Raw genomic sequence first — 57671 nt, 5'->3', positions numbered from 1 at the left:
TTATTATTTCAAATAAACTGGTTGCTCGTTTTTCCATGCTTTTATCTCTGAGTTTATTATCCAGAGTAAAAGCGTTTACGCCTGAGTGGAATATCAATATGAAAAGTAAACTAACTACTGCTCTCATCCTTGGTTAATTGGGTTATTTTACCAAGTTGGTTCATAAAATCAGTAGTGGATAACTTTCCAATAAAGCTTGACCCTACATCATCATCGTACTTTATTGAAAATTGAATGCCATCATCAGTTGTTTTTTCTGATAAGGAAGACATTAATTTTTCAAACACATCTGAAGTTTTTGAGTCACCAATCATAAACGAGATTAATTCTTTATAATTTGATATGGCCACGTTGATTTTGTCTTTAAATGAAGACGTAACCAAATTATAATTTTGCACTCCACCATCTGCAGCAAGAGAAAAATTATTACTTTGAATTAAAAGTTTCTCTATGTTGAAATTAATTCTGGAAGCTGAGATGTGGTTTACAAATTCGTAATCAAATTTAGTGTCGATACTAAGGTAACTTTCAGGACTTGCAGTATTTTTATACCGATAAGTATAAAAATCAAATCCTAGTTTAGTATTTCCACTTGGTTCTTTATCGAGGTGAAATTGAATGTAATTACTTTTATCATTCACTTCAGTTATAACACTTTGCTGATTTTCTGAAACATCACATTTTAATCCATAATCTTCGTAACGAAGTGTATCTATATAGTCTATCACGCTGTTGAATCGCAATGAAGATGGTAAATCGTTTAGTCTAACAACAAAGTGGCTGCTATCGTTTGTGTGGCATTTTATATTCTTTTTCTCATCACCATGAACAGTAATATCAACTTCATTACTTGGTGTATAAATATATACTGATTTATCAAATAATCTGTTTTTCACCAGTAGAGCTTTAGATGAAATAGTCAATTGCTCATTGGAAAATTTTGGGTTTGTCACGTGGAAGATTAGATTAAAAGGAAATCCGCTAAAATCATATGAGATGTCAAATTTTTCGTCATTGATGTAGGATATTGTTTCAGCTAAAAGATTTTTTGTCTTCCATGCAGAAAGATACCAGAAACCGCTATATGCTGTTGGAACAAACAAGCATAAAGAGACGATAATATAGATAAAAACCTTACGCATAGCTAATCACTCCCTTGTTTATCCAGCGATATATTTCTTGTACCTCTTGGTATATTAACACACAAACCATCAATATCTTTTGTTATTTTAATTTGGCACCCTAGTCTTGATGTCTCTGTTAAGCCAAAAGCCAGATCTAACATATCGTTTTCCTCATCAGATATGGGATTATGCGTTTCTACAGCATCATAAAATTCTGGATCAACAATCACGTGGCATGTAGAGCAAGCAAGAGAACCTTCACATGCACCTTCAAGCAGATCTGGATCACTTCTGTGGGCTAAATTGAGCAGAGTTTCTCCCTCTGCAGCTTCATAGCTTTTCTTACTCCCATCAGGTAAAATAAAAGTAACAGATGGCATATTATTCCTATTAAAATCCTTACTAATTTCTCTATATCCTACAGGTAATAACTAATATTTGCAAACTCTTTGCAATTCCAGTACCTATATTTCTTGTTATCCAAGTATCTCCTTTAGCATAGATCCCGCTAACAAGCAGCGGGATGACGATTGTCAGGGTGTCATCCCAGCGCCCCTATGATGTCATTCAAGTAGCTGACACTGGTTCCTTTATGATGATGTCATCCCAGTGCTTGACACTGGGATCCAGAAGACTTAATTTCAACCAAGTGGCTGCATAATAAAGGCTGGATTCCAGTGTCAAGCACTGGCATGACAGCAGTCCTACGTCATACCGCCGCGGTATCTCTTAGCCGCTAACACGTAGCGGGATACTTAACCATCATCTACACCGTCATACCGCGATTCATTCGCGGTATCTCAAAGCATAGATCCCGCTAACACGTAGCGGGATGACGATTGTCAGGGTGTCATCCCAGTGCTCCGACACTGATTTCCATCCAAGACGGTGTCATCCCAGTGCCCAGACACTGGGATCCAGCCTTTCTGCAATCTCATCGAAAACGTTGTAACCACTTTCTATGCTAGTTTGCTTGCTCACAAGCAAACTTTCCTGGATCCCAGTGTCTGGGCACTGGGATGACAAAAAAAGGAGCACTGGGATGACATCATTTGTTGTGTTTAACAAAGTTTGCACTTAGCTTCATGTTAGCTATAAATATTAAGAAATTTACCAAACGAAAAAAAGGCAAAAGAAGCCCTGGGGTTATTATCCGCTTTAAAATATTGGCGTTTTTTATGTTTTAAACGCTTGACAAGCGAGATTCAGCTGCTTTTAATTGCAACTAACCTACGCTGCAAATGTTTAAGAAATTTACTAAGCAGAAAAAAAGACAAAGAATCCCCGAGTTAGCTAGTCTTTTACTATCTCTGTCGAGTATTGGCATTTTTTGATGTCTTGTAACGCTTTATAAGCGCATTCAGCTTATTTAGATAAAAATCTAGATGTAGATGAAGTTTTGTAAAGACATACAGTATCTATATACTGCAAAAAATTGAACATAAGACGCCGATACATTAAGTAATCCTTACCTTTTAATCTGCAGATTGGCGAAAGCAAATACAATAGCTTCAGTTTCATGATAAGGGGGCTGGCGGAGTTTGTCAAGGAAGTTTTGTTTCTATTGAATGACAGTTGTGACCTATGCAAGAAGTCTGTTGTAGTTTGTACGATATCTTTATAAAATAGTTCGCATAAGGTATCTAGCAGTGCAACTAAACAAATACAAAAATCAAAATGTTGCAGTTTTTGGTCTTGGTAAAACTGGGTTATCCGCCATTAACGCTTTAATAAAGAGTGGTGCAAGAATATATGCATGGGATGATCATGAAGAGCAAATAGCAAATGCAAAAATGATGTATAAAAAATGTAATTTTATTCATCCCAAAGAATATAATTGGCAGGAGATCAGTGCATTGGTTTTAAGCCCTGGAGTGCCAATAGAGCCACATTGGATAGTAAAACTTGCAAGAAGTTTTGATTGCAAAATAAAATCAGACATTGAGCTATTTCTTGAAGCTAAAACTACAAACCAGAAGGTAATAGGTGTCACAGGAACAAATGGTAAATCAACCACTACATCACTAATAGGGCACATATTAAAATCTGCAGGGAAAAAAGTAGCTATTGGTGGAAATTTAGGCGTTCCTGTTTTGGATCTAGAAAGAGATGCAGAAATTTATGTAATTGAATTTTCCTCTTTTCAATTGGAGTTGATGAATGAAATTAACGTGGACATTTCAGTACTGCTTAATATTACACCAGACCACATAGATAGGCATGGAAGTATGGAGAATTACATAGCAGCTAAATTAAAACTGATAAACGGTAGTGAGATTGCTGTGATAGGATGTGACAATGAGATTACCGCTGATATATTCAACAAATTCACTGGAAACAAAATTCCAATCTCAGTAACATATTCCCCGGTGTCATTCCAGCCACCCTCTTTATCATCCCAGTGCTTGACTACTCGGATCCAGAAGATCTCGTTAAAACTAGAGAGTCATAGCTTATCAGTAAGCGACGTGAAAATAAACCTAATCTCCAACGCAGAAAACATAGCAGCCGCATATGCCGTATGTAAGCTACTTGGAGTAGATAGCAACACTATTATCAATGGAATCAAGTCCTTTTCAGGACTGAGGCATAGGAATGAACTGCTTGGCAAAATAAGAAATGTGTTTTTCGTGAACGATAGCAAAGCAACTAATGCAAAGTCGAGCGAAAAGGCGATCTTATCTTATGAAAACATAAATTGGATCGTTGGTGGAAGAAGCAAAAAAGGTGGAATAGAATCATTAAGCAAGCATTTCACAAGGATTGGAAAAGCTTTTCTTATTGGGGAATCAACCGAAGCCTTTGCAAACACTATGGAGAATAAAGTAGATTTCGTGAAATGTTGCAATTTGAAAAACGCACTTAAACTAGCTTTTGAAGAGGCCTTAAATAGTGCAGAAGAAGTAACAATATTACTTTCTCCCGCGTGTGCTTCTTTTGATCAATGGAAAGATTTCGAGGAACGCGGCGAAGCATTTTGTAGAATGTTTGAAAATCTCAGGTACAATCACACATGATGTTTAGTATAATGCTACTGTGGAACAAAAGTTAATAATAGATAAGCTAATTAGGGTTATTCCATTTGAAGGGATAAGCGATGAAACCCTATTAAAGGTGTGCACTGACCTTAATCTAGCTAATAGCTTTTGCAAATTTCAGAATGGAATATATAGCGCTTTGGAGCGCATAGCAGAGGACTTAAATAGCTCAATGGAAGCTGAACTAAGAAATTCTAATTTAGAAGATATGAAAGTGCGAGAGCGAGTAAAGTTAGCTATTCAAATACGCCTTTCAAACTACGCTAAGCTACCGAATTATAGAGAACTTTTAAAAAATGTTTTATCATTCTCCGTATCACCAAAAAATACATATTTTTCTAGTAAACTTTTATACAGAACTATTAGCGCGATTTGGTATGGCATTCATGACCAATCAACAGATTTTAACTACTATACAAAAAGAGCAATATTAGCTGGAGTGTACTTAAGTACGATACTTTTTTTTATCAATGATTATTCAGAAGATTTTGCGGATACTTTATCGTTTCTTGATAAACGTATCAACAATGTCATGACATTTCAAAAATTCAAAACTCGCTTAAAAGGAATCATAGGAAATTTCTTATAAGCTTTTCATCATACTGGTTATTCATATTTATATTCTCTTGTTTTTTTTGATCTTTATGTTAAAATAGCTTAATATTTATTAACGATAAAATGAAAGTTATTTATCATACCAATGGTAATATCAAGCCAGAAGAAAATACAAAACACGTGATAAACTTTTTTGGAGTACTTGGATGTATTAAGGTTAATGCTCGTAGTAAAAATCCACCTAAGGAGCAAGAAAGTAAGTTAGTTAAGCATTATTTTGACTATCCTTATTTTTCTAGAATTGTTAATCCAGAATTCTTTAAAAAAGAATTGAATGATGAAGAAAGAAAATTCAATAGGAGAATAGTATCACTATGGTTATGTTCTGCTATATTTTCTACTGCTTCTATTGTATCGTTATACTTGGCATACCAGAATCAAAAATCAAAAAAGGTACTTACAGGGTTAGCTTTTGCATCAGTAGTGCTATCAATTTTGGCTACCATATGTTTTATCGTATTTTGCCTATGGATGCTTTTTGACTTTGTTAAGAAAAGGTTCGTTGTACATAGAATCAAAAGCTTTTTGGAAAATGAAGTTAGCCCTGAGTGGATAAAGCGTTACAAAAAAGAACTTGTAGGTGACGATAAGGAAGTGGATGCAGAAGCTCACGATCAAGAGTTAGGAGAAAATAAAGATATAGAAGATATCGTGGAGTTTCTCTTGGAAAGAAAGAAAATTGTAGCGCTATATGAATTTCTAACAAACGGTGAAAAGTTAGTTCAAGCTGGAATGGCAATGGTAAACATGTTGCTTGTAAAAGGTGTGCATCCGAACGATATAATTTTGGATACTAACTCTCTTGGAGGAGGAATTGCAGCAGAAGTTTTAAAAAGGTTTGAAAAGCAAGGGATTTATTTAACGCTAATTCATAGTAATTCTTATAGCTCACTTAAGGATGCAACTAATAACTTTCCTCATGGGATAGGGAATTTTTTCATGAGACGGCTTCCTGCAAAATTCTTGAATTTTTGGTTTAATCGTTGCGGATTGGAATTTAATTCACGAGAGATTATAGAGAATACAAAATGCCCTGTATTAATTGCTGGCAGGAAAGGCGATACTGTAATTCCACAGGAAGCACAACTCGTTGGTAAACTTCCAGATTCATCCACATCTGACACATCTGAATGGTTTAGATGGAATATAGTACTTGAACACGATCCTCAAAACACGGAGTGTAAGAGCAAAAATATTCATGCTGATCATAAAGAACATTTAGTTTATCGTGAGGATAATGATGATATAACAAAATACACCAGTTACGAAGAAAAAGAAAATAAATTTATTGAAAAAGCACATAAATATTTGTTGAAAGGTGAATTTAATAGAAATTTTAAGCTAAAAGACTACTGTAAAAGTAGTATCTTTGGAAGCTTGACGAAAATAGAACTGAAACCCATCAATGAAAAGCATATACAAGTTTAAGTTGATAGAGAAAGAAAAATTATTCTTGCTATACCGTAGGTACGTTCCAAGATTATACTAAAGTTTTTATTGCACTCAAAACCTTCGTTTTTCCTAATCTCTAGAATTATCAATGCATCATCACTTAACCAGCCTGAGTGAGCTAGTCCATTCAACGTTGATTCAACTAGATTGCTATTGTAAGGTGGGTCTATAAAAACTACATCGCACTTTGAAATAGGTTGTGGCAATTTGTTAGCACTGCAACAAATTAGCGTGACATTGTCCGTAATTCCAAAATCTTCTGCTGTTTTTTTAGGCAATTGCAAATTGTAATAATCTGAATCTACCATAAATGCATGCTTAGCGCCGCGAGAAAGTGCTTCAAATGAAAAAGAACCACTACCACAGAATAAATCAAGTACATTCAAGTTATAAATAGGTTTTCTTGAGGAAAGTATACTAAATATTGCTTCTCGGACAACACTCATAGTTGGTCGTGCAGCTAAATGCTTGCCTGTAGTTATTTTCCTTCCGCGATATTTGCCTGCAATGATGCGTAGCATATTAAATAAGCTCCAAAATAATTAATTATTTATACTATATGATTAATGTCAATATGGCTTTAGCAGTTTAATAGAGAGAAGCTATCGAGCCGCTTGTAAGAAAAACACAAACACAAGACTCATCCGTTATCTTTTTCTGATTTGTCTGCTGCATTAATTGCTTGACCAATCTCATCTTGTAAATCACCATAACTATTTCCTTCATCGTGATTGATCCCTTCAATTCTGCTTTCTAATTCTAACTTAATTATGGTGTTGATTTTATCTATATCATCTAGGAAGCCTTGACATTCTTCATTACTATATTCCTCACCAGATGCCTTTTTTTCGATAAATAGACTTTTAAACTCTGCTAGATCAGAATTCTGATCGGTATTTAGTACAACATTTCTCTCTATGAAGCTAAGATCCGACAGCAGTAAGCTAACCTCCAACAGATCTTCACTTTTCACGCTTTTAAGGTCTTCAAGGCTTTCTAAAATACTAAACACCTTAAGCCTTTCTTGTGCAATCTCTTTGTCTTCCTTATCAAATTCAGACAATAAACTATGATTATCTACAAATTTCTCACTCAAAGCTTTATTTAACCTAGTGAGGTCGATATTGTTGTCCGGTGTGTTATCTAATAGTAGATCTACTCTCGCCCTACGCGCATTTAAAATGTCGTCGTAGTCATTTAACTTTATGTTGCCATCATCGTCTTGCTGCAATTTGTAATAATCAAGGCCTTTGAAATTTTTATTAGTCTTCATCTTCAATCCTCTTCTCCTTTTGCATCTGGTTTCCTCATTGGTTCCGGTAATTTCCTTTTGACCGGTTGATCAAGCTTGTCTTTTTCTGGTTCTCTCTTGCGTCCTATGGTGTAATCATGAAGCTTATTCAAGAAATCTTGCCTATGCGATTTTGCTCTACAGAGCAGATTACCTTGGTAACCATCTTTTTCTCCTGTACGGTGGCTAACTCCTATAGAATCAAGGCCATGCTCCCAAGTAAATTTCATAGCATCTTCTATTGTATAGCCCAAATGTGATCCTACATACCCTTTGTAATATTCTAAATATCTATCAATTCTTCTATGCGCAATATCTTCTTTATCAACTCCAAATGCCCTGTAGATCTTTTCCTCAAGCTTATCGACGTCATTTTTAGGTGATGTTGCAAACTTTGTTGCTTCAATAGTAGCACCTACAAATTTACGTGGCACATCAATAACGTGTTTCAGCACACCTCCGACTCTTGGTATCCTGCCTAGTAGATTAGCTGTACCTCCAGCTAGTTGATTAGGGAGCCCAGTAGCAAATTTACCTAGAGACTCAAGTCCTCCACCAATAGCACCTTGCAACATATGCTTAGGTAGAGAAATTAACCCCATTAAATTAGTTACTCCAGCCTTTTCAAAAAATTTAGGTAACGGTATCTGAGATAATATACCACCTCCCTGATACATACTAGATATATTGTAAACGCTGAATCCACCACCAGCTATACTTGAGCCCATTTGTTGTACGAACTCGCGTAAAGAGAACATTAAAAATGAAAGCAGGAATAATACAAAGATTTCCCCTGCATTGATTAAATAACCTCTCTGTATGTCTTGCACCCTTTGGTAATCGCTATTTTCTTGATAATTTTTGCAATCCTCACAATCTTTACATTTCTGACAGTATTCACTGTTGGGATCCTTATATAACTTATGAAGTTTCAGTATTCTACAACCTTGTTGTTCTACTACTCTCTGCACCAAAGACTTTATCTCTCTTTTTAGATCTGGTCTTATGGTACCTTTTCTGTAGTCATCCACTATTTCCCTATAATTTTTACATTTTTCTTCATCTTGCTGAGATTGACAGTAAAGCTCTGTTATTTTACTATTCATACCACCTATCTTTTTGTCTATATTATTGATCAGTAATATAATGTCAGCCCTCTCTGATGCATGAGATAAACTATTTGTTAAGCGCACTAGATCTTTTTCACTACAGCCATTACTAACTACCATATCACTTTCTGCAATATAGTGGTCTGCTGGATTACTTTGAGTGCCAGGAATTGGATTAAAGAAAGGATAATCTATATAACGAAACCCTTTTATATATTCACCATTTTTATCTTTAGGGTAATCAGGTGGAAGAGGTATATACCCAGCGCCGCCAGTAAATTTTATTGTACCACCTTCTCTGCTTATCTTTTCTATACCTTCTATGTTCTTATCTACGTTCAGCGGAGAAGCTTCTCCAAGAGTGTAAGGTACGAAAATTTGCCCTGGGGTCCAACCAAAGTACTGCTTATCAACGATACAAAAACCACCAAACACCCATTTTGGAGCACATAACCTTACCTCAAACCATTTATTGTAGCATACAGTAAAACCTAACTGCCTATAAAAGGTATTCATTATAATGGAAGCCAGTAATGACAAGAGAGTAAATATCATAATCGACTTTAAACAAAAACTGATGCAGAATTTTATCCAACCTTCAAATAGACTTTTCAACGGTGAAAATAAAATAGAAATTAGAAACAGTGGCATGATGGCTATAAGAAAAGCTATACCCATAAAACCAGAGAGGAATATTATGTAAGCATATAAGCACAGCAAGAAATATAAAACTATCCCTATGAAAATTGCCGGTATCATAAGAAGGCTTGCCCACATTTGGTAATGTAAAAACGCTGCAAACTTTTTCCAAACAGAGTAAGCAAAAAACTTGTTGAACATGTTCTCCATAAAACCAAACAACTTATCAGTATTTGAATTAGGAGCAAAGTTAGTAATTATACTTATCAATTGTTCAAGACCTTTGATGAATAAAACGAGAAAATGATCATAGAAAAATCTAAAACTTCCAGGAGATATAAGCACTATTACTAGAGTGATTTTCATCATTCTGATGAGCATATCATGCTTAGTTTCTCGTATCATGCCAAAAAGATAAAGAAGCGATGAAATCATTACAAATAGAACAAGCAAGGAAAGAACAAAATTGTGAAAGCTCGTACTTTTTTCAGCTATATTTTCGAACATAGCTTGTGCAACTGCAGGATCATTGCTATTAAAATGTTCTTTGCAATTTTCGTTAATCAATAATACACATTTTAGATAGTTATAAATGTAATCAAAAAACCCAAAACTACTTGGCTGCTGCACTCCACTTAAGAACTCAAAAGAGTAGCCACCTACATTATCTAAGTAATATCTATCTAATATTTTTACATATATTTTCCATCCCTTTTCTAACTTCATCGTATTACAATTCCTATCCTTTAATTTAGTGCTATCTCTGTCTAAAGTAAAAAGTCCATTGTCGCCCTCAGCTGTGGAATTATAACCTAGATGTACAGTAGGATATTGAGGATCGCGCATTAATTTTAGATTTTCGTTAGGATCATCTTTCCCCGTTTGAAACAAAAGATAAGCACCATGACCGTTGGTAAACCAACATGGAGCACCACGTGATACTGTATTTGCGCTATCATCTTCATTAATGCACTTGCAATTTACAGTGCAACTTGCCTTAGGATTACTTGAAAATTTTTCTATGCTAGGTTTATAATCATTACAAACTAAGTGAAAGTCAGGTAGACTATTATCACCTGACTTTCCTTCAAATTTAGTTGCATATTTTAACTGCTCCAAGCTCTGTAAGTTATAACTGCCTTTAGATTCCTTCTTGTTATTATTACTCCAAGATGTCCATGCACCATTAACTCGCACTTTTAAACTATCTCCATTGGTTTCGAGTCCGGTATCCTCCCACTTCACCACTTGGTTATGGTGAAAACCATAATTAATTTCGCCAGTTTCAGGATCAACAACTTCTCCATCTCCTGGAATAAACGCATCTTGGTCGCTTGAAAAATGAGCGCTTACTGCAATAGGTTTAGGACCAAAATAGTCAGCAGATATGCACCTTGGAAAAGGCATATCATTCTTACTACAACCTGTGATCAGCATATAAGCTGCAAGAAGTAATACCCTAAACCAACATTTGCCTAAGCGTGATTGCATATCTAAACTTTTTCCAAATACAGAAATAAATTTCTAAAACTTTACTTAAAATATCTTTTTAATTAGTTACTCCATAACATCATTCATATCTTACTCCTCTCCATTCTTGTTTTTAGCTTCATGATCACTAGAATTACTTCTTATTATTTCATCAGGAATTTCTTGCTTGCCTGATTGTTTTTTAGGTCTATCAGAATCATCACCCGTTGTTTTATCAGAACTTCCTTTAGAATCTTCTTTTTTGTTTGATTGATTTGGTGTATCAGGCAATCTAGCCTCAATTTTTCCCCGATCTTTACTCATTTTCTGCTTGATACTCTGTATCATACTTTGGGTCTTATCATCAAGGCCAACGGTTGACAGTATAGCTTGTGATGCGCTACCGGCAACTTTGCTAACACTTTGAGCAACCCCAAAACCAGAGCCGAATAGTGCTTGTGCCATAGTTTCTGATATAGAAACAAAAGCTTCCATTGCATTAGCAATAATTAAGTACATAAATGCTTGGATCAGATCTATGGGCAACGCTGCAAAGTGCCCACCAGCCCTTTCTCCGGTACTTAATGCAACATCAACATTAGTGCCAGGACTGTATCCAAGAGGCAGTATTGATTTCATCAAGCACAGATCATACGATAAGAAATTTACGCTAATTAAACATTGATAGCATGCAGAAAAATTTGTGAGATTGTATAGAACTGAATACATCAACTGATTTAAAAGAGATAAAGATGAAAATAAAATAACTGGTTGTACTGCAACGTGAGCCAGCGTTTTTATCCAGTTATCAAACAAGGGTTTAGTCTGTTGAAATAAAATAAACACGATAAACAAAGGTGTTAATGACAGTAAAAACGCTACTAGAACAGTAGATATTACATATTTAAACGTAGCGCTAATAATGCATTTTAAAAACGCAAAAGTAGCGTAGAGTATTGCCAAAAATGCAATAAAGCCAAAAGGACCAGAGAGCATCAACGATAAAAACTTTAACCAAGTTTCTGCTGTGAATAATACTCCTGCTGTCAAGTCTAAGAATGCAAATTTTCTCCCCCCTTCCCCTATATAGCCAGAAAAGCTATCAACTAAATAAGTGCTACCATCTATAAAAAGTCTGGATAAAGTTGTACCAAAAAGTTCCCAGCTTCTATCGCTAAAGGCAAAAGCTATAAATGCTATCTTGAACATTCTTACAATGAAATCAAATTTACTTAGCTGTATTGTTCCAAGCATATAGCCAACGACAGTAAATATAACGTATAGAGTAAGCAAAGCTCTCACTCCTTGTAGAAGACCTCTTGCATATCCTTTGTATGAATCTTTAACGCTGTCACCAATTACTTCTTTTTTCATAAAATCAAATATCTCGTTTATATTCGATGAAATAAAATCGTTAATTTTCTTTTTAACAAACAAGTTTACACTATACTTATTGTTTTCGTAATATTTGCCCTTCTTGTCTGTAATGTCATCTTTCTCCACGTTGCTTACATCAATACCAAAATATATCTTCTTAGACTCTTTGTCCCCCAAATGACTTCCATCTATTATGTAATATTGTATATTATCCTCTGTTATTTCACCCAACTTCTTTACTTCTTTGAAATCATTAGTCTTCGTAGCAGATAGATCACCTGGCGGGTTATCACCCAAATACATATACAGTTTTTCGCCATTAATGTATTCACATGATCTAGTGACTTTAACATGGTAACCGCCCCTATTAGCTTTATAGTGACCATAATCTGCAATAGCGAGCATCACACTACTACCAGATGTTACATTTTTTACTGTATAGTCACTATTTAATTTCAGAGAAAAATCCTCAAAATTATCACTAATTTGCGAACACACATTATCCTTTCTTGCACCTACTTCATTATCTGGAAGACATTGCATACCTTTAGCAGTATCTTGATCATCAAGATCACCAATTTTTGCAACAAGAGCCTCAGCCCAGGAAATATCTTTTTCAGTGTTTGATGTAAAATCAACGTTAATCTGCTTGGGATCCCCTTTATTTTCTTCTATCTTCTTAAGCTTATCTTCAACTTCTTTAAGGTGAGAATACATATCACATTTGTCGTTTTCATTATCATATTTTTTGTATCTTATAGAAGAGACACGGTTTTGTTCTCCCGCTTGACCTGAACCATAGTTCCATATACCCTTCTTAGTATAGCATATATTTTGATGGTAACAGTTAAGCTCATAGGAGGAGTACTTTTTTCTCTCATCAAGACTACAGTTTTTTCCATCACATAACTCGTTCAATCCTATTTTAGCGCGGCGTAAATCAAGTAGCGAACCATATATCCATGGTTTGTTGTCTTCAATATAACCTTTATTAAAATGTACCTTATTATCATATGGAGTGTACCCATTGCCAACTAGCACTTTGCTTTCCTTTGCTTTTGTTTTATCAAGAGGTAAAAATTTTATTTTATTTCTCTTTCCATCCTTGCCCTCACAAAAAAATTCCTCTCCCTCTTGCTTGCTAACATTCAATATTTCACTTGCTGACACTTTTTCACCTCCTTCTTCAGCTCTATAACAATTGTCATCAAAACTGATGCCTTTCCCTCCTGGATTGTCATAATCAATTGTTATTTTTCTGGGAACTAAGCTAAAGCTTAACTTATCACCAGGACTTACTTTAATTCCAGTGTCCACATAACGTCTATTGCTGCCAAATCCTTTACCACCGCACAATTCGTTTTCATTTACGCCTTTTTCATCAACGCCATAATTATTAGGCACATCGTTAATATTTGCAGCTTTACTATAATTTGGTTCTGAGCCATCAGCACAAAAGCTAGCTGGCACAAGTACTTTCCTTGGATTTTTGTCTTCTTTAAAAGGGCAAAAATTTACTGATCCATCGAGGGTGAATTTGATTTCCTCACCCTTACTAATTACTTGACCAGAATCAACCCAATGAATTTTAACTTCTTCACCAGCTTTATGAACTGGAACATCCACGTTAACACTAGTGTTTCTGCTCTGCAACCCAGGTTCGACACAATCCATGTTACAACCAGTGATTGCAAGACACAGTATCAACAATAGTGATCTTTTACTTATCATTGCTGTCTTCCTTGTGGTATCTGAGGCGTTGACCTTTGAGTCCCTTGTGGTATTTGAGGTCTTGACGCACCTGACTGTTGAGGAGCACCTCCTGCTCTTCTTTGAACGCTTTGTTCATCTAACCCTACTGTTCCCATTAAGCTTTGTTGATATTGTCCTCCAGGTTCGTTTTGCACATAAACACCAAACAACGAGTCAGATATTGTCGAAGAAGCTTCCACTAAAGCTTTCATAGCGTGTCCTAAAATAACAAAAGCCATCATAGCGGTAATATTAGGTGTATATTTGGAAGCATAACCATAAAAAATACAAGGGTTAAAAATCTTTAGGTTAATACTAAGTATACACGTAGAGCAGACTTCAAAATCAAATACTGAATATATGATATAATCCATAACTTGACTTATCAGTGATATAAAAATTAAAAGCACTACTGGATGAATCGCAAATCTTGCTAAATTTTTAACCCAGTTGTGAAACATCTGCCTAGTATACGCAAATAAAAGACAAATAATAAAAATAGGTGCTAAAGAAAGTAATAACGCAACTATTGCTATAGATGTAATAAAAGAAAATAAGGCGTTGAAAATAGATAAGCTCACTGTGATTAAACCCCAAATCACCAAGCAAAAAGATACAATGCCTAAAGGGCCAGAAAATATAAGAGATACTATTAACAATACTGAATGCGATGACAAGAACCTATTGAGCGGTAAATCAAGAAACTCAAAAACATTTGAAGTAGTGCCTCTAAAATTTGCTATTTCTATTAGTTGTTTTGGAGTGTTAATAAATATAGAGAATGCATTGTTATAAAAAAAGTCCCAGCTATTATCCTGCAATAGCTGGGCGATGATTCCTATCTTTACGCATATAATTAAAAACTCATATATAGAAATATGAGTTAATCCAAAAAAGTAATAAAGAGTATATAAGATTATATATAGTACTAACAGTGATATTATAGTAGATCTAATGGTATTTGTTCTACTTGATTTTATAAAACTTTCGTAAAGAGACTTTACAGGACTAGTATCAGAGTGAATTGCGTTAGGATCTTTGTAGCTAGAGCCGAAAAATGCAGTTTTCACTTTTTCATCAAAGAAATTATATATTGCACTAAAAGTTCTTGTAGGTGGCTCTTTAGTTGTGAGGTTAATGCTAAACTGACCTTCATTTTTGTAATCGCAGCCATGGTCTCTTATTCCGTAATATATGGTACCTGTTTTGTCTTTTAACTTTTCTTTTAAGCTTTCCATGTATTGAACGTCATGAACTTTGCTAATATCCACAGATATATCCCCCTGATTTTCATCACCAGGCTGATGCTCAGGGAATTTATCAGAAACGCGTATGTATAAGTTGTTTTCCAGATTAGGAGTCCTTGTTACTCTTATATTGAAACCACCTTTGTCATTTTTATCGTAGCAGTACTTGTCATTTCTACTACATAAACTAAAAGTTAATCTTGGTGTTCGATAGTTATCTCTTATCTTGTGATCACAATTAGTGCATAAACCACCTCCTGGAATGTGTTCAAAATCTTCACCATCCATGTGAATTTTCAAAAGTGTAATGCCAGTTTTTATCTGTTTTTCTTTTAGTATTTTACTAATAGCTTCAACATCAGACCGGGATATCTCACCTTCTACACTATTGTATTCAATATATGCGCAACCTTTGTTTCCGCTGCCGGAAGGAAATTTACATATACGTCCACAGAGTAAATTTAAAATGTGCGTATCTATATTACTTGCACTGCTCTCTGAAAGCTTGCTGCAATCTATATTTTCTCCTTGTTTTATAGATTTGGCAATCTTTTCAATCTTTTCTCTACTATTCTCTTCAACTAATTTTGATGGGTCTAAACTCCAATACTCTTTTCCATTCAACCATTCTGGGTTACCTACAATATACTTATTAGGACATATTTCATCCTGACATCCTTCACGATTTAAAACGTGTGCAAAATACTCCTCTTCTTGTTCGCTGCACTTTTCATCAATTTTCACATACCTGATTTTTGTCTCACTCTCTTTATCTTTACACACTTTACTTCCAATAACACTAAAGCTTATCGTATCGTCAGCTTTAAGTGCAAATGGTAATGTTACGTCATTTCTCCCAGGTCGAATTGCAAAATCTGCATACTGCTTAGGACAAAAATTAATCTTGCTAGGCACTATATTAATCTCTGTTACTCTTATTCTATCTGAGATATTAACACCGGAATCAACCCACTTCTGCTCTGTTGACACTATATCTAGTTTTTCACGCAAACCTGATAAATTTTCTGGCTTAATACAGTGATCCTCCCCGCATCCAGACAATAAAAAAAGCACCACAAAACTTATGCATAGCTTACCCAAGTTTTGGTTACTTAAACGTTTAAGCATCTGTTACTTACCTTAACTAGCATCACCGCCACCTTAGTTAATCTTTTCGCTGGAACCTTTACCACTATCTCCACCTCCTCCACCAGTACCTCTTGCCTTCTTGACAGCCGCAGCAGCAGCTTGACCAACACCTCCAGCAGCAGCTCTGGCAGCAGATAAAGCTTTGCCCACCATTTGTCCAGGTGTATGACCTGAGCCAAGTGCTGCTCTATGGTTACCAGCAAGTTCAGCAGCCATGCCAGGAAGAATGTTTAAAAAGTGGTAAAAGAGGAATAATACTAAACACAATTTTAATAATTCTCCGATGAGAGAGCTGCCAAACTCCATGTATGTAAAGTCGAATAGACCAAGTATGCTGCTCTTTTTAAAGCTATAATTTTGCATCATACATGCAAGAGTAGTTTCATTTTTATCACATTCCCCATCTTTCAATTTAAACCACTGTTTTTTCTTACTATATGAGATTTCTGCTTGTTTCTTTTCATATGACTTGTCCGGTTGTTCATTTTTATATGACTCGTCCAGTTCAAAATTTAAATTTTTAAAATAGATTTTATCACATGCTATGAACATAAAGGACAAAAACGCAAAAAGGATAACCGGGTATAAGCTATAGGTAATCAACTCTTTCACCCAGCCGTCAAAATATCCTTTGGTGTGTTGGAATAAAACCATAGGAATAAACAAAGGTGATAGAATAACAATTACACTTAAAGCAACTAGAGATAAAATAAATACATAGCACAGCCACAAAATAACCATCATCAGCAAAATGGCCATAAATATAGCAACAAGAGCTATTAAAATCTGTCCACCAGCAAAAATAATACCGATTATCGAACCTGCAACTAACAAGACAGGAGCAGCACCAAGCAAGATTGCTAACGTTGCAACACCTCCAGTACCAATTTTGCCACCAATTCCATCTAAAGGAGCACCTAAATAAAATAAAATCCTGCAATCAAGCCTATCCCAAGGTGCAAGATAACTGTAAGATATTTTCTTCCCATCACGCATGTATTCATAATCCCTACCTGATTCATAATTACATATACCTTTACTTTCAGATGATGCCTTCAATACTATTTCTGATAAGCCATTTGAAAGCTTCGTCAAATACCCATAGTGCTTCTGCATGGCATCACCAGTTGTAAAATACATCACTAAAGCAAACTTAATGATCAACATATACATTTCTTGAGGTCTCTGAACTCCACCAGACATGGCTTTTATAGAGAACAGTACTAAAGCTAAAACTAAAACAGCAGTTACAGTGTTTTTCAGCCTTTTCTGTGCTACAGATATAAAACTCTCACCATTTGGTGCACCTTTACCTGCAACTAAATTATCTAACGATTCCTTAATGCATTGCACTATCATAGAAGTTATGGGAATAGGAGCTAATGATTTACTCCCTGCCTGATCATAGCAAGCCTTAGAAACATACTGGCTAAAACAGCCAGCATTATCATAACCTACAAAAACTTTTCCTTCTTTTTCCTTATTTCTTATAGTAGTTTTATAGTCATCATTATTACCAATAGGAACTTCTTCCTTTCCTGTACCATCTTTATTTTTGAATATCATCACAGATTTTTCACACATAGGAGCAATCGGGTCAGGTGGCAATTCTGTGCATCCCATATCAACCCCTTGCGGCCAAGGAGTCATTTCGATACCAAGCATTCTCACACTTGCTAACTCCACACACAATCTGCCCATTTTTCTCACTGCTTTGAATGTAGCTCCATGTATGGGTTTGCTCTGTCCTGCTTTGAGAACTCTACATTCCAGACCACCATCAACCTTCGAGGACCATGACCCATCTACGTATCCAGTGTCTTTCTCCCTGACATCAAAGTCTATGTATCCAGGTTTTCCTCTGGAATTAAAGTCTACCTTATTAAAAAGATTACCAAAAGTTAAAGGGTTTCGATGACATACTTCTATATATTCACTGTATTGCACACCATTTTTTGGCCAGTAATAACTCTCTGTACTCTCCTGAACGTTAGAATTTAAGGCTTCTTTTTCTGCTCTTTTCCCGTCATAATCTTTTTTGTTCACGTCTTCCCGAGCTTTATTTTGCAAACAAGAAAAATATTCATCTTCTGTTTGGTAATTTTCATTGGTGCAGCCACTATAACCTGTGTCTTCTAATTTAAAATTTTTGTATTTTCCATCATGATCACGTGCAACTGGGTGTTTAACAAAACTATGTTCACAAACAACAAGCCCTCCTATCGCTTTCCAGACTCCAACGATTGCAGCTATCATTCCAACAATAACAAAAGCAGTAAACAAACCAGCAGAAGAAACGATCAAAACAATGCCAGTAAATATTGCACCAACAGCAATCGCTATTCCAGCAAGTGCTGCAGCTGTTTTAAAAGCTCCACAATCAGGATTAGAGGCACGACTAAAGCTGCCAGTAGAGTTAAATCTACTAACAAATTCCGTCTTGTCAGTACCACTTACTCCATCTGCAAGTACTGGATATGAGAGTAAGAAATCTATATTTAGTAAAAATATCGCAATTAATAGCAATGACAGCTTAGTCTTAAACATTTTTTACCTTCTGATAAAATATAGGCAACCATACTTTTGGGTTGTCCCCAACTTCATTTAATATATCGTGTAACAATAGAACACTTTCTGCACGTCCGGATAATACGTTGATTATATCATCCAGGTCTTTTAAGTCTATTCTAGCTACTACAGCATTAACTCCTTGTTTCACTAAAAAGAATCTAGTACTTGGATCTGTGTGCTTAATTAATATATATTCACGTTCAGTTAACATAAAAACATCCCGATAGACACTAGTAGCTTTCAGATTTGGTAAAAAAATCTGTGTCGCTGTTTGTTGTACAAGCGTATCGCTAATAGCACTTTTACTTGCATCCTCAACACTCTGAGTAGCAAAAATCACAAAAGCATTTAGTTTTCTCAGTACCTTCAACCAGTCTTTTATCTTGGGTGCAAAAACTGGATTATCTATTAATGCCCATGCCTCATCAAGAACGATAATAGATGGAGTGCCATCAAGAGATATACTAATCCTATGAAATAAATAAATCAATACTGGTCCAAGGGCAACAGGATCTTTGAGCAAGCTAGCCATCTCAAAACCAAATACTCTTGCTCGTGAAAAATCTAGCAAATCTTCTTTATTGTCAAATATTGCAGCATGAGAACCATTATCATGCCACATAGATATTGCCCCAGCTAGAGTATCAGGACCTGCAAGCCCTAAAAACGGTACGAGGTTTCTCAAGAACCTGTCTTCTTTTCTTAATTTAAAATTCCCTTCAATTGCATCATTAATTCGTGCAATATCTTCTGAAGTAAATTTATCATTATATACCGAAATTAAAGACTTTATCCACTCCATTAAAAATGTTCTATTATCAGAGGTGTCATCAAGTTGCAAAGGATTAAAATTTGTTTTAGTTCTTGGTTCTATTACAGTATAGATACCACTAAGTGCTCTCAAAAAAATCTCTGCACCGCGATCTTTATCAAAAAAGAATATCCTTGGAGAAAACTTCATCGCTTGGGCACACAAGAAATTCATTAAAACAGTTTTACCAGCACCAGTTGGGCCAATTATCATAGTGTGTCCAACATCCCTTATATGAAAGTTGAAAAAAAATGGAGTACCAGATGTTGTGTCAAAAACTGTAACGGCATCTCCCCAGTGGTTATTGAATTTATTACCAGTAGGATAATTATGTTGAGATGCAAATCCAGCCAAATTAAGACTACTTATTGTAGCTTTTCTCACTATATAATCGAAATTACCAGGAATTTGCGCCCAAAATGCTGGTTCAAGGTTAACTCTCTCACGGATAGGGTAAACACCGCAATTAGAAAGCTCTGATTCTACCAACGACAGAGCGTTATCCAATGATTTAGGACTTTTTTCTATACATAAAATAGTCAGGTGATGTTGACCAAAGGCAATCTTACCACTCATTGCGTCATCAAGCGCTTGAGAAATTTCTGCTATTTGAGAAATAGCTTTATCTGCAGACTGTATCATTCGATTTTGCTGTATCTGCATTTTTCCAATTGCTATTTGCCTGTTTGTAAATTGAAAAGATTGCGTAATTATAAATTCGTAAGGAAGTTGTAAAAAAGAATCAAGCATTCCTGCAGAAGTATTATTTCCATACTCTTTTATACTAACTATTCCAGCATATTTACTCTCATTATGAGTCACAACCTGTATCATCTTACGGCCAAAGAATAATCTATGTACTGGTAAGTATCTTGATATTTCAGTTCTTAGCGGAAAAAGCGTATTTGTAACGAAGCCACAATTTACAATTCTAGATAGAAACTCCATTATTTCACAGAACAAACCACCTGGAGTTTCTTTTACTCCAAGGATTTTAGGCGAATAATTCCTAAGGCTTGTCACTACACGATTTGTCGTTTCCTCTAAATCTTCATATGTGGCACGCATATCACTTTCCCAAGCATGTTTTGAAGTTACATGCCCGAATTTTTTTAGTAGATGTGACAAAAATTCTACTCCTTTCGTGTCCGCTCTACGGATAATCGTAATGTATAGGTCATTAATAAATGATTGCCTTGTTGCGTGTTTTTCTCTCCATTTTAGATTTACGTGATTAGCGAAAAAATTCGGCAAACCTTGACTTGCAAATTCATCAGAAAAAATATTTTTCTTACGTCTGATAGTATGAAAATACAAACTAAATGCCGGAGATGAAATGCTTCTTAGCATCTGGTTCCTGATGTTGTTCTGTATGACTAAATCCTCGTCATCAGCGGTTTCAAATGCAAAACCACTTAATTTTATAACCTTAACCAACCAATTTTCTTTTGTCATCAAGGTTGTGCTATTCCAATAGCAAGAATAAGGAATAAATTCAGCAGCGTGAACTTCCCTGTTCAGAGTAGATTTATTCTTCGATTGAATAGCCCTAAACCTCAGCATCACACAACGTTAAGCAATATCATAAGAATTGGCTCCATGATAAAAACGATTTAAACATTTCGAGCACTTTCCTAATTTTACCATAAATAATTCAATAAACAACGGTTCTTTTGCAGAAGCTATATAGCCAAGTCCATGTATACCTGGTAACATTAAGAGAATCACTCTCAAATCATTTGAATTAATGAAAATTAGCAGGCAAATCAGAACGTTTAATATTGCAAACATATAACTCACACCAAAGAGCATTGCAGGTCTTGTAAGACCTTTAAATAATTGATCTGTTTGTATACTACCTGTGGACATATCTTTAACCTTCTAATAATCGCTCTAACACTAATACTATATCATTATATTAAAAATCCATTGAAACTAGTAGCACTTTAAGTTAAGGTACATTATTTAACCCAGATAATGACAAGTTGGCCATTTCAAGAAGCAGAAAAAATATTGCAAGAGTTTCCTAATAAAAAAGAAATAATATTTGAAACTGGTTATGGACCCTCTGGTTTACCCCACATAGGAACCTTTGGAGAGGTTTTTCGCACTACAGTTGTTGTAAATGCATTAAAAAAAATAGCTCCTGGTATAAAAACCAAAATCATTGCAGTTTCAGATGATATGGATGGTTTACGAAAAATACCAGATAATGTGCCAAATCAAGAGATGCTAAGAGAGCACTTAAATAAACCATTGACTATGATACCTGATCCATTTGGCACTCATCAGAGTTATGGTCATCATATGAATTCATTGTTGTGTAAATTTCTTGATTTGTTTGAATTTGAATACGAATTTAGGAGTGCAACAGAGTGTTATAAATCTGGCGTTTACGATGAAAAACTTTTACTCTTGCTGAAAAATTATGATAAAGTGATGGACGTAATGCTTCCATCATTTCGGGAAGAAAGGCAGCAGACTTATAGTCCATTCTTGCCAATATGCCCAAAAACTTCTCAAGTTTTACAAGTTCCAGTAATTGAAACAAATACAGATAAAGGAACAATCACGTATGAAGATCCAAACGGGGAAAAAATAGAAGTTCCGGTAACAAAAGGAAAATGCAAACTGCAATGGAAACCTGATTGGGGAATGAGGTGGGCCGCATTTGGAGTAAATTACGAAGCTCACGGAAAAGATTTAACTCCATCTGCTGTGCTTTCAAGTCAAATATGTGAAATACTTGGAAAAAAGCCACCACTTCTGTTTTGCTACGAGCTTTTTCTTGATAAAGAAGGAAAGAAAATATCAAAATCAAAAGGAAATGGCATTTCAATTGAAGAGTGGTTAACTTACGCACCAACAGAGAGCTTAGCATTGTACATTTTTCAGAGTCCTAAAAAAGCTAAACGTTTATATTTTGATGTGATACCAAAATCAACTGATGAGTATCTAGAGTTTGTTAAGCGTTATAATGAGAATAAAGAAAAGGATACAGACAGTAGACTTACTGCAGAATCGCCTATAATTTCAGAACCATTTGTTACCTCAGAGGCTTCTGTTATCCCAGACCCCTCTACTGTCATCCGAGTAGCGGACACTGGGATCCAGGAAGAAAAAATATGGATTCCAGTGTCAAGCACTGGAATGACACCTGACCGAGGTGCTAATTTTTCACTAGAACAACGATTAGACAATCCTGCATGGCATATCCACCAGGGCAAAGTTCCAAATATAGATACTTCAGGCATAAATTTCTCGCTACTTTTAAACCTAGCAGCAGCTTGTAACGCCGAAAACAAAGAGATCCTATGGGGTTTTATATCCTCTTATGCACCAAACGTTACACCAGAAAATAATAAAATGCTTGATAGACTTTCAGACTTTGCAGTAAAGTATTACCACGATTTTATCAAACCAACAAAATCATATAAAACTCCAAATGCAAAAGAGAAAGAAGCGTTACTAGATTTGAAGGACACTTTACATTCTCTATCTATAACTGCTACTGCTGAAGAAATTCAATCTCAGGTATTTTCTATTGGAAAAAAATATGATTACACCAACTTACGTGATTGGTTTCAGCTATTATATGAAACGTTACTTGGCCAAAAAACCGGCCCAAGAATGGGATCCTTCATAAAGCTTTATGGAATAGATAATACGATTTCTCTCATAGAAAGCGCTACTAAATGTATACTTTAGAGTTTACCTTCTTTCATTTGAGCTCTTTAGTTTTAATAAGAATTCCTTGACACATTTTGCCAGCCCCCTTATCACTACTCCGCCAACAATGTTGCAAAAAACATAAAACTAGAGAAAACTATTTCTCGAAAACTTCTGTGTCCAAAAACAAAAGTGCCATTTATTTATAGCGCTAATAATCGATTAACCATCAGCTTCAATGAATGATATGAACATATTATTTCAAGGAAAGATAATGGGAAATAAGAGATTAGCTATACGGATTAGTTGTAGCTATGAGCCTAACCGGTTGGCAGAAAAGTATTTATCAGATGCTTATGAAAAGTCAGCATCAAAGGGAGAAAGTCAAAAAAACTTAAAGGATAAAAATGGGATTCAAGGAGGATCAAATGGTAACAGTGAGTTTATATGCAAGGGTTTCTTCGGGGAAACAAGCACAAGAAAATACAATAGCAAGTCAAGTTGCAGCTTTAGAGAAGCAAATTGGTATGGATGGGTACAAATTATTGAGTGAGTATAAATTTATTGATAACGGCTACAGTGTTAGTCCGTCCTAATCTAGAAAAATTACGTGATAAAGTAACAGAAGGTAAAATTGATAAGATTTACATTCACTCTCCTGATCGTTTATCTAGAAAATATGCATATCAAATGATATTACTTGAAGAATTTCAGAAAGCAGGAGTAGAAGCGGTTTTTTTAAATTATGAGATTAACGATAACCCAGAATCTCAATTGCTGTTACAAATGCAAGGTATGATAGCAGAATATGAACGAGCGAAAATTATGGAACGAAGTCGTCGTGGAAAGATTTATGCAGCTAATAAAGGTTGTGTAAGCGTAATGGGAGGAGCTCCTTATGGCTATCGTTATATAGATAAACATATGGGAGGAGGACAAGCTTTATTTGAGATTAACGAAGAAGAAGCTGATATTGTTCGCAAAGTATTTTTGTGGGTAAGCAGGGAAAGAGCAAGTATTGGGGAAGTATGCCGTCGGCTAAATACTATGTCTATTATAACACGAACAGGAAAAAAGTGCTGGGATAGAAGTGTAATTTGGGGGTATGTTAAAAAACCCTACTTACAAAGGACAAGCAGCTTTTGGTAAAACAAAAGTAGGTGTAAAGTTACAACATATAAGACCACAAAAACATTCTTGTGAACAACCGAAAGATAATTACTCTACTTATTCTGTTGAAAAAGCAAATTGGATTTATGTTGAAGTGCCAAATATAGTGGACGAAGATGTGTTTGATATAGTTCAAGAACAATTAGCTGAGAATAGAAAAATAGCAAGGACAAGAGAAAGAGGAGCAAAGTATTTACTACAAGGTTTAATCGTATGTAAGCATTGTCGTTATGCATATTACGGAAGTTCTGTAAGAACCTGTTTAAAATCTCCTCAATAGAAGAGAAATAAAGGAAAGAACAACCATTTGTAAACTTGTGTTGAGTTTACGCTCGCAATTTTTCCATAACCGTCTACATTTTTCCAACCAAGCAAAAGACCGCTCGACAACCCATCTTTTTGGCAATACAGCAAAGGTATGTAATTCGCTTCGTTTTACTACCTCAACAGTTGCACCAATAGTTGCTTTTATTTGTGTTGCAAAATTTTCTCCTGTATAGCCAGCATCAACGAGTATATTTTTGACTTCAGAGAGGTTTTCTTTAGCATTTTCCACCATTTTTACAGCACTGCTACGATCGGTTGCTTCTGCCGTTGTTATATGAATTGCATGTGTTGTGTATCAACTGCGATATGACCCTGAAATCTTTTCACCTGCATCATAGCCCTTTCTTTCAGCAGTATCTGCGTTTTTGACGCTTTGAGCATCAATTATGCAGAAACTGGTTTTCTCTTTCCGACCACTGTTTTGTCACAACCAATTTTTTTTAACCAACAAGCTTGGCTCCTTTCCTTTCTTTTTACTCCACATTTGAAAATAGTAATATATGTTTTCCCACCTTGGAAACTCTTTTGGCAACATTCTCCACTGACAACCACTTTTTAGCACGTATAACACTCCACAAAATACTTTGTATATATCAATTAATCTTGGTCTTGTTTTCTTTTTCCTACTTTCTAAAATTGGTTTGATTTTTTCAAATTGCTCACGACTTATGTCGCTTGGATACCTTTGACTCATTTATATACCTCATTATTTACCTGTTCCTACTTTAGCTCATCTCTTTGAGATTTTAAACAGGTTCTTAGACAATCCCTTCACATAGAAGCATTCAGTTGGCCACCTTCTTAATCATTCTTTAAAATAAAGAATAACAAGAGCTTCCATGTGGTTACTCCGTTCCATGAAATCGTTTCTCGTTAAACTTAGGTCCTTACTATTTGCCGGGGGATTGAAAACATCTTAGTTAGACTGCACCATTCTGACTATTCATTTCCCCATACCTTTGGTCTATGCGTATCAACTTTATTTCGCATATTTTGATTAACGACAATTCAACCATAAGTTCCTTTCGTAACCATATTTAACTATTCTCAGGGGGATTTATTACAAAGTTTAATATTACCCCTTTTTGATCCATGCTTGCACCTTAGTAAGTCGCCACTTTCCTAAAATGTGGATCGCGATTTCAACCCGATGTTAGAGCGGATGGAATTTAACCATCACGATTTCATGACTATCGGATCGCACTAATGTAACCAGACTGCATTCTGTGATTTTTAGCAAAACACGATCTTTCATTTGAGCTTTCTTCAATTTAAAATAAATACAGAAAATTGCTACCTATAGCTAAACTGACTTAGATTTACCGACGATTTGATAAACGACAAATTCGTCATCCCGCTGCTTGTTAGCGGGATCTAGAGATACCGCGGCGGTATGACGTAGGGATTGTATTAGCTATAATTCTTTGGTTTTCACTTTTCTTTTAACCTTGCAATGATGTTTTCTTTGCCGATAAAAATTAATAATTTAGCGAGCTCTGGTCCTGTTTCTGTTCCTGTTAAAGCTGAACGCAACTGCATAAATAGGTTTTTTGCCTTTATATCCACTGTTTGTCGAATAGTTTTGACCCATTCTGACAACGTGTTTTCATTACAATCACCTTGAGGCAATGCATTGAACGCAATTTTTATAAGCTCCTTATCAAGAATCACAGGCTCTATATCGGATTTGCATATTTTCCACCACTTGGCCACCTCAGAAAACCTTTCTATATTGTTCCTTATAAAATACCAAAACTCTGAGGAGTCCACTCCAATTTGATTTAAACGGTCTTGCACCATTTCAAATGGCATTTGTTGCAGCACTTTGCTATTTAGCTTATATATTTCACTCAAGCTAAATTGTGCAGATGCTGAGCTAAATTTTTTAATATCAAATGAGTCAATCAAAGATTGCATGCTAACACAAGCTTCAATTGGATTGGATGTTCCGAGCTTCACTAAATAACTAACTAGCGCCATCGGTTCAATTTCATCTTCTTTTATAGATTTGATATCCAGCCCACCGACTCGCTTGGATATCTTGCTATCATCAAAATGTAGCAGAGAAAGGTGAGCAAACATAGGAATTTTCGCTTTTAATGCTTTAATCATTTGGATTTGCACTGCAGTATTAGTTACATGATCTTCCCCGCGTACAATATGGGTTACATTAAAGTCAACATCATCAATAACAGAAGGTAACATGTATGTGTAAATTCCATCTTCTCTCTTTACCACGGGGTCACTTATGCTACTGGTTGCAATATTTATTTCACCTTTAACTTCATCATTCCATTTAACAACTTCATTTCTATCCAACTTAAATCTAAAATGTGGTCTTCTTCCTTCTTGCTCATAACGAATTTTCTCTTGCTCAGTTAGAAGTAACGCGCTTCTGTCATATACCGGGGGAAGTCCTTGTTTTAACTGCAATTTTCGTTTAATTTCTAACTCTTCTCTTGTTTCATAGCATGCATAAATATGCCCTTCTTTTATTAACTGCAAAAACACCTCATTGTAACGCTCAAAGCGCTCTGATTGCTTAAAACTTGCATCCCAATCTATACCAGTCCATTTCAAGTCTTGTATGATATCATTTATATATTTGACATCTGAACGCTGAAGGTCAGTATCATCAAAACGGAGTAAAAATTTTCCATTTTGATTACGTGTGTACATCCAACAAATCAAAGCAGTTCGTATGTTTCCTACGTGGAGGTAGCCAGTTGGGCTTGGAGCGAATCTTGTTAGCATTTAAATAGCAATATTGTAAAATAATAACTTATTTACTCTAATTTATTTTAATTTTATATAAATATATGGCTAAAGCAAGTGTTTCTACTCTTCTTTCTTGGCTAATCCATAATTAGCGTTAAAGAAGCTCGTTGCTACGGCTTATTGGCGTAGAAGAAGGAATAGGTATGGTTTGTAGCACCTTTGATGTTTGGTGAATTAAGACCATGTGTTGAATTAAGAAATTTCACAACTTGACGATAAAGCTAGTGTGACCCTATTATATTAATATGTAAATTTCAATTTACACATGACTAACTTAGAAAAGATGAGAGAAAAACTACAAGATCAAATAAATTATCATAATGTTTTGTATCACCAAAAAAATAAGCCAGAAATAAGTGATGCTGAATATGATGAACTGAAGAAAAAGTTAGCTGAAATAGAGGCACAATTTCCAGAAATTTATGCAACACAAGATAGTGTTGGTGCTCCACCTGATGAGAGGTTTTCTAAGGTGGAACATCAAGAACCTATGCTTTCTCTTGAGAATGCTTATGATGAACAAGGTGTAGAAAAATTTTTGTCTAAAATAAAGAGGTTTTTAATTGAAGACAAAATAGAGATATTATGTGAGCCCAAAATTGATGGGTTGTCGTTTTCTGCAATTTATGAGGATGGAAGATTTGTTAAAGCTGCAACTCGAGGTGACGGTTTTGTAGGGGAAGATGTCACTCACAATGTTGCAACAATAAAAGGCTTTCCTAAGTTTTTGCAAGGTGTGCAAGGTAGATTGGAAGTAAGAGGTGAAATATACATCAGTAACAGCGACTTTTTAAAGTTAAATGAAAACGATGAATTTGCCAATCCTCGAAATGCAGCTGCTGGTTCTCTAAAGCAATTGGATGCAAATATTACAGCAAGTAGACCTCTTAGATATTTTGCTTATTCTTTGATTGGTGGAGCAGAGAAAAGTCAAAGTGAAATACTAAATAAGCTTGAGGCACTTGGTTTTTGCGTAAATGAGCATCAGTCCTTAACGAGTAGTTTGGATGGAATGCTGAAGTTCTATAACGAGGTCTATAATTGTCGCTATAACTTGGATTATGATATTGATGGAATAGTCTACAAAGTAAATGATTTGATACTACAAAATCGTCTAGGGAATACTCACAAAGCACCGCGCTCGGCACTTGCATATAAGTTTTCTGCGGTTTATGCAAAAACAAAGTTAAATAAGATATTTATACAGGTGGGTAGAACAGGGGTTTTAACTCCAGTTGCAGATTTAGTGCCAGTCAATATTGGTGGGGTGCTAGTTAGTAGAGCAAGCCTGCATAACCAAGATGAGATAAAACGTAAAGACATAAGAGAGGGAGATATTGTAACAATCAAAAGAGCAGGGGATGTAATTCCCCAGATCATTGAAGTGAACAGAGATTCTCGTCTTCCAAATACACCTGAATTTGTGTTTCCTGGAGTATGCCCTGAATGTGGTAGTAAAGTACGTCAGGTTGAGGGAGAGGCGGCAGTAAGATGTCCTGAGGAATTTGCCTGTAAAGCTCAAATAATAGAAAAACTAAAGCATTTTGTATCGAAAGATGCATTTGACATTGTTGGCCTTGGTGATAAGCAGATAGAGTTTTTTTACGACCTTGGTCTGATAAAACAAATCCATGATATTTTTACTTTAGAAGAAAGATTGGATGAATTTAATCTGGAAGAACAGCCTGGTTGGGGCAAGAAATCAATAGCTCATTTATTAAATGCTATACAAAGCAGAGGGGTAATAACTCTAGATAGGTTTATATTTTCTTTAGGTATTAGATTTATTGGTCAAGTTGCAGCAGAATTGCTTGCAGATTATTATGTTTCTTATAATAACTGGTATAATTCGATGATTGAACTGTCATCAGATAATACTGAGCTAGTAGGTATAGACAGCATAGGAAAAAAAGTGGCTGAATCTTTGGAATCATTTTTTTCTAAGGAACATAACATCAAAATGTTAAATGATCTTACTGCTTGTCTTCAAATTCTTCCTGTGAGCTCCAACTCTAGTGACTCTGTTTTAAATAACAAAATTATAGTGTTTACTGGTAAGCTACTTGCTATGAGTAGAGGAGAGGCGAAAGTAAGAGCTAAAACTCTGGGAGCAAAGGTCAGCTCAAATCTTTCTGCTAAAACTGACTACCTAATTGCAGGAGAAAAACCAGGATCCAAATATAAAAAGGCAGTGGAATTAGGTGTAGAAATTTTAGATGAAGACCAGTGGCATAAAGTGATAAGTTTGGGAGTGTTCAAATGACACTTGGATTGTATATTAAATCAAAGTTGCAAGACTATAATGAGCAAGCTGTTAATTGGATTGATTGGATTACCACAAAAAAACTCCTTTCTTTCTCTCCATTTTTTCTGGGTAAGGTCACTATCCATCTCCTGCTTATTTGTTGTTTCTTTCTTTCGCATGCTATTCTTGGTGTTCTGGAATTCTTTTGGCATTTCATACTCCTTAAATTAATTAATAAAATATTACTACATATATGATGAATAAATTATTTTAGTCTATAATTTTTATTAAAATTTTTATACAAGAGTTATATATATTATACTAAATAATATATATCAATATTTAGATTGATAAATTGATTTTATTTCCATTGCAGCTTATTATTCATAAATACTCTCAATAAAAATAATGAAGTTAAGTGAAATCAGAGAAAGATTTATAAAATTTTTTGTAAGTAACAATCACAAGCAGGTTCCTTCTTCTCCTTTGATTCCAGAACATGACCCAACGCTCATGTTCACAAATGCTGGTATGGTGCAGTTTAAAAATATTTTTACTGGTGCTCAAAAAACTGAAATGAAACGTGCTGTCTCAAGTCAAAAGTGCCTAAGAGCAGGCGGTAAACACAACGATCTTGAAAATGTTGGCTATACAACTCGGCATCACACATTTTTTGAAATGCTCGGAAATTTTAGCTTCGGTGATTACTTTAAGGAAACTGCGATAGAATTCGCGTGGAAATTTATCACTAAGGAGTTGTCTCTTGATAAAAACAGACTATCCATAACCGTCTATCATACTGATGATGAGGCATACGAGATTTGGCGTAAGGTAAGTGGCTTTTCAAGTGATAAAATCATAAGAATTGCAACGGATGACAACTTTTGGAGTATGGGAAGCACTGGCCCGTGCGGTCCATGTTCTGAAATTTTTTATGATCACGTAAATCCTAACCTACAAGATGACGACAGGATTGTTGAAATCTGGAATCTGGTATTCATGGAGTTTAACAAAGATGAAGAAGGTAATTTACACAAATTGCCAAAAAAATGCATCGATACTGGAATGGGCCTTGAGAGAATAGCTACTGTAATGCAAAATGTCCATGATAACTACGATATTGATCTATTTTCTGCTCTGATAAATAAATCACAAGAGTACTGTGGAAGAACGGAAAATAAAATAGTGCATAAGATCGTAGCAGATCATCTTCGTGCAGCTACATTTCTCATCGCAGAGGGGGTGCTCCCTGGAAATGAAGGCAGGAATTACGTATTACGCAGATTAATTAGGAGAGCCGCGCGTTATATCCACCTGCTTGGATATAATGATTCCCTACTCCATCGCATTTTTCCGGCGCTGATAGATAGCACGAGTTCGGCTTATATGGGAGATGTTTATCCTGAATTAGTCAGGGCTAAAAGCTTAATAGAAACGACGTTAAAATCAGAGGAAGAAAACTTTAAAGACACTTTGATGAAAGGCATTAATCTATTGGAAAAATTCACTGCAGATTTAAAACCAGGTGACACTCTGCCTGGAGAATTAGCGTTTAAGCTATATGATACTTATGGATTTCCTTTGGATATTACACTTGATATTTTAAAAGAGAGAAAAATAAATTTTGACCAGAAAGGTTTTGATGATGCAATGGAAGAGCAAAAAGAGAAAGCACGTGCTAAATGGGCTGGATCTGGTGAAAAATCTGTTGAGCAAGTATGGTTTGATTTGATCGATAAATTTGGCAAAACAAAATTTGTTGGTTATGAGTTCAATGAAGTAAGTGATGCGAAAATACTAGCTATAGTTTCCTCTAAAAATGAAATAATTGATTCTGCAAAGGAGGGAGAGAAGATAACCATTATACTTGATAAAACACCTTTTTATGGCGAGTCAGGTGGACAAGTGGGAGATACTGGCAGTCTGATCAAACCTAGTAGAAGTATTATTATAGTCGAGAATACCAATAAGGTTAATGACCTATATTTGCACAGATGCATAGTTAAATCTGGCTCAATGTGTAAAGGTGATACAGTTGCAGCAAGCATTGACAAGGAAAGAAGGCAAACCTTAAGAAGAAATCATTCAGCTACACATCTTCTGCACTTTACACTCAGAAAAATTCTAGGTGATCATGTCACTCAAAAAGGTTCCCTAGTTGCACCAGATAGACTGAGATTCGACTTTAGTCATAACACTCAAGTCGCTCAGGATCAGTTGTTTTGGGTAGAGGATATGGTAAACTCTCTAATCAGAGAAAATCTTTCTGCATCTACAAAAATTCAAAGCATGAATCAGGCAATAGACGAAGGAGCTATGGCGTTGTTTGGTGAGAAATATGGTGATCAGGTTAGAGTTGTAAATATTGGAGATTCGAAAGAGCTATGTGGTGGCACGCACGTTGAACATACTGGAGAAATCGGTTTATTTAAGATAGTAACAGAAAGTTCTGTTGCTTTTGGAGTGAGAAGAATTGAAGCTTTAACTGGTCAAGAAGCAACCAATTATGTACGTGATAATGAAATTCACTTAAAAAAAGTTGCAGAATTCGTAAAAGCGCCAGCAAGTGAAATAATAAACCGATTAAATATTTTAAATCAAGAGCGCAAGAAATCCGAAGCTAAAATAAAAAACCTATATAAAAAGCTTGTGAGTGCAGAGAATATAAAAAGCACTGAAATAAATGGAATAAATTGTGTAAGCCATGCTTTTACCAATATTCCAGCGAATATAATAAGAGAATTTATTTTACAGCAACAAAAACCAAGAACGGTAATAGCTTTCACGGCAACAGAAAAAGATAAAACAGTTTTGATTATTAAAGTAAGTAAAGACTTAATCAATAAGATTAGCGCAAAAGAACTAATATCAATAGCAGTTGAAAAGAATTGTAGTGGGAATGCTGAACTTGCACAAACAGGCTGTGATAGCAATAAAATAGATGATGCCATTACAGCCATTTATAGCAAAATAACAGCTTCTAAGGACTAATACACTCTACGTCATACCGCCACGAACCATCATACCGCGATTCATTCGCGGTATGATGGTTCGTGGCGGTATGACGTAGAAGCTATACTTTTATACTCACCAACTCAGTATCCAATCTGGATCCAAGTAGTCTGGGCACTTTAGACAATGTTACAAAAAATATTATAGAATTTAAGAAGATAATCCCTAGAAAATTCCCACGTTCAAAGGTAAGTCGTGTATAATGTTGTTTAATGTTTTGAATGGAAGAGTAGGCGGCATAATTTAAGGCGTATTGCCAACTTAATCATAAACCCATTTTGGTGAATCTAAATTACCTTAGCTACATTTCTAGCTGTAACTATAAATGTATGGATTTTTTATCGTACTATGTTACAATTAATGTCTTGCTAAAAATTAAATATTAATGAACGAACTAAGAAAGTTAAGTATTACACAAATGCATGACGGGCTCAAAAAAAAGAGTTTTTCTGCCGTTGAACTCGTAGAGGCACACATTAGTGCGGTTGAAAATGAGAAATTAAATGCATTTATAACAAAAACCCCAGAGATAGCAATGAAAGCTGCTAAAGCTGCAGATGAATATTTCTCTAGGCAAAAGGATGATTTAATCTCGCCGCTCATGGGTATACCAGTTGGCATCAAAGATCTATTCTGTACAAAAGGAATAAAAACAACAGCATGCTCAAAAATGCTGGAAAATTTCGTTCCGACTTACGAATCTACGGTGTCTGACTTGCTTTTAAAAAGTGGAGCAGCCATGCTCGGTAAGCTTAATATGGATGAATTTGCTATGGGTTCTGCGAACACAAACAGCTATTTTGGCCCTGTTGAAAATGTGTGGATTAGAAAAAGTGATGGGGAAAAAGTTGTTCCTGGTGGATCATCTGGTGGATCTGCAGCATCGGTTGCTGGATTTTTATGCGCTGGAGCGTTAGGGAGCGATACCGGTGGATCTGTACGCCAACCAGCAGCTTATTGTGGAGTAGTTGGAATAAAGCCAACTTATGGAAGATGCTCGCGTTTTGGTATGATTGCATTTGCGAGTTCTCTGGATCAAGCAGGAGTCATTACTCGTTCTGTCTCTGATTCAGCATTAATGCTGGAAGCAATTTGTGGCTATGATACAAAAGATTCAATATCAAGCGAAAAGCCAGTGCCTAAATTTTCTAGCTTCATAAATGGTGATGTCAAGGGTAAGCGTATTGGTATACCAAAAGAATATAGGATGGATGGAATTTCAGAGGAAATAGTCCATAATTGGGAGAAAGTTGCTTCCTATTTAAAAGAAAATGGCGCTGAAGTTGTTGACGTTACTCTGCCACATACTAAATATGCAATACCAGTCTATTATTTAATCTGTTCTGCTGAAACTTCATCCAATCTTGCTCGTTATGATGGTGTACGTTATGGATTAAGGGTTGATGCTGATACCCTTGAAGAAATGTATTCACTAACAAGAGCAGAAGGTTTTGGTAAAGAGGTGAAAAGAAGAATTTTAATTGGCGCTTATGCGCTTTCCTCAGGTCATTACAATGAATATTACGAAAAAGCGCAGTGCATTAGGGCATTAATCAGAAATGATTTTATAAAAGCGTTTGAAAAAATAGATTACATACTTGTGCCATCTGCTCCAACAGAAGCTTTTGGCTTAAATGAAAAGCCAGATCCGCTAATTATGTGCATCAATGATGTGTTTACTGTGCCGGCAAGTCTGGCAGGATTGCCTGCTATTTCTGTTCCTGTAGGACTCTCCAATGAGGGTTTACCACTTGCCTTGCAAGTAATTGGAAATTATTATGACGAAGCTGGAATATTAAATGTGGCAAGTGTGATAGAGCAAAATTGCGGCAGAACAATTAGCACTGATTTCCATCCAAAAGAGTGTCATTCCAGCGCGTGAAGCTGGCATAAAACGGAACTAGAATTAAATGCAAAAATTGCTTTACAAGCTTCGCCAGCCCCCTTATCATGAAACTGAAGCTATTGTATTTGCTTTCGCCAATCTGCAGATTAAAAGGTAAGGATTACTTAATGTATCGGCGTCTTATGTTCAATTTTTTGCAGTATATAGATACTGTATGTCTTTACAAAACTTCATCTACATCTAGATTTTTATCTAAATAAGCTGAACGCGCTTACAAAGCGTTACAAGACATCAAAAAATGCCAATACTCGACAGAGATAGTAAAAGACTAGCTAACTCGGGGATTCTTTGTCTTTTTTTCTGCTTAGTAAATTTCTTAAACATTTGCAGCATAGGTTAGTTGCAATTAGAAGCAGCTAAATCTTGCTTGTCAAGCGTTTAAAACATAAAAAACGCCAATATTTTAAAGCAGATAATAACCCCAGGGCTTCTTTTGCCTTTTTTTTGGTTTGGTAAATTTCTTAATATTTATGGCTAAAGCAATTTAAAAGCCCGTGAAATTCCAGCGCGTGATGCTGGTTCATTTTATGACGGTGTCATCCCAGTGCCCAGACACTGGGATCCAGGAAAGTTTGCTTGTGAGCAAGCAAACTAGCATAGAAAGTGGTTACAACGTTTTCGATGAGATTGCAGAAAGGCTGGATTCCAGTGTCTGGGCACTGCCGTCATAAAGGAACCAGTGTCAGCTATTTGAATAACATCATCTTTTTTTCTGGATCCCAGTGTCAAGCACTGGGATGACACCGAAGGAGCTACTGGGATGACAGGAGAAGCTGACAACCGTCATCCCGCAGCGGGACTAGAGATACCGTGATGGTATGACGAGGGAGAATAGTTGCTACGTGTTAGCTGGATCTATGCTAAGAGATACCGCGAATGAATCGCGGTATGACGGTTAAGTATCCCGCTACGTGTTAGCGGCTAAGAGATACCGCGGCGGCATGATGTAGAAGCTATACTTTTATACTCACCAACTCAGCTGGATCCAAGTAGTCAAAGCACTGGAATGACAATGTGGAGTGTCTGCTTCTGTCATCCTATGATAGGATCCAGTCTAAAAAAAAGACCTGAATTCCAGCGTCACGCGCTGGAATGACATTGTAGGGTGTTATCCGAGTCCTTTTTCCGCCATCCGAGGACCGTATGACGTCATCCAAGTAGCGTGACTACTTGCTGGATTACCAATCCGCAGAAATTGGGGCATTTGGATCACTTGGAATCTCAAAATACTGTTGTGACATTTCCTCTTGCACAGCTTTTTTAAATTCTGGACTTTGTAAGCTTATCTTTGCTACATGCTGTTGTAAGGCTGGATCAGCAGCTATTTCAGCAGCTGTTGGTTTCATCCCTTTTCCGGTTAAGAACTCTTTTGCTGTTTGATTGCTTTGAGCACCATACTGATTGTCAGTAGAGTTATCAAGGAATCCTCCTAATTTATCTACTAAAATTGATTTGTTGCCGTCTTTTACACCAAGTACCTTTCCTGCTACAGCTAGTGTTTCAAGTTGAGAAGTTTGAACAACTTTGTCTGTGAGCTTGCTTAACATAGCATTTACACCAGCTTCAGTTGCATTGTTACCAGAAACATTAACTTTATCTGTTAATGCAGTATTTGCTGCTGTTTTAGTATACACCCTATTGTCATTAGTACCACCTGTTGTAAGGGCAGTTACAAAAGCGTCTGATATGTTGTTACCATCAACATTAAGTTTGTTAGCTAATGCAGCAGTATCAGCTTTAGATACTAATGCATCATCCACACCTTTTTTGGTATAGATACCTTTATCATCAGCACCTGTTGCTAGAGCAGGTACTAAAACATCCACGACAGCTTTTTCTGCAACTTTTGTTGCAAGATCTGCAGTTTTAAGAAACGTACTCCCTGCTTCAGTTTTAGTGTAAACTTTCTTAGTATCATCAGTACCAACTGTTGCAAGAGCAGGAACTAAAACATCCACAACAGCTTTTTCTGCAACTTTTGTTCCAAGATCTGCAGTTTTAAGAAACGTATTTCCTGCTTCAGTTTTAGTGTAAACTTTCTTAGTATCATCAGTACCAACTGTTGCAAGAGCAGGAACTAAAACATCCACTAAGGCTTTTCCTTTATCTGCTTGGGTTGAAATATTGGAACCATCAGTTTTAATAAACGCAGTCTCTGCTGCTGATTTAGTATAAACTTTCTTAGTATCATCAGTACCAACTGTTGCAAGAGCAGGAACTAAAACATCCACTAAGGCTTTTCCTTTATCTGCTTGGGTTGAAATATTGGAACCATCAGTTTTAACAAACGCAGTATCTGCATCATTTTTAGTGTATACTTTATCGGTAAAATCATGAGAAGCAGTTATAGCATCCACGACAGCTTTTTCTGCAACTTTTGTTGCAAGATCTGCAGTTTTAAGAAACGTACTCCCTGCTTCAGTTTTAGTGTAAACTTTCTTAGTATCATCAGTACCAACTGTTGCAAGAGCAGGAACTAAAACATCCACAACAGCTTTTTCTGCAACTTTTGTTCCAAGATCTGCAGTTTTAAGAAACGTATTTCCTGCTTCAGTTTTAGTGTAAACTTTCTTAGTATCATCAGTACCAACTGTTGCAAGAGCAGGAACTAAAACATCCACTAAGGCTTTTCCTTTATCTGCTTGGGTTGAAATATTGGAACCATCAGTTTTAACAAACGCAGTATCTGCATCATTTTTAGTGTATACTTTATCGGTAAAATCATGAGAAGCAGTTATAGCATCCACAACAGCTTTTTCTGCAACTTTTGTTTTAAGATCTACAGTTTTAACAACTTTATTAGTGAGTTTGCCTAACATAGTATTTACACCAGCATCAGTTGCGTTGTCACCAACAACGTTAACTTTGGTATTGAGATCAGAAGCTTTAGCAACTTGGTCATTTCCTGTGAGTTTGCCTAAAATAGCTTTAGTACCAACTCTGGTAGCATTAGAACCATCAATTTTAACAAATTGCTTCCCTAATTCAGCTATAAGCTGCCCTAATGTGCTATTACCCAGATCACTCAATTTATCAGTCGACTGCATATCACCCTCCATTAATTATAAAAACCATAGCATGCATGAAAAAAGTATAATTTTCGTTAATGCTAGATTTTACATAAGATTTCCTTGAAGCTTGTCGTTTCAGAATTCTTCTCTTGTCATTCCAGTGTCAGCTACACATCTGTACGAACATTGTAGTTTGAGAGCAATTCCCACCGGAAGGGTGTCATGAAAGTAGCTGACACTGGAATCCAGTAAATTTATTTCCTATATATGAAAAGTTATTATGTTTATATACAGACAAATCAGGAATGGAAAGATTTATATGATGAAATTGCATGATAAAGGCTGGATCCCAGTGTCTGGGCACTGGGATGACAACTTTGTGTTTGAGGCAAAACCGGCTATAACATTTCTTCGCAAACAAATGCTCGTACAGTTGTGTGTCAGCTACTCAGATGACAAGAAGAGGGCACTGCCCTCCTTGTATGTATTAGATGTAGGCTGAGTTGTGGTCGTGATAAATGTGGTCGCTTGCGCAATCGAACATTTTCGCAAAACCGTTCTCTAGATAAGAGTGATAGTCACTATGTTGACCTAAAAATATAGTGCTATCTTGTGTTTCTAGGCTGAAACCACTTGTGTCTGACAGCAATTCGTAATTTGGATTATCTATTTTACTAATGCTGCTTATTACTTTGCCATTACCACTTGATATAGCTAAACTATAACTATCACCATCCTTCATTATCTTGATGGACACCTTATCTTCAGGTAACACTATAAGCTTTTTCGTATCACTATCGTGGATTACGAATTTGCCTTTTTCAAAATAGTATTTGTCTTCCGGCAAAGCACCAACCTTGTATTCTGATGTGTGCAGTTTGTTCCAAAAATCTAACACAGATTGCTTTTCTGCTCCTTCCGCTCTATCATACAAGGCTTTCACATCATTATAATCTATGGTTACATTTGCCTTATGCTTCCCTTCTGAGTCCTGCTCGTAGCTCTTTTCTATTTTGAGAATTGTGTCTTTTAATACTACCTGTTCTTGCTCTTTCTCCTCCACTGAAGCTGTTCTTTTCGTTCTTGTTAAACTTTGTGATGGAATTGGCTGATCAGACTGCATTTCACTATTGTCGTTTGATACAGTTTTCTCTTCAGCAACTTGTGCAACAACATTAGTAGTACTATGAACTTCTGTCTTAGTTTCACTTACCTGCCCTTTTGGACTTTCAGTTTGTTTCTCTTTTGTGAATATTCTCTGATAGTCCGTGTAGCCTCTATTAGTATCACCGATATCGCCATCACCTTGATCGAAAGTTATTTTTTACTTCCATTTTCCATGTTCTCAATTTCAACTTGAGGAGAAACAGATGCTAGGAAATCGTTATAACTGTAGTTGTAGTCAGCAGAAAAGAATATTTTCCCTTTGAAGTTATGGAAGTTATTAGATAACATTCCAATTTCTTCATCACCATCAAACAATTTTACTTTAGTGAAATATGTTTGATCTTTTATTCTAACTATTTCACCACTGGAGTTTCTTTGTATGTGGTAATCATTTGGGTCGTACTTTATAGCAAAAAGTTTGCCAGAGCCATATTTCTCTAAGTTTATAAGGCCCACATTTACATGTTTATGGGAATAATCTCTCTTTTCATATTCATGTGCAAATATTGGATCTATATATCTATATTCATCTGGTATATCATCACCTCGAACATCATACCTGTATTCAGTACCATATTTATCAGATGGTGCTAGTTTATATGCTCCGTCTTTTTCCACTAATTTTAGATGAGTGATACTAGTTGGTAATTGAAACCTTACATTTGCTCCGTGATCATGAATAAATAGATCACCTTTCTCGGTAATATAAAAGCCCATATTTTTGAACTCATGTAAGCGCTCGTCTCCTTGCTTTACGACAGCTTCATATACATCATCGTCTGTCCTATCTGTTCCCTTATTATCCAGTAATTTTCCTTTTTCCACGATTACTCCATTTGCCTTTTGCTCATCAGAATATTGTGCATGCTCTGAATCCTGATGATTCAAAATTTTGGTACCTCTAAGGAGCAGAGAATCTAAATCTTTTTGAATATGTCCAGTGCTAGGATGCAACAACTCATTCTCATGTAAATGTGCTTCATCAAAGTATTCATCGCGTTCAACTGTTCTGCCGTCTATTAAAGAAGCTTTATACTGACCATTTTCTTTTGTGACCGCCATATAAGCACCACCATCATATTGAGTATTTAAGTTGTGCAATATATCCTCAAAAACGAAAGTTTCTTTAGTTTGACCTTCAACTTGCTTAAAAAATCCTGATTCACTCGATAATTCTCCAAGCTTTGTATTTCCGTCATATATAGACAGTGCACCCATATCTCCTTGACCATGAGCTTGCATAGAAAAAATCTTACCTTCTTGTAGATCAATATGATTTGTACCTCTTATCAAGTTTGAATCGATATTGATCATCTCTTCTAACATCTTTTCTACATCGATGTTCTTAGTCGCTTTTACTTGTTCTAAGCCAGTGTTTATGGTTTTATCAAGTAAGGTACTTTTTAATTCCTGATATTTAGAAGGAATTGAGCGATGCTTGTCTAAATATTCTTTGTAAGAAATCTTTCCTTCGCGATATTCTCCACTTATCTTGAGATATTCTTCTTGCCTCTCCTGGTCCAAACCTTTCAATGCATCATCATAAGCTTTCTTTAAGTTTTCATCATACTTTGATAGCATCCTTAAAGCCTGATCTTTATACTCTTGACTATTTTGATATTCATTACCTTGTTGGTCAGAGTAAGTTAGTTTATCCTGTCCATCGGAAGTTTTTACTACCTTAAGGAAATGATATTCCTTTGATATATCAAGTGTATCATTTGTTGCCCTATTTATAGCACGAGCAACATCATAAAATGCAACGTGTTCTACAGGAGAAAAACTTCCAACGTTTTCTCCATCCATTTTTTCTATATTTGCTTTATAATAGGATACATTTTTAATTTCTCCGCCCACTATTTCTTGACCAGTTGCTATAAAATCTCCTTTTGTAACTTGCAAAGCGTTAAGATGTTCCATTGCAGTTTCTGTATCATTCTCAGCAAGCCAACTTTTGAAGTCAGTATCGTGTCCTTTTATGTCTTTCAAGAAACTTTTTGACTCATCTGAGTTACCTTGACGTAAAGCATCTAGGTAGTCTCTTAATAAACTAGGATCTTTTTCCTGTAAGTACATTATCAACGCATGACCTGTTTTATAAACCAGGCTATTTGCTTCGCTGTCCTTTGAATATTCTAAACTTAAAATTTTATCTAAATCCAAATTTGCAGCTTCAGTTTTGTCGATACTTGATCCTTGAGAATTAAATTTATGATCTGAATGGTGCTCAAAGTAATCTGCAATTCCTTCCATTAATACTGTAGGTAGGTGCTTACCTCCTGTAGCCAAGTAAGTTAAACCATGTGCAAATTCATGCTGAAGGTTATGAACGCCACCTTGCTGATAGACATACATTTCAGCAAAAACATCAGCTTCCCCTTTGTAGTAACATTTACCACCCTCATCTCCAAGGTAAGAACCGAAATGCTCGCTTCCGCCAAGGTGAGTGTAATCATCCTTGTCATCAAACATATAAATTTTAAATGTTTGTTCTGAGTTGCTGTGTTCTAACTTGAATGTATCTTTAAAACTAGTAGCTGTTTCTCTTATCTCACTTTCAATTGTTGCAATTTTACTTGCTCTTAAATTATGAGAATAAACTTCTACTTTAATATTTAAATCTTTAACTTCTACAACATGTGGCGAATTAAACCCTTTGCCGTTATTGTTAAAGTATTCTTCTTTAGTTATATTTTTATTTATTTGTTGATTGATTGTCATAATTCTAACCTCTAATTTATTAACTCTTCAAATATAAGGTGATCTCTACTAAAAAAGTGTGAATTTTCATATTGGTATACTCTATATCTTAGTGAAAAAATATAAGTAATTAATTTAATATGAACAATATAAGATATAGCTATAACTAAAGCAATTTAGATTTACCGATAATTTGGTAAGCTATGAACTCGTCATTCCGCTACGTGTTAGCGGAATCTATGCTGAGATACCGCGAATGAATCGCGGTATGACGTAGGAAAACCTGACCTGCACTAGCTATAGGCTCTATAGCTTGACCACAAAAAAAATCTAGGTTCTAACGTTACATTAGGATAGGGTAAGAATTTAAAAGCAAATTGACTTTCATTCCACCAAAGCACTATACTAAAACCACGATGGGTAATTAGCTCAGTTGGTAGAGCACTTGCTTGACGTGCAAGCGGTCGCTGGTTCGAATCCAGTGTTACCCACGTTTTTGTTTATGAAAAAATTTTATATGACAGCAGTGCATAACGGTAAACACTCAGCAGCGCAGTCCAAGCGCTTAATCTATTCCATAATAATAGTTGCGATAACAATGTTTATGGAAATAGTAGGTGGAATAATTTCACATTCGCTTGCTCTATTATCAGATGCAGGGCATATGCTCACTGACCTCTTTGCCTTAGTTTTAAGCTGGTTAGCACACAAATTTTCAGCTAAGAAATCTGATTTGCAGAGATCATACGGGTATCATCGGTTGCAAATAATTGCAGCATTTGTTAATGGTTTAACTTTATTCTTCATTGCAGTAATTATTATAATTGAATCAATAAAGAGGTTTATTTTTCCAGTCAATGTTGAGTGGAAAGTAATGTTAATAATTGCTACACTCGGTCTTGTCTCTAACATAATAGTCTTTTTTATATTACATAGTAAATGCGAGAGCAATATAAACATAAAAAGTGCTGTACTACACGTTATAGGAGATATTTTAGGTTCTGTAGCTGCTATACTTGCATCCATAATTATCATGTTTACTGGATGGCAAATGGTGGATCCGATTTTATCGGTATTTGTCAGTGTAATCATTTTGAATAGTGGCTACAAAATTCTAAAGAATTCTTGCCACATACTTCTTGAAGGTACACCTGAAGGGATATCTACTGAGGAAATAAAAAGTAAGATCACATCAGAATTACCTGAAGTGATAGATGTGCACCACATACATGCATGGTCACTGTCTGATAATTATTTTATAATTACCATGCATGCCAAAGTAAAGCAAGATGCACAACACACTGATATTTTGTATGAGATAAAAAAAATACTACTAAATAGGTTCGAGATAGCACACTCTACAGTCGAGATCGAATACGATGAGTGTGCGGATAATAAAATACTTAAACATTGACGTTTTAAATTATTATGCTATTACTAGAGTGTAATGATGTCAAAGGTAGGCTATGATAGGCATTTCTCAAATACAATTTCCTTCAAAGGAATCTAGCAAGCTAAAGTTTGTTAGTTATTTTGCAACTTTTGTTTCTTTAAGCATTATCACTAATCCCGTTAATGTTCTTTTTTCTCTTGGTACTATATTCTTCAGGTCTGAAATTAAAACTCTTTATATCTACAAAGAAATAAAAACGGCAAAACAGCAAAAAATGAGCAAAAGGGAATATTGGGAAATATTTTTTAAGAACAATACAATCAAGGTAGCAGCCTTCCTCTTGTTTTCTGCTTTCATAACATATCTAACTTTCACTACCACTTTCTTGCTTATTTCGTTACTGGGAACTATACCACTTACAATGCTATTAATTTTATTGCAGAGTGAACTAAGGCCAAAAGATTTTAACCCATTTACGCTGCTTAAAGCTTCTATAAATTTCTTTTTGGAAGGTATAAAAGAGAATTTACGTGGTATGGTTAATAGTTTTGATGTTAAGCTCGAACATTTGCTTCCTCATCAATTAAATGATGGTATCAATAATAACGTTCACGAATTAAGACATAAGTATGGTGAAGAAGTATCCGAAGACGTTATTAATGATAGAGAATTTAAGCAATTTATTGAATATATAAATGATTTATATAAACTTAATTATCGTCAATTTAGTGATGAAGGTAAAGGAAGAGTAATTGCATTTTTAAATGACTTTTGCAAAGATGATCAAAAGCATAGCTCTGGTTTCACAGGTGGGCAGATTTTACTTCTAGTTCTGAGAGCCTGCAATGATGGAGAGAGAGAAGCTGTAAAAAATAAAAAAGACGCGTTAATTACAAATTTGCTTGATAGGCCAAACTTTCTCTAGACAAGAGCGTATTCCTAACACCTGCTTTACCGGTATTGTTTATAGGATGTTAAGTACATTAGAAGGTATTCATCCTGATCCAGAAATTAGATTTACTCCTCCAAGGCAAATATTACTTCCAGAAGCACAAAATGAAGCACGTAAGTTCATGTTAGACAGGTTAAAAAACAAGAAAAACAATAAAGAAATTTTTAATGCTTGGTATAAGGTTCAGAACAATCCTGGTGACAATGAAAGTCAAAAAATAGTTGATGATTTTATTTCAGAAGTAAGTATTCCTTTAATGAGAAAATTATTGAGTATTACTTCTCAATATAGTGAACAAATTGTGCTGACGTTAATGAAAAGCATTGGTTTTATGGAATTAAATATGCTAGAAGATTTTCTTCTTGACCATATAAGAAATAAGCTGAAGGAAAATAGTTTAGATAATCAAGAACATTTATTAAAAAACGTTAAAGAAAAAGTATTCTTAGGGCTATTAAATCGAGATCTACTCAAGACAGATTTTTCTCTCAAGGATTCATCTTTGGATGGAGCTAAAAGAATAGCTGACAAAATAATAATAGGAGAGGTTGGGAAATTTAGGTCAGAAGCTGCTGAAAAGGCTAGGGAAGTTAACCCTATAGAAGCTCAAATAGATGCTACATTGCAAAATCTGTCAGCCTTGCCACGAGAAAAGAAGTGTTGCATTGCATATAACAGACTAAGTAGCCAGTATAAAGGTGATGAAAGAAAGATAATGGAGGACATCTTACTAAAAAAATTAGAGATAACGAAAGAAGAAATGGATAAGATGCTAGAAGAGAATGATATACGTAAGCTAAAATTAGCACTTGATGATGCATGTAAGAAAAGTGGAAAAAGCATGGAAGAAATGATAAAAGAAGTAGAGGAAGTAGTCTCAAGTCGTTTCTCGCATGAAGTATCTGTTAGTAATATAGCAGCAGAGTCAGCACGCTTATAAAAATTTATTTTCCTTACCTTGCAGAAGATTCACAATATTTTTGTGGTGCTTTAAGAAAACTAGTGCTCCTATAATTAGTAATGTTAAGAACAAATTCCTCTGAAAAAAAAAGGACCATGCTACAGCCGTTGAAGTAGCACTGAGTGAAGCAAGGGAAGAGTATCTAAAGGCAAGAAAAACTATTATCCAAATTATTACGAATACTAAAGTAATATCAATGTTAAATGCTATCAGTATCCCTAGAGTTGTTGCAACGCCCTTTCCTCCACTGAATTTTAGCCAAATAGGAAACATGTGTCCTAAAACTGCTAAAATTGCAGATATGTATATACAAAAATTATCATCAAAAAATTGTTGTGCTATATAAACTGCAATGAATCCTTTCAAGGAATCCAGAAGTAATGCCAAAGCAGCAAGAAATTTATTTCCCGTCCTTGCAACGTTTGTAGCACCAATATTTCCTGAACCTACTTCTCTTAAGTTTATCCCTTTTATTCTTGTAATGATTAAGCTAAACGGTATTGAACCGAGTATGTAGGACAGTATAAGGACTACATGCTTTTCCATTATACCAAGAACCTAATTAATTTTATTATTCCTCAGCCTTTTTAGGTAGCACTGAACTTCATCGTTAATCTGATTACTAAACAGTATAAGCGCTGTCATGTTGATGAGAGCTAAACAAGAGAATAAAGTTCCACCGATATTGGCAATAGCCATTATATCTTTAGAAAGACCAGAGAAAAACGCCACAATTATTACCGCTATGCGGTATATCACTATACTTTTTGCACCGAATAAATATAGCCACCCCATTTCACAACAATATACAAACGAAATTACTGAAGAAAATGCAAACAAAGGAGCAGCTACTGTTAGAAGGATAGGAAACCATGGAGAAACTGTCTCAAATGCTTTGTGAGTAATTAATATTCCCTCACCAACACCTGTTTGGTATGCACCTGTTATTACTATTGTTATTCCTGTTAAACAGCAAATTAACATTGTGTCAAAGCATGGTTCTATCATAGCGACTAGTCCAGTTCTTACTGGTTCTTCATCTTTAGTTGTTGCATGAGTAATTGAAGCAGAACCAACACCTGCTTCGCTGGCAAAGATTGCCCTTTGAATTCCAGCAACAAATGCTCCTACCATCCCTCCGCCAACAGCATTGAAATCTATCATAGTGGAAAATAATATTTTCAACGTATAACCAAGGTTATGAATATTAAATGCAATAATAATAATACAACTAAAGATATATATAAGTGACATAATAGGCACTAGTGCAGAAGATACTCTAGCTATCCTTTTAATTCCGCCAATAATCACTAGAGCAAGCAGCGCAGAAATTATGGAAGAAAGAAACCAAGAGTGACCATCTACCCAACTTGAATAGCCAGATAATATTGAAACCATTTGGTTGGTTTGAAACGCTACACTTCCACCAAGACCTGATAATACAAAGAATACTGCATACATGGCAGCCAGCACAATACCAAGTTTTTTAAATCCAAATTCCTCCAGACCATTTCTTATATACTGAAAGGGACCACTAAACAATTGGTCCTGATCTTCTGTTCTATGTCTAAACGCCAACGTTACCTCAGCAAATTTTGCTGACATACCAAAAAAACCTGTAATCATCATCCAAGGCACCGCTCCTGGTCCACCCATTGAAACTGCAATTGCGACTCCAGCAACAGTTCCAAGGCCTACTGTGCTTGAAAGTGCAGTCATAAATGCCTGAAAATGCGTAATATGACCATCATGGTGATTCGTGTCATATTTTCCACATAAAATAGCAAACGCATGCTTAAACATTCTTATGTTGAGAAATCCAAAACGTAATGTTAGAAACACATAACCAAAAACTAGTAGAAGGATTATAAATGGCACGTAAAGGATCTTGAAAAACAGTACTTCATTCATGAAGTTATTTATTCCATTCAACACAGCGTCATAACTTTCGTAAAAACCTGAAGCAGCGTACACATCATTAAACAATAGGCAAAATAACACCATACAAAGCAATCTATAAATCATGTTAATACCCTTTAGAATTGTAATAAGAATCTATTGTATTCAAAACTTCCCTTCTTAGTAGATATATTGCAACAGCATTTGGAATCATAAGGCACATAAACAAACTGTCACCTAGATAAGATATAAATTCTATATTCTTTGACATACAGCTGATATACACTGAAACCACTATAAGAATTTGGAACGGTATCAGTATTTTTTTACTACCAAATAAATACAGCAAAGCAACTTCACAGTAGTAACAATAAGCTATTATTGTAGAAAATGCAAAGGAAAACATCATTAGCGGAAAAACTAACTTGCTGAACAAGGGCAAAGCTGTTGAGAATACCGAACTAATTAGTGTAATATCACCCACGTTATCAGTGCTATGCATACCAGTGATAATTATCACAATACCAGTCAAAAATGAGATTAATATTGTGTCTATAAGTGGTGCAATCATTGCAACACACCCAACTTTAATTGGATCTTCTTCTTTTACAGCTGAATGTGCTATAGCTGCTGTTCCGGTACCTGCTTCGTTAGCAAACACTGATCTTCTCACTCCGGCTATTAATCCGCTCAATACTCCGCCTCCTATAGCCGATTTATTGAAAATATCTTGAAATATTATAGATAAAGCATTCAGCAAATTACTTCTGTTTACATAAATTAAATATATACACATACCCACATATAGCACTATCATAATTGGTGCTAAGCTCGTTGAAACGAAAGCAATGCGCTTTATTCCTCCCAATATTACAATAAAGACAAGCAGAGATATAATAATGGACGCGTTGTATTCAAAGAGGTTATTTGACAATGCTGCTATCTGATTCGCTTGAAATGGTATACCGCCCAAAATCATTGCAATAAGTAGCATAATTGCATAAGTAAAGGCAAGAAATCTACCAGTTTTTGCAAATCCAATCTTTGCAAGCCCGTATTTCATGTAATAAAAAGCACCACCAGTTGTATTTTCAGAGCGATAAGTGAATGCAAGCACCACCTCGGCAAACTTTATCGACATACCAAGTATTCCGGTAATTACCATCCAAAAAACTGCACTTGGGCCCCCTATTGTGATAGCTATTGCAACTCCTGATATTGTTCCAAGGCCAACTGTTCCTGAAATTACTGTTGCAAACGCTTGAATATGAGTGATTATGCCATTGTTATTGTTATTACACTTTAGATTGAATAGCGTCTGTATTCCATGCTTGAACAATCTAAAGTTAGTGAATTTGAATTGGATGGTACAAAAAACCCCAGTTGCAATTACCCAAATAATTATAAATGGAATGTTGAATATCTTTATGTACAGAAATGAATTTAACAGTTCACTTATTTTTACAATCATGCTGCTCACTACTTTTTATTACAACTTATAGCTAACGAGCTTTATACGAGTAATATATATAAAGCCCAGTGCTTACTGGAATAGTAAGTACATACACTACACCTAAAATTGGTAGCGTTATCCAGGGCTTACTGATGAAAAATATAATAAGTACTCCAAAAAATGACACAAATATATAAGATAGGCTTTTGGGAATATAAATATATTTTGCAGAGAAAGTTGGAATGTGACTTATCGAAAAAAATGAAATGGCCAGAAAGTAACAAGCTACGTTTCTTGTGTTAAAAAATCGCTCTATGAGAAGTAAGTATTCACTCTCATGAGATTGAAAGGTAATAATTATTGGCAACAAAGAAAGTAAAGCACACACTGGAGCTGGAACACCAGAAAAGAAAAATTTTTCCCAGTATGATTGTTCTGAGTGTAGCGAAACATTAAATCTTGCAAGTCTTATTGATATGCAGATTACGTATATCATTACTAAAATCCAACCTATGACTTTGATTTCATTTAGCTTCCAAAAATACAAAAGAAATGCAGGCGCTGCACCAAAATTTAGAAAATCTGCAAAAGAATCAAGCTGGGCTCCAAAATCGCTAGTTGATTTTAGAATTCTAGCTATTCTGCCATCCATTCCATCTATTATTGCTGCAATGATGATAAAAATTACTGAGAATTCCCATTGTTCATTAAATGTAAATTTAAGTGAAGTGAGACCAGAACATAAACCCAATAAAGTTATAAAGTTTGGGAATAATTTAGTAATAGGTAAGAATCTACTGTTACTTCCATCGTTATTCATATAACGTCAAAAGTAAGCTTCTCTTGAACGTTTTCCTTATTTAAGTTTACTATAATTGTTTCACCACCAATAACAGTTTGCCCTTCTGAAACTCTTACTTCTATATCAGCAGGAACATAAATATTTACTCTACTGCCAAATCTTATAATTCCAAACCTTTCACCTGCTTTTACGTTCTGGGATACTCCTAAATTACAAACGATACGACGTGCAATTAATCCAGCTATTTGCTCCACAATAATTTCTTTTCCCTTTTCGTATTCAATCACAATAACCTGCTTTTCATTTTCATTACTAGACCTATTGCTCATTGCGGATACAAACTTGCCTTTTTTATAACTCATTTCCTTTATCGTACCAGATATTGGTATACGATTCACATGGACGTTCAAAACACTTAAAAATATGCTAACAAGCGTGAACTTCTTCTCTTCTCCATTTTCTGCCAATAAAGGATAATTAACTTCTTCAATTTTTGAAATCACACCATCAGCAGGACTTAATATAAGATCCTTATTGTTTGGCACAACTCTTGCTGGATCACGAAAGAAATAAGTACACAATAATGTCGGAAACAAGCACGTAACACCAAACCCCCAAGATATAGAGAATGCTATACACGTTACTATAAAGGAAACTACTATAAATGAATAACCTTCCCTATTTATATTAGGTAAACCAAAACACATAATCTTATTCACAATAACCTATTGTTAACAATTTATCATTTATAATTTCTCATGAAAAGCTTTTTTTAACTGCTTCAGCAAAGTCTTTTTGATACAAGGTAACATTACAGATTGTTATATTAGCACACACCGTCATACTGTAACAACCCGTCCAACACAAAATCTAATGCCTAAGTTTAGATCAGAACACTGATTCTTCTAAAAGTTGCTCACTGTCCTCGTCTATTATGATAGAATTATCATGATTTCTGAGTAAATCTCTGATTTTCGTTTCTATTTCATTTGCGACTTCTTTGTTTGTTTTTAAGTAAGTTTTTACATTCTCTCTTCCTTGTCCAAGACGTGTGTTGTTATATGAATAGTAAGCACCTGCTTTTTCAAGCACACCAAGCTTTGCTCCCATATCTATTATTTCTCCGAGTTTTGATATACCTTCATTGTACATTATATCAAATTTCGCTTCTCTAAATGGAGGAGCAACTTTATTTTTTACAACTTTAACTCTTGTTTCATTACCTGTAATATTTTCTTTGTCTTTTATTACACCAACTTTTCTTATATCAAGCCTTACAGAAGTATAGAATTTTAATGCATTTCCACCCGTGGTAGTTTCAGGATTTCCATACACTACTCCTATTTTCATACGAATTTGATTAATAAATATCAATATACAGTTCGCTTTTGAAACGGCAGAGGTTAGTTTCCGTAGCCCATGACTTAAAAGCCTTGCTTGCAGCCCCATGTGCTGATCACCCATATCACCCTCAATTTCAGCTCTTGGAGTTAACGCTGCAACAGAGTCAATAACTATCACGTCAACCGCGCCAGAACACACTAAATACTCAACAATATGCAACGCCTGCTCTCCAGTGTCTGGTTGCGAAATTACTAAATCATCAGTGCTCACCCCAAGTTTGCGAGCATATAAGACATCCAATGCATGTTCTGCATCGATAAATGCGCATGATCCTCCTTTTTTTTGTGCTTCAGCAATCACGTGCAAGGCAAGAGTGGTTTTACCAGAACTCTCGGGACCAAATATTTCAATTATACGCCCTTTTGGCAGACCTCCAACACCTAGAGCCGAATCAAGCGCAATTGATCCTGTGGATATTGTGTCTATTTTCTCTAAAGGATTTTGCTTCAGCTTCATTATTGCACCTTTACCGAATGCTTTTTCAATCTGGCTTATTGCGTTATCTAGCGCTTTTTGTTTATCACTATTTCTTTCTTCTGGATTACTTGCCATAGATCATTTATTAATTTATATAATTCTCTATGATAATCGAACGCAAGTAACCTGCCAAGGGTTTTTTAATGATGAAGAACGTTATCGTAGAAAAATTAGCTACCTAAATTATATTAAGATAGAAAGTTAGATAGACTCTGCAGTGTGATACAAAATAACAATAGAATATAATGGCAGTAGTTTCTCTGGCTGGCAAAAGCAGCAACACTCTGCTAACTCAATCCAGGAGAAGATAGAAAATGCTATATTTAATTTTAGTGGTGAGAAAGTGTGCGCCGTGGTACGCATTAAGAAATACTTAGCGGAGCTAAGCGGGGTTCAGAATAAATGGCCTCGAGGTGAACAACTAACTTTAACCCGAAAGGGAAGGAGGACAAGAGCATGTATGTAAAGCGAGAGTTATCTGAAGATGTATAAGATAACGGCTTGCAACACCTGATCAATATGGTTAAAGCTAAACTGCTTGAATTCTAATCTTCAGGGGTGGGACTTCACATCCATGGGTATCGCATTTAAAACCCCATGTCTACGGTAAGCACAGATTAAACTTTCGTTTGTGTGACATTCTGGCTGTAGAACGATAAGTAGTGAACTTATTTAAGAGGATGAATGGAAAACCTAAGTTGATCTAGAACAGTTCTTAGTGACGGAACATGGGATGACCTAAGGAACGCGAGTTCTATGGTTACGGAGTCATCGTAGTAGTCGTGAAAGTAACGAATCACCGGGGAGTGTGGGAAAGCCACATACAGGGCAAAGGGTGACAGATAATTGAATGTTGAAATTGGGAGGTACGCAAGATGCGGAAAGCTGAAACAATACTTAACATTATACGTGAACGTGGACAAAGAAATTTGCCGGTTAAAAACGTATATCGCCTACTTTATCAGAGTGATCTTTACCTTCGAGCGTATGGCAAACTTTGTCGTAATAAAGGTGCTATGACAGAAGGTGTGACAACTGAAACAGTTGATGGTATGTCTTTGGAGAAAATCGATAAAATCATAGAGGATTTACGCTATGAGCGATATCGGTGGACACCAGTAAAACGTATCTATATTTTAAAGAAGAGTGGTAAACGCAGGCCGTTAGGGTTGCCAACATGGTCAAATAAGTTACTTCAAGAAGTAATCCGATTAATATTGGAAGCCTACTATGAGCCTAAATTTAGTGAATGTTCACATGGATTTCGACCAAAGCGTGGATGCCACACTGCATTAAGAGCAGTAATGCAAAAAGGCAGAGGTACAAAATGGTTTATAGAGGGAGATCTCAGTGCATGTTATGACTCAATTGATCATACTATGTTGTTGAAAATACTGAGTGAAAGCTTCCAAGATAACCGTTTTATTCAGCTAATCAATCGACTGCTAAAAGCAGGATATATGGAAAATTGGAAGTACAATAAGAGTCATAGTGGGGTACCACAAGGTTCTATTATTGGTCCAATTCTGAGTAACATATTACTCGATCGGTTAGATAAACATGTGGAGCATATACTAATACCAGCAAATAACCGAGGTAAGCGAAGAAGGACAAATCCAAAATATTTAAGGTTAACCATGCAAGTATCGATGATGAGAAAACAAGGGAACTGGGATCAAGCAAAACAACTGCGTCAATTAGTGCAGGGTATGCCATCTAAGGATTCTTGCGATCTAAATTATCGACGTCTTTGGTATGTTAGGTATGCTGATGATTTTCTGGTAGGGTTTGCAGGACCAAAGAATGAAGCTGAACAAATTAAGAATGAGATTGCTGGGTTTCTCAATGAGGAGCTCAAACTTATGCTTAATGAAGATAAAACGTTTATTACACATGCGTGTGATAGCAAAGCCAATTTTTTGGGTTATGAAATACATGTTTTGCATGCAGATGACAAACATGATCATCGGACACAACGATGTATTAACGGTAGTATTGGGTTACGTGTACCACATCATATAAAGCAGAAAAAGTGTTCTGAATATATGCGTTGTGGTAAACCGATACATTTACCTCAACGTACAATTGATACAGCTTACAGTATTGTTGCTCAGTATCAAACTGAATATCGAGGAATTGTACAATACTATAAAATGGCCTACAACCTTCACACACTAAGTTATCTGAAATATGTGATGGAAGTATCATTAGTAAAGACTTTAGCATCTAAATACAAAACAACTTGCAGGAAAATTTATAGAAAATTTGGTGCGACGATTGAAAACGATGAAGGTGAAAAACGAAAAGTCATCCAAATCAGAGTAGATCGTTTACCATCAAAGATACCATTAATTACACACTTTGGTGCTGTGTCGCTAAAATGGAATAAATGGGTAAGCATAAGTGATAACCTTATACCAATATGGAATAAGCGTAGTGAAATAGAGCAAAGACTATTGGCACAAACTTGTGAATTATGTAAATCACAAGAGCAGATTGAAGTACATCACGTACGTAAACTTGCTGATTTGCTAGGTAAACGTAATACTGAACTACCGGAATGGAAAAAGAGAATGATTGAACGACAGAGGAAAACTCTTGTTGTTTGTCATGAATGCCATAAGAAAATCCAATATGGAAAATATGATGGTGACTCCTTAAAACGTTAGATTATTGGAGAGCCACGTGATACGGAAACGATCATGCGTGGTTCGGAGAGGGGTTGTTGGAAAAGTACTTAACAAGTAACTCGCTGGCTGCCCACTCTACCTCACGTAGGGTTCTGCGAGGGGCCAGGAAGGAAGTTTTCCTGGTCTACTCTCCTCTTTGGTATGTTAGAACCTGTTTAAAATCTCAAAGAGATGAGCTAAAGTAGGAACAGGTAAATAATGAGGTATATAAATGAGTCAAAGGTATCCAAGCGACATAAGTCATGAGCAATTTGAAAAAATCAAACCAATTTTAGAAAGTAGGAAAAAGAAAACGAGACCAAGATTAATTGATATATACAAAGTATTTTGTGGAGTGTTATACGTGCTAAAAAGTGGTTGTCAGTGGAGAATGTTGCCAAAAGAGTTTCCAAGGTGGGAAAACATATATTACTATTTTCAAATGTGGAGTAAAAAGAAAGGAAAGGAGCCAAGCTTGTTGGTTAAAAAAAATTGGTTGCGACAAAACAGTGGTCGGAAAGAGAAAACCAGTTTCTGCATAATTGATGCTCGAAGCGTCAAAAACGCAGATACTGCTGAAAGAAAGGGCTATGATGCAGGTAAAAAGATTTCAGGGTCATATCGCAGTTGATACACAACACATGCAATTCATATAACAACGGCAGAAGCAACTGATCGTAGCAACCCCAGTTGCGAATTAGAAAGCAGTGAAAAAGCCAGGAAAATAGGGTAACCTCCGTAAATTATTCACAAAATAGAGAGGTTACCCATGAATAAAAATATAACAGAATTATTTTGCCTGATCGACGATTTTTGCAATTCAGTTGACAAAAATTTTGCAGAAAAACTTCTACCAAGTGGCAAAAAACCAACCAGGACGCCAGAGATTACGCATTCAGAGATTTTTACCATAATATTGCTATATCAAGTGCGACAATTTTAAAATTTTCTATGTGCATTATTTGAAATTATTATACGAAACAGCGTTTCCAAAATTGCCATCCTATAGTAGGTTTATTAGGCTAAAATCGCGGGTTTTATGGTATTTAGCGCTCTTAATGCAATGGTTTTGCGAACAGTCAAAAGTGACAGGGATTTCGTACATAGATGCAACATCTATCGCTGTTTGCCATCCAAAAAGGACCTCGAGAAACAAAGTTTTCAAAGGGTTGGCAAAGATTGGAAAGACTACCTATGGGTGGTTTTTCGGTACATCTAGTAATCAACGAAACTGGCAAAATTCAAGGGGTTACGGTGACAAAAGGCAACGTTGATACCTGTGCCAAATTTAACTCAGAAATTGACTGGATTATTGTTTGGAGATAAAGGATATATCAAAAAAGATCTTTTTCACGAATTATTCGATAGAGGGTTAAAGCTTGTAACCAGTATAAAAAAGGGTATGAAAAACTCATTAATGGAGCTAAATGAGAAGATTTTGTTAAGAAAAAGATCGATTATTGAGACAGTTTTTGGCTCTCTGAAAAACAAATTTGAGATTGAGCATACTCGCCACAGATCACCGATAAATTTTTTGGTACACATTTTTTCTACGCTTGTTTCATATTCCATGCAGCCGCTGCATTTCTAAGCTTTACTTCGTTGGCTAATCCGCAACTGGGGTTTTCAACAGTTTTAATTATATGACTGTCTAATATCTTTCTTTCAGAAATGGCATCGTTTTGGAAAAATCTATAAGCTGCTTTACTTTGATGCCAATCTTCACAAGCTTGATTTATTGAATGTTCAGGCGATTCAGCAAAACTATTAACTATTTTTAAAAGCCTTTTACTTAATCTTTTATCACCAAAATTAACAATTCCAAATTCACTTTCTGCCCATTCACCAGTTGAGGTGCTTAAATTTCTTTTTACCATATATTTCCATTTTTAGACCATAGATCTATTTATAGTAAAAAGTTGAATTAGTAAAATAGCAGCTTTTTCACCATTTATAGATTTATGGGTAATAGTAAGGTTCTGAAGTCGAGGGGAGAAGGCATAAGTGTTGAAAGTACCAAAAATGGCGTTATATAAGGTGATTGACGGCATCCTCCTGATATTAGGATAATTGAGCGTATAAAAGAATCATTAAGGTCTAACGTAAACTGTAATAGCGCTATTTTAAATCCGCGTAAGTTGTTTCTGATTTTATAAACGAGAAATAACAAAGCTGTAATAATGATCATATAAATATACACTTTGTATCCGTTCAGGCAATGGCGTCAACTTAAGGAAAAATATAAGCGATAGTGTGTAAAATTTCTCTCTAAATTTTTTACCATTAAATTATCCAGAAGCCGCAGGAAACAGCACTTTTGTTTCTATTTTATTTCAACAAAGAAGTTTAAAATGTGTCCTTTTTAGGTGAAACATGCAAAAAGGAAAAAATTTTATTCTACAAATTAAAAATATAATATACTCAAAAACTTTTCAGAAGATCCATAGGAGGGTTTGCTAATGAAGACTCTTAAGTTGACGCCATTGTCCGTTCAGCAGAGTGGTTTAAGAAACGGTAGATAGGAGATTGTGGAAAGGCCCTTTGTTTCCATGTTAAGTATAACGAAATTATCCGTTCAAGTTCCCCGCTTCGATTGGGTAAAATATGAATTTTTGCGATAAACGACATAATGCCGAATTTGCCGTTCAGCGTGGTTATTTGTCAGTGGAATGTTTTCTGGGTCATCTAAAAATTTCCACATCATTCTTTCAGATTTCATAATATTTTTCGCAACTCGAGAAGCTCCAATTGCTTCAGGTAAGTGGCTTCAAGTAATACCGTGTACGTTTTCGCAATTTTCTGGCACGTCTGGCAAATCTAAAAACATCTATCTCATTTTTTAGTAAAGCTTTTTTTAGTGCAAACAACTCAGCAGCAACATCTCTCAAATAACAGCCGAGAATTTTGACCTCAATGTTCCAACTATGTTTCAAAATCCCTTGATAAGTGTGCCCAACAAATTTGCCTTTTTTCATCAGCAAAGTAGTTATATGCCGCATACCTGTCAGTTACTACCAAACTATTGCGATTGCAGCATACACTATTTTTTAAAACTTTCATTCCCCTTGAACTTTACAAAACTTGCCGTATTGCTTGCAAACATCCAGCACCAACCAAGCTTACCCTTATTGTAATGGCTGGTTTCGTCGATATGAAGAACTTTGCTTGTACTTACTTCTTGTTCGATCTGCTCATACATTTTTTTGCATTTTGAAGCAACTCTATGTTCACTATTTGATATGCTACCGACGCTTATGTTCAAATTGAAGATATCATTTACGACACTCGCTATTTCGCGTTTTGAATTTTTGTAAAACCCGCTGAACGCTGCAATTATTGACTTAACTCTTGGTCCAAATGTATCTGACGTAACACCTTCTGGTAACTTACTGCTTCTTCTTTTCCCGCATCTCCGGCAACGGCCATTGATATTCTACTACATAAGGCTTGATTTCCGGAAGATCAACTTTTTGATGAATGTACGGTTCCTTGCATATTGCAATCTCTCCTCCGCATTCACAAGTAGATGACAACTCTACTTTTATCACCTCATCTGCATCCATTTTGGCGCGAAAACTTCCTTTATGACCAACCTGACCGCCAATATTCCTTTCTCTTTTCGGCTTATTCTTTTTTATTTTATACAACTCTTTGGAACTTGGTATTGATGAATTTTTTGAGCTTAAACCGAGTCTTTCTCTTAACTCAGCGTTTTCTATCTTCAATGCCTTACTTTCTGCTTTTAAACTTTCATTCTCTTTTTCCAATCTTTCTATTTTTTGCTGTAAATTTTTGCAAAGTTCTAAAACATGTTACCTCACTTTCGCTCTATGATTGTCTTTTTAGACTACCTTGTCTACCTTATTTTGCCACTCCGCTGAACGGATACTACACTTTTATCCCATTCATGATATGACTTAAAAAGTGCTTATATCCAAGGTTTTGCTTTATAAACTTAAAAAATACCTCTATGTCCCACCTGCGCCTATATAGTTCTGTTACTTCATAAGCTGGCATTTCAAACAAGTTGG

The 57671-nt window shown here is 35.6% G+C and carries 36 protein-coding genes, 1 tRNA gene and 9 pseudogenes (2 of these 46 running past the window's edge); 20 read left to right on the top strand and 26 right to left on the bottom strand.

What is annotated here, in order from left to right:
• The 3 genes in view from ABWU69_RS00610 to ABWU69_RS00600 are tightly spaced (at most 2 nt apart) and all read right to left on the bottom strand, a layout consistent with a single transcriptional unit that may run on beyond the window.
• Positions 1–127: the beginning of a cytochrome c-type biogenesis protein CcmH gene (locus ABWU69_RS00610; protein WP_265034589.1), read on the bottom strand. It extends 260 nt beyond the left edge of the window; only the first 127 of its 387 coding nucleotides appear in the window; it begins with the start codon at positions 125–127; the stop codon falls past the left edge of the window.
• On the bottom strand, positions 111–1142 hold the full coding sequence (locus ABWU69_RS00605) for a hypothetical protein (protein ID WP_265034588.1): 1032 nt from the start codon (positions 1140–1142) through the stop codon (positions 111–113). Before ABWU69_RS00605 ends, ABWU69_RS00610 begins: the two co-directional genes overlap by 17 nt.
• Positions 1143–1144: 2 nt before the next feature.
• Positions 1145–1504: a ferredoxin family 2Fe-2S iron-sulfur cluster binding protein gene (locus ABWU69_RS00600; RefSeq protein ID WP_265034587.1), complete on the bottom strand. Its 360-nt coding sequence runs from the start codon at positions 1502–1504 to the stop codon at positions 1145–1147.
• 143 nt (positions 1505–1647) lie between these two features.
• Here ABWU69_RS00600 and ABWU69_RS00595 point away from each other — a divergent pair, with 143 nt between their 5' ends.
• The gene (locus tag ABWU69_RS00595) at positions 1648–1785 is read left to right on the top strand and encodes a hypothetical protein (protein WP_265034586.1); all 138 of its coding nucleotides are present in this window, start codon (positions 1648–1650) and stop codon (positions 1783–1785) included.
• A 230-nt stretch (positions 1786–2015) separates the two neighbouring features.
• Here ABWU69_RS00595 and ABWU69_RS00585 read toward each other — a convergent pair whose 3' ends face one another.
• A complete protein-coding gene (locus ABWU69_RS00585) occupies positions 2016–2192 on the bottom strand; it encodes a hypothetical protein (RefSeq protein WP_265034584.1) in 177 nt (58 codons plus the stop codon).
• A gap of 557 nt (positions 2193–2749) precedes the next feature.
• On the opposite strand from ABWU69_RS00585, the gene murD reads away from it, so the two are divergent.
• The 3 genes from murD to ABWU69_RS00570 all read left to right on the top strand — a co-directional run bounded on the left by murD (position 2750) and on the right by ABWU69_RS00570 (position 6205).
• Positions 2750–4141 (top strand): UDP-N-acetylmuramoyl-L-alanine--D-glutamate ligase, encoded by a 1392-nt coding sequence (gene murD / locus ABWU69_RS00580; protein ID WP_265035693.1) that lies wholly within the window; start codon positions 2750–2752, stop codon positions 4139–4141.
• Between the two features lie 19 nt (positions 4142–4160).
• On the top strand, positions 4161–4751 hold the full coding sequence (locus tag ABWU69_RS00575; RefSeq protein ID WP_265026269.1) for a COQ9 family protein: 591 nt from the start codon (positions 4161–4163) through the stop codon (positions 4749–4751).
• 89 nt (positions 4752–4840) lie between these two features.
• Positions 4841–6205 carry a hypothetical protein gene (locus ABWU69_RS00570; protein ID WP_265034583.1) on the top strand — a complete coding sequence of 455 codons (1365 nt, stop codon included), beginning with the start codon at positions 4841–4843 and terminating at the stop codon, positions 6203–6205.
• Here the strand turns inward: ABWU69_RS00570 and rsmD are convergent.
• The 8 genes from rsmD to ABWU69_RS00530 form a co-directional block, all read right to left on the bottom strand.
• Positions 6202–6750, bottom strand: a complete 549-nt coding sequence (rsmD, locus tag ABWU69_RS00565; RefSeq protein WP_265034582.1) for a 16S rRNA (guanine(966)-N(2))-methyltransferase RsmD — start codon at positions 6748–6750, stop codon at positions 6202–6204. The genes ABWU69_RS00570 and rsmD overlap by 4 nt on opposite strands.
• 119 nt (positions 6751–6869) lie before the next feature.
• Positions 6870–7502, bottom strand: coding sequence for a hypothetical protein (locus ABWU69_RS00560; protein ID WP_265034581.1), 633 nt, complete (start codon positions 7500–7502; stop codon positions 6870–6872).
• Positions 7503–7504: 2 nt separating this feature from the next.
• Positions 7505–10759: a type IV secretion system protein gene (locus ABWU69_RS00555; protein ID WP_353285187.1), complete on the bottom strand. Its 3255-nt coding sequence runs from the start codon at positions 10757–10759 to the stop codon at positions 7505–7507.
• A gap of 90 nt (positions 10760–10849) precedes the next feature.
• A complete protein-coding gene (locus ABWU69_RS00550; RefSeq protein WP_265034579.1) occupies positions 10850–13846 on the bottom strand; it encodes a type IV secretion system protein in 2997 nt (998 codons plus the stop codon).
• Positions 13843–16242, bottom strand: coding sequence for a type IV secretion system protein (locus ABWU69_RS00545; RefSeq protein WP_353285186.1), 2400 nt, complete (start codon positions 16240–16242; stop codon positions 13843–13845). The genes ABWU69_RS00550 and ABWU69_RS00545 overlap by 4 nt, the downstream gene beginning before the upstream one ends.
• 33 nt (positions 16243–16275) lie before the next feature.
• Positions 16276–18810, bottom strand: a complete 2535-nt coding sequence (locus ABWU69_RS00540) for a type IV secretion system protein (protein WP_353285185.1) — start codon at positions 18808–18810, stop codon at positions 16276–16278.
• On the bottom strand, positions 18803–21208 hold the full coding sequence (locus tag ABWU69_RS00535) for a VirB4 family type IV secretion/conjugal transfer ATPase (RefSeq protein WP_265034576.1): 2406 nt from the start codon (positions 21206–21208) through the stop codon (positions 18803–18805). The genes ABWU69_RS00540 and ABWU69_RS00535 overlap by 8 nt, the downstream gene beginning before the upstream one ends.
• A gap of 9 nt (positions 21209–21217) precedes the next feature.
• Entirely contained in the window at positions 21218–21514 is a 297-nt protein-coding gene (locus tag ABWU69_RS00530) for a type IV secretion system protein VirB3 (RefSeq protein WP_253307377.1), read from the bottom strand.
• A 108-nt stretch (positions 21515–21622) separates the two neighbouring features.
• Here ABWU69_RS00530 and lysS point away from each other — a divergent pair, with 108 nt between their 5' ends.
• The 4 genes from lysS (at position 21623) to ABWU69_RS00510 (ending at position 24764) form a co-directional block, all read left to right on the top strand.
• Positions 21623–23353, top strand: coding sequence for a lysine--tRNA ligase (gene lysS, locus ABWU69_RS00525; RefSeq protein ID WP_265034575.1), 1731 nt, complete (start codon positions 21623–21625; stop codon positions 23351–23353).
• Positions 23354–23552: 199 nt separating this feature from the next.
• Complete coding sequence (locus tag ABWU69_RS00520) at positions 23553–23867, top strand: hypothetical protein (RefSeq protein ID WP_265034574.1); 315 nt, start codon at positions 23553–23555, stop codon at positions 23865–23867.
• A gap of 11 nt (positions 23868–23878) precedes the next feature.
• A complete protein-coding gene (locus ABWU69_RS00515) occupies positions 23879–24463 on the top strand; it encodes a recombinase family protein (RefSeq protein ID WP_341812824.1) in 585 nt (194 codons plus the stop codon).
• Positions 24420–24764: a recombinase family protein gene (locus ABWU69_RS00510; protein ID WP_265034572.1), complete on the top strand. Its 345-nt coding sequence runs from the start codon at positions 24420–24422 to the stop codon at positions 24762–24764. Before ABWU69_RS00515 ends, ABWU69_RS00510 begins: the two co-directional genes overlap by 44 nt.
• On the opposite strand, the pseudogene ABWU69_RS00505 reads toward ABWU69_RS00510, so the two are convergent.
• A pseudogene (locus tag ABWU69_RS00505) lies at positions 24747–25505 on the bottom strand (IS5 family transposase). The gene ABWU69_RS00510 and the pseudogene ABWU69_RS00505 overlap by 18 nt on opposite strands.
• A 737-nt stretch (positions 25506–26242) precedes the next feature.
• Positions 26243–27565 (bottom strand): glutamate--tRNA ligase, encoded by a 1323-nt coding sequence (gene gltX, locus ABWU69_RS00500; protein ID WP_265034571.1) that lies wholly within the window; start codon positions 27563–27565, stop codon positions 26243–26245.
• 289 nt (positions 27566–27854) lie between these two features.
• On the opposite strand from gltX, the gene ligA reads away from it, so the two are divergent.
• A complete protein-coding gene (gene ligA, locus ABWU69_RS00495; RefSeq protein WP_265034570.1) occupies positions 27855–29852 on the top strand; it encodes an NAD-dependent DNA ligase LigA in 1998 nt (665 codons plus the stop codon).
• Positions 29853–29872: 20 nt separating this feature from the next.
• Here the strand turns inward: ligA and ABWU69_RS00490 are convergent, their stop codons facing one another.
• Positions 29873–30046, bottom strand: coding sequence for a hypothetical protein (locus tag ABWU69_RS00490; protein ID WP_265034569.1), 174 nt, complete (start codon positions 30044–30046; stop codon positions 29873–29875).
• A 196-nt stretch (positions 30047–30242) separates the two neighbouring features.
• Between ABWU69_RS00490 and alaS the strand changes: the two genes are divergently transcribed.
• The 3 genes from alaS to ABWU69_RS00475 all read left to right on the top strand — a co-directional run bounded on the left by alaS (position 30243) and on the right by ABWU69_RS00475 (position 35423).
• Entirely contained in the window at positions 30243–32825 is a 2583-nt protein-coding gene (gene alaS / locus ABWU69_RS00485) for an alanine--tRNA ligase (RefSeq protein WP_265034568.1), read from the top strand.
• 406 nt (positions 32826–33231) lie between these two features.
• Positions 33232–34728: an Asp-tRNA(Asn)/Glu-tRNA(Gln) amidotransferase subunit GatA gene (gene gatA / locus ABWU69_RS00480; protein WP_265034567.1), complete on the top strand. Its 1497-nt coding sequence runs from the start codon at positions 33232–33234 to the stop codon at positions 34726–34728.
• A 536-nt stretch (positions 34729–35264) separates the two neighbouring features.
• Positions 35265–35423 carry a hypothetical protein gene (locus ABWU69_RS00475; RefSeq protein ID WP_341812823.1) on the top strand — a complete coding sequence of 53 codons (159 nt, stop codon included), beginning with the start codon at positions 35265–35267 and terminating at the stop codon, positions 35421–35423.
• A gap of 507 nt (positions 35424–35930) precedes the next feature.
• Here the strand turns inward: ABWU69_RS00475 and ABWU69_RS00470 are convergent.
• Both ABWU69_RS00470 and ABWU69_RS00460 read right to left on the bottom strand, forming a co-directional pair.
• The gene (locus tag ABWU69_RS00470; RefSeq protein WP_353285184.1) at positions 35931–37799 is read right to left on the bottom strand and encodes a hypothetical protein; all 1869 of its coding nucleotides are present in this window, start codon (positions 37797–37799) and stop codon (positions 35931–35933) included.
• 451 nt (positions 37800–38250) lie between these two features.
• Positions 38251–41651: pseudogene (locus ABWU69_RS00460) on the bottom strand (peptidase M2).
• Positions 41652–42048: 397 nt separating this feature from the next.
• Between ABWU69_RS00460 and ABWU69_RS00455 the strand changes: the two are divergent.
• From ABWU69_RS00455 to ABWU69_RS07995, 3 genes and pseudogenes are all read left to right on the top strand, one after another.
• A tRNA-Val gene (locus ABWU69_RS00455) sits at positions 42049–42121 on the top strand.
• Positions 42122–42147: 26 nt separating this feature from the next.
• Complete coding sequence (locus ABWU69_RS00450; protein ID WP_353285181.1) at positions 42148–43044, top strand: cation diffusion facilitator family transporter; 897 nt, start codon at positions 42148–42150, stop codon at positions 43042–43044.
• A gap of 52 nt (positions 43045–43096) precedes the next feature.
• Positions 43097–44915: pseudogene (locus ABWU69_RS07995) on the top strand (hypothetical protein).
• Here the strand turns inward: ABWU69_RS07995 and plsY are convergent.
• The 6 genes from plsY to recA form a co-directional block, all read right to left on the bottom strand.
• Positions 44910–45482, bottom strand: coding sequence for a glycerol-3-phosphate 1-O-acyltransferase PlsY (plsY, locus tag ABWU69_RS00435; RefSeq protein ID WP_353285178.1), 573 nt, complete (start codon positions 45480–45482; stop codon positions 44910–44912). The pseudogene ABWU69_RS07995 and the gene plsY overlap by 6 nt on opposite strands.
• Positions 45483–45494: 12 nt before the next feature.
• Positions 45495–46961 (bottom strand): alanine/glycine:cation symporter family protein, encoded by a 1467-nt coding sequence (locus ABWU69_RS00430; RefSeq protein ID WP_155969383.1) that lies wholly within the window; start codon positions 46959–46961, stop codon positions 45495–45497.
• A gap of 1 nt (position 46962) precedes the next feature.
• On the bottom strand, positions 46963–48306 hold the full coding sequence (locus tag ABWU69_RS00425; RefSeq protein WP_353285177.1) for an alanine/glycine:cation symporter family protein: 1344 nt from the start codon (positions 48304–48306) through the stop codon (positions 46963–46965).
• A 31-nt stretch (positions 48307–48337) separates the two neighbouring features.
• On the bottom strand, positions 48338–49108 hold the full coding sequence (locus ABWU69_RS00420) for a CDP-alcohol phosphatidyltransferase family protein (RefSeq protein ID WP_265026190.1): 771 nt from the start codon (positions 49106–49108) through the stop codon (positions 48338–48340).
• Positions 49105–49797: a phosphatidylserine decarboxylase gene (locus ABWU69_RS00415; protein ID WP_265035692.1), complete on the bottom strand. Its 693-nt coding sequence runs from the start codon at positions 49795–49797 to the stop codon at positions 49105–49107. Before ABWU69_RS00415 ends, ABWU69_RS00420 begins: the two co-directional genes overlap by 4 nt.
• 181 nt (positions 49798–49978) lie before the next feature.
• Complete coding sequence (gene recA, locus ABWU69_RS00410) at positions 49979–51046, bottom strand: recombinase RecA (protein ID WP_265026191.1); 1068 nt, start codon at positions 51044–51046, stop codon at positions 49979–49981.
• 154 nt (positions 51047–51200) lie between these two features.
• Here recA and ABWU69_RS00405 point away from each other — a divergent pair.
• The 5 genes and pseudogenes from ABWU69_RS00405 to ABWU69_RS00390 form a co-directional block, all read left to right on the top strand.
• Positions 51201–51329 (top strand): annotated as a pseudogene (locus tag ABWU69_RS00405) (tRNA pseudouridine(38-40) synthase TruA); the annotation flags it as partial.
• Between the two features lie 517 nt (positions 51330–51846).
• Positions 51847–53640, top strand: a complete 1794-nt coding sequence (locus ABWU69_RS00400) for a reverse transcriptase/maturase family protein (RefSeq protein WP_265034303.1) — start codon at positions 51847–51849, stop codon at positions 53638–53640.
• Between the two features lie 232 nt (positions 53641–53872).
• Positions 53873–54059: pseudogene (locus tag ABWU69_RS07990) on the top strand (transposase); the annotation flags it as partial.
• Between the two features lie 104 nt (positions 54060–54163).
• A pseudogene (locus ABWU69_RS07985) lies at positions 54164–54319 on the top strand (transposase); the annotation flags it as partial.
• 90 nt (positions 54320–54409) lie between these two features.
• Positions 54410–55231 (top strand): annotated as a pseudogene (locus ABWU69_RS00390) (IS982 family transposase).
• A gap of 34 nt (positions 55232–55265) precedes the next feature.
• Here ABWU69_RS00390 and ABWU69_RS00385 read toward each other — a convergent pair.
• From ABWU69_RS00385 to ABWU69_RS00375, 3 genes and pseudogenes are all read right to left on the bottom strand, one after another.
• A pseudogene (locus ABWU69_RS00385) lies at positions 55266–55517 on the bottom strand (transposase DNA-binding-containing protein); the annotation flags it as partial.
• A gap of 627 nt (positions 55518–56144) precedes the next feature.
• Positions 56145–57416: pseudogene (tnpC, locus tag ABWU69_RS00380) on the bottom strand (IS66 family transposase).
• A gap of 112 nt (positions 57417–57528) precedes the next feature.
• Positions 57529–57671: the 3' portion of a transposase gene (locus ABWU69_RS00375; RefSeq protein ID WP_353285448.1), read on the bottom strand. It continues 37 nt past the right edge of the window; 143 of the gene's 180 nt are visible here — the last part of the coding sequence; the start codon falls outside the window, past its right edge — the gene reads right to left on this strand; the stop codon is at positions 57529–57531.

It is taken from the genome of Wolbachia endosymbiont (group A) of Beris morrisii (assembly GCF_964028185.1).
GTDB lineage: Bacteria > Pseudomonadota > Alphaproteobacteria > Rickettsiales > Anaplasmataceae > Wolbachia.
Note: the sequence above shows the minus strand (reverse complement) of the source record. Positions and strands in the feature narration are given on the sequence as shown.

What these genes read in the sequence shown, in the direction of transcription:
- ABWU69_RS00605 (WP_265034588.1), bottom strand. Translation starts at nt 1,142, where the DNA reads ATGCGTAAGGTTTTTATCTATATTATCGTCTCTTTATGCTTGTTTGTT.
- ABWU69_RS00600 (WP_265034587.1), bottom strand. Translation starts at nt 1,504, where the DNA reads ATGCCATCTGTTACTTTTATTTTACCTGATGGGAGTAAGAAAAGCTAT.
- ABWU69_RS00595 (WP_265034586.1), top strand. Translation starts at nt 1,648, where the DNA reads ATGACGATTGTCAGGGTGTCATCCCAGCGCCCCTATGATGTCATTCAA.
- ABWU69_RS00570 (WP_265034583.1), top strand. Translation starts at nt 4,841, where the DNA reads ATGAAAGTTATTTATCATACCAATGGTAATATCAAGCCAGAAGAAAAT.
- rsmD (WP_265034582.1), bottom strand. Translation starts at nt 6,750, where the DNA reads ATGCTACGCATCATTGCAGGCAAATATCGCGGAAGGAAAATAACTACA.
- ABWU69_RS00560 (WP_265034581.1), bottom strand. Translation starts at nt 7,502, where the DNA reads ATGAAGACTAATAAAAATTTCAAAGGCCTTGATTATTACAAATTGCAG.
- ABWU69_RS00555 (WP_353285187.1), bottom strand. Translation starts at nt 10,759, where the DNA reads ATGCAATCACGCTTAGGCAAATGTTGGTTTAGGGTATTACTTCTTGCA.
- ABWU69_RS00550 (WP_265034579.1), bottom strand. Translation starts at nt 13,846, where the DNA reads ATGATAAGTAAAAGATCACTATTGTTGATACTGTGTCTTGCAATCACT.
- ABWU69_RS00545 (WP_353285186.1), bottom strand. Translation starts at nt 16,242, where the DNA reads ATGCTTAAACGTTTAAGTAACCAAAACTTGGGTAAGCTATGCATAAGT.
- ABWU69_RS00540 (WP_353285185.1), bottom strand. Translation starts at nt 18,810, where the DNA reads ATGTTTAAGACTAAGCTGTCATTGCTATTAATTGCGATATTTTTACTA.
- ABWU69_RS00535 (WP_265034576.1), bottom strand. Translation starts at nt 21,208, where the DNA reads ATGCTGAGGTTTAGGGCTATTCAATCGAAGAATAAATCTACTCTGAAC.
- ABWU69_RS00530 (WP_253307377.1), bottom strand. Translation starts at nt 21,514, where the DNA reads ATGTCCACAGGTAGTATACAAACAGATCAATTATTTAAAGGTCTTACA.
- lysS (WP_265034575.1), top strand. Translation starts at nt 21,623, where the DNA reads ATGACAAGTTGGCCATTTCAAGAAGCAGAAAAAATATTGCAAGAGTTT.
- ABWU69_RS00520 (WP_265034574.1), top strand. Translation starts at nt 23,553, where the DNA reads ATGAATGATATGAACATATTATTTCAAGGAAAGATAATGGGAAATAAG.
- ABWU69_RS00510 (WP_265034572.1), top strand. Translation starts at nt 24,420, where the DNA reads ATGTTAAAAAACCCTACTTACAAAGGACAAGCAGCTTTTGGTAAAACA.
- gltX (WP_265034571.1), bottom strand. Translation starts at nt 27,565, where the DNA reads ATGCTAACAAGATTCGCTCCAAGCCCAACTGGCTACCTCCACGTAGGA.
- ligA (WP_265034570.1), top strand. Translation starts at nt 27,855, where the DNA reads ATGACTAACTTAGAAAAGATGAGAGAAAAACTACAAGATCAAATAAAT.
- ABWU69_RS00490 (WP_265034569.1), bottom strand. Translation starts at nt 30,046, where the DNA reads ATGCCAAAAGAATTCCAGAACACCAAGAATAGCATGCGAAAGAAAGAA.
- alaS (WP_265034568.1), top strand. Translation starts at nt 30,243, where the DNA reads ATGAAGTTAAGTGAAATCAGAGAAAGATTTATAAAATTTTTTGTAAGT.
- gatA (WP_265034567.1), top strand. Translation starts at nt 33,232, where the DNA reads ATGAACGAACTAAGAAAGTTAAGTATTACACAAATGCATGACGGGCTC.
- ABWU69_RS00475 (WP_341812823.1), top strand. Translation starts at nt 35,265, where the DNA reads ATGCTGGTTCATTTTATGACGGTGTCATCCCAGTGCCCAGACACTGGG.
- ABWU69_RS00470 (WP_353285184.1), bottom strand. Translation starts at nt 37,799, where the DNA reads ATGCAGTCGACTGATAAATTGAGTGATCTGGGTAATAGCACATTAGGG.
- ABWU69_RS00450 (WP_353285181.1), top strand. Translation starts at nt 42,148, where the DNA reads ATGACAGCAGTGCATAACGGTAAACACTCAGCAGCGCAGTCCAAGCGC.
- plsY (WP_353285178.1), bottom strand. Translation starts at nt 45,482, where the DNA reads ATGGAAAAGCATGTAGTCCTTATACTGTCCTACATACTCGGTTCAATA.
- ABWU69_RS00430 (WP_155969383.1), bottom strand. Translation starts at nt 46,961, where the DNA reads ATGATTTATAGATTGCTTTGTATGGTGTTATTTTGCCTATTGTTTAAT.
- ABWU69_RS00425 (WP_353285177.1), bottom strand. Translation starts at nt 48,306, where the DNA reads ATGATTGTAAAAATAAGTGAACTGTTAAATTCATTTCTGTACATAAAG.
- ABWU69_RS00420 (WP_265026190.1), bottom strand. Translation starts at nt 49,108, where the DNA reads ATGAATAACGATGGAAGTAACAGTAGATTCTTACCTATTACTAAATTA.
- ABWU69_RS00415 (WP_265035692.1), bottom strand. Translation starts at nt 49,797, where the DNA reads ATGTGTTTTGGTTTACCTAATATAAATAGGGAAGGTTATTCATTTATA.
- recA (WP_265026191.1), bottom strand. Translation starts at nt 51,046, where the DNA reads ATGGCAAGTAATCCAGAAGAAAGAAATAGTGATAAACAAAAAGCGCTA.
- ABWU69_RS00400 (WP_265034303.1), top strand. Translation starts at nt 51,847, where the DNA reads ATGCGGAAAGCTGAAACAATACTTAACATTATACGTGAACGTGGACAA.